Source organism: Kribbella koreensis (assembly GCF_039525325.1).
Lineage (GTDB): Bacteria > Actinomycetota > Actinomycetes > Propionibacteriales > Kribbellaceae > Kribbella > Kribbella koreensis.
Map to the genome: position 1 here is coordinate 282,806 of NZ_BAAAHK010000020.1, position 45,375 is coordinate 328,180.

Genomic DNA, 45,375 nt, shown 5'->3' on the forward strand with positions numbered 1-45,375 from the left:
TCACCCGACGCGTCGACCGTGATCGTCCACAGGATCGCCGGCCGGACCTGATCGGGAAGCAACGACGCCGCACCCTCGGACAGCTCCTGCGGGTGCAGCGGCGTGCGCTTGTCCGGCGCGTACAGCGTCTCGCCGCGTTTGCGCGCCTCGACGTCGATCGGGTCACCCGGCTGGACGAACGCGGCGACGTCGGCGATCGCGTAGTGCACCGTGTAGCCGTCGCCGGCCCGCTCGATGTGCACGGCCTGGTCGAGGTCCATCGAGTCCGGCGGATCGATCGTCACGAACTCGATCTCGGTCCGGTCCAGCTCCGGCAGCCGCGGGTTGCCGGCAGCGGCCAGCGCCGCCTCGACCACCGCGGGCGGGAACTCCGCCGGCACCTCGAGCTCCCGCCGGATCGCCTGCATCGAGGTCCGGAAGACCTCCGGAACCTCTTCGGCGAAATGCACCCTTTGCAACGGCACGCGACCACTCCGTCCATCCGCCGGGCACCCCGTCGTGCCGCGGTACTGGGGTCAGACTAGTGCGGGTTGGACGTTGAAGGACTTAAGTGAGGCGAGGCCGTCGGCGTACCAGTGGATTTCGGTCAGCGTGGCCGGGGCGAGCTCCATCCGGAACAGCGAGTTCATCGGGGCCTGGAGGACCGATCGGACCATCAGTTTGATCGGGGTCACGTGGGTGACCACGAGCACCGTCTTCCCCGGGTACGCCGCGAGCAGCCCGTCGCGCGCGGACCGGGCCCGTCGCGCACAGGCGTCGAACGACTCGCCACCGGGCGGGGCGACCGTGGTCGACCCCATCCACTCGTTCAGCGCGTCCGGCCACTTCTGCTGGACCTCCGCGAAGGTGTGGCCGTCCCAGTCACCGAACGAGCACTCCACCCAGCCCTTCTCGACCTTCACGTCCAGCCCGAGCGTCTCCGCCACGACAGCAGCCGTCTGCTTCGTCCGTACCATCGGGGAACTGACGATCGCGTCGATGCCGCCCCGCTGCGCCAGGTACCGCGCGGCCGCTGCCGCCTGCTGCTGACCGATCTCGCTCAGCGCCGGGTCATCCCCGCCGGAACCCGAGAACCGCTTGTCGACGGTGTGCGGCGTCTGGCCGTGCCGCAGGAAGATCAGCTGGGTCGGCGGCTCGGTCTGAGCACCCCAACCCTGCATGGCCTTCTGCTGGTCCGAAGGCTCAGCCGGTACTACGGATTGCGCGGCCGGCCCTTCAGTAGGGCGCAGCGGTACCGGCTTGCCGTCAAGCGCCATGTTCGCCAGCGCGTCGGCGGCGGCGTTCTGGGCACGCGGCACCCAGGTCCACTCGGTCCCGAACGGCGCCAGCGCCTGCGCCTTGACCGCCAGCGGCTTCATGTCCGGGTGCTTGATCTTCCAGCGCCCGGCCATCTGCTCGATCACCAGCTTGGAGTCCATCCGGACCTCGATCGAGGCGTCCGGCGCGTACTCCCGGGCCAGCTCCAGCCCGGCGATCAGCCCGCTGTACTCCGCGACGTTGTTGGTCGCGATCCCGATCGTGACGCCGGCCTGGGCGATCACCTCACCGGTCTGCGGATCACGCACCAGCGCGCCGTACGAGGCCGGGCCCGGGTTTCCCCGGGAACCGCCGTCGGCCTCGACGATGACGTGCGACGGGCCATTGCTCACAGGGTGCTCTCCGAGGTCCGTACCAGGATCCGGCCGCACTCCTCGTGGTGCAGGACGAAATCGGGCGCCGCGGCCTTGATCGCGCTCAGGTCGGACGGCGCCAGCTCCATCCGGCAGCCCATGCAGCGCTTGCCGACCAGCGGCGCGGCACCGATGCCGCCGTTGCGCTCACGCAGCTTCTGGTAGTTCGCGACCAGGGCGTCCGGCAGCTCAGCGACCACCTTGGCGCGCTCCTCGGCGAACTTCGCGCGCTGCTCGTCGAGCTCCTTCAGCGCGGCGTCGCGGGTCGCCTCCAGCTCGGACTGCCGGCCGGCGAACGCGTCCGCGCGGGCCTGCAGGTCGGCCTGGACGACCTCGGCCGCCTCCAGCTTCTCCATCACCTCGAGCTCGGCGTCCTCCAGGTCGGAGATCCGGCGGTCGAGCGAGCCGATCTCGTGCTGCAGGTTCTCCAGGTCGCGCGGCGAGGTGACCTGGCCGGACTCCATCCGCTGCTGGTTGCGCGCCTTGCGCTGGCGGACCTGGTCGACATCGCTGTCGGCCTTCTTCTGCTCGCGCCTGAGGTCGCCGACCTCGGTGTCGGCGGCGACCAGTTCTTTGTCGACGCCCGACTTCTCCGTGGCCAGCTCGGCCAGCGCGGCGTGCTCGGGCAAGGACTTGCGCTTGTGCGCGACCTGATCCAGCTGCAGGTCGAGGTCCTGCAGATCCAGCAACCGGCGTTGCACGGCGGGCTCGGCGTTCAGGGTCGGCTCCTTAGATCGCGTTCAGTTGTCAGCCCGGCACCGCTCAGAGCCGTAAGGTCCACGCGTCGGTGCAGAGCGTCGAGATGTGAGTGTCCACGGTACTGCCCTGCTCTGCCAACCCCGCGATCAGGAGTCGTTCCGCGTCTTTCAGCCACGGCCACTCACTGGCCCAGTGCGCGACATCGACCAGCGCCGGCCCCTCGTCGTAAGCCCGGGCCTCGGTCGCCGGATGGTGCCGGAGGTCGGCCGTCACGTACGCGTCCACCCCAGCCGCCCGGACCCGCTCGAACTCGGAGTCCCCCGCCCCACCGACCACAGCCACCGTCTCGATCACCCTCTCAGGGTCACCAGACACCCGTACGCCGTGCTGCGTCTTCGGCAGCCGCTCGGCGACAACTTCAGCAAACCGCCTGAGCGGCAAGGCCTCAGCCAGTACGCCGACCCGCCCACCACCCCGCGTGCTGGGCAGCGCCGCCATCTCGTACAAATCAAACGCCGGCTCCTCAAACGAATGAGCCGCCCGCAACGCCTCAACCACCGCCCGGCGCCGACGCCGCGGCAACACCATCTCGACCCGATCCGACGCCACCCGCTCGATCTCCCCAACCTTCCCGATCGTCGGATCGGCGCCGTCGAGCGGCCGGAAGGTCTCCTCCCCCGTGGAACTCCAAGCCGCCCGCTCGTAATCCCCGACCTGACCCGCGCCCGCCGCAGCCAGCGCGTCGATCATCTGCTGGGTCTCCCCCACCGGCACGTAAACAACGACCTTGTCCATCGGATCCCCGGCCATCGCCTTCAACGGCCTGGTCTCTTCGAGCCCGAGCGCCGCGGCCAAAGCGTCACTGACGCCTGGATTCGCGTTGTCCGCATTGGTGTGGCAGACGTGCAACGCGGTACCGCTCCGGATCAGGTCATGGATGACCCGCCCTTTCGGGGTCGTCGCCGCAACGCTGTTCACCCCTTTGAGCAGCAAGGGATGGTGCGTCACCAGCAGATCGAACTCCCCGCGGATCGCCTCGTCGACCACCTCGCGCATCGGATCCACCGCAAACAGAACCCGCCGCACCACCTGCCCCGGATCCCCCGTCACCAGCCCAACGGCATCCCAGCTCTCCGCCCAGGACGGGTCGTACAGCCGGTCCAGCACCCCGAGCACATCCGCCAGCGTCGTATCCACAGCCATATCCTGCCGCACCCCTCGCTGCGCACACTGTGGGGAACCTTCCTGACGGCCCCGGGACTCTTATGAGTGTGATGACATCGGCCGCGAGCCATGACGCAGACTGACGACGACTTCGCCGCGTACGCCGCGGCGCGGTACGCCACGCTTCTGCGCACCGCTGTCCTCCTCGGCGCGAAGGTCGATGCGGCCGAGGACGCCGTACAGGCTGCGCTGGTGCGGTGCTACCGGTCCTGGCGAGCGATCCGGCGGGCCGACAACACCGATGCCTACGTCTACAAAGTGCTGGCGAACACCATCGCGAAGAGCGGCCGGCGCCGCTGGCACGGCGAGATCCCGACCGAGGACGTGACCGAACAGGTCGGTCACCGCGGCGACTATGCGGGTACGGTCGCAACCGCCGTCACTCTGCGGCGGGCGCTCGCAGCCCTCCCGATCGACCAACGCGCCGTCCTGGTACTCCGGTTCTACGCCGACCTGTCCGAACGCCAAACGGCCGAAGTACTAGGTATCGCCGTCGGCACCGTGAAGAGCCGTACCTCACGCGCCCTCGCCGCACTGGAAGGCAGCTCTGCTCTGGAAGGCCTGGAGGACCGCAATGCGTGAGAAGGAAGCCCGCACCCTGCTCGAGGCCGCCGTCTCCGACGTGGCCGCCTCGTCCCCTCCCATCGACACCCTCCTGGCCCGAGGCCGGCGCTCACGAAACCATCACCGAGCCCTCACCGCCGTCGGAGCCGTCCTGATCGTCCTGGCCTTCATCGGCATCGGAACAACCGTCGGGACGCTCAACGACCACACCACCGTCAGCTCCCAGCCCCTGCCCGCAAGCGCCACCCCTGAGGAGGTGATCCGGGCCTACGTAGCCGCCAAGAACGCCAGGGACAAGGCCACTGCCCTGTCCTACGTCACTCCCCGCCGCGCCGAAAGCCTGCTCGGATCGGAGGGCGGCTTCTTCGGAGACCGCTGGCCGTTCGGCCTCCGACGAGCCAAACCGATCACCGACCTCCGCCTGGAACCTCCGGACAGCAAGTACCCGCGCTCCGGCGGCGGCTCGATGGCCGACGGCTGGCAACAGGCCGTCTTCGTCCGAGCCACCTACCAACGCAACAACACCCGCACCCGCACCCAATGGGGCTACCTACTAGTCCGCAACACCACCACCGAACGCTGGTCCATAGCCGACGAAGGCCCAGCCTGACCCTCCCCCTGAGCAGCCGCCGCCCAACCACTCGCTAACCACAACCAGCTTCCCGACCCCAGCCCCAGCCCACCAAACCGCCACCACACACCCCGCGAACTCACTCCCCTGCCCGCGCCACCCACCAACCAACCGCCACCCCCGACACCCCCGCGCCCCGTCACCCCGGCATCACGGCGGCCCCGTCGCCCCGGCACTCCGGCGCCCCGCGCCCGTCACTTTCGCCCCGCGCCCCGCGCCCCATCACTTTGGCGCCCACGCGCCCAGTCGCTTTGGCACCCCGGCACCCCGCTGCCCCCGCACCCGTCACTTTCGCGCCCTCGCGCCCCATCACTTTTGGCGCCCACGTGCCCCGCCACCCCAACACTCCGGCGCCACGCCGCCCCCCAACACTCCGGGCACTCCGGCACTCACCGACCATCCGCACGCGCCCCAGCGTTCCGCCGAGACCAAGCTCAGGCGGCGTGAACTGGGCCGCACAGCACCACGAGAAAGCGGACGGCCCTATCGGAGTGACGCGCGATCAACCGGCAACTCGGGTTGAGACGGCTTTCCAGGCAAGCACCTGCATCACGCGCTATCAGCCCACGGATCGACATCAGCCGAACCCGTCCCTCCACACGACTTCTCATCGACAACGGCGGACCGGTCCACCCCGGCCGAATCACCCTTCCAAGGATCGGACTCCCGTGCACTCGGGATGTCGGACACCCTCTCGCCGCCGGCCGGCGATCGCAGCTGGCGGCCGCTGTCGCCCCAAGGATCCAGATTCGCGACTTCCTCGGGACTGACCCACCCCACCTCATCGCCAAAGGACCAGCCCAGCCCAGGCCTCCGCGCCCCCCTCCCACCGCCACCATCACAACCATCACCACCACTGTCACCGCCATCGCCATAGGTGTCGGTGTCGGTGTAGGAGTCGGAGTAGGAGTCGGCATCGGCATCGGCATCGGTGTCCGTGTCGGCATCGGCATCGGTGTCGGCATCGGCAAGGGCGCCCACGAGTCCGACGCCAGCCGCACGCGGCCCAGCCCAGGGGTTAGCATCCATCGGCGCCGACCGTGCGCCCGAGCCGACCAGCCAAGGCCCACCATCCGCGACCGCGACAGCATTGCCCGCATCTCCTGTGCCTCTGCCACCGCCACCGCCAGCGCCAGCGCCAGCGCCAGCGTCCGTCGACCAGGGGTCAGCACCCATCGGCGCCGACCGCATTCCCGAGCCGACCACCGAAGGCTCACCATCCGCGACCGCGACAGCATTGCCCGCATCTCCTGTGCCTTTGCTTAAGCCAGCGCCCGTCGACCAGGAGTGAGCATCCATCGGCGCGGACCGCGCGCCCGAGCCGACCGGCGAAGGCTCACCATCTACGGCCGCGACAGAGTTGCCTCTGTCTTCCATGCCGGTGCCGGTGCCTGTGCCTGTGCCTGTGCCTGTGCCTGTGCCTGTGCCACTACCGGTGTCCGTTGGCCAGGGGTCAGTGGCCGTCGGCGCGGGTGCGGTGGCGGGGGTGGTGCTGGGCTGGTCGGGTTTTCGGCCGGTGTTTCGGGGTGGTGGGTCGGCCCAGGATGGGCGGGTCACGTGCACCTGGTTGTTGACGATGCTGATGGTCCAGTGGCCGTCGTGCAGCGAGTTGTGGTCCACCCGGCAGAGCAGGACGAGGTTGGCGAGGCTGGTGACCCCGCCGTCTTGCCAGCTGACCAGATGGTGCGCGTCGCAGTAGATCGGTGGGGCGTGGCAGATCACGCAGCCTTTGTCGCGCTGGTTCAACGCATTACGCAGGCCGTTGGTGACGTACCGGAACTCGCGGCCGACATCCAACGGCTGACTGTCCGAGCCCAACACGATCGGGATGATCCCGGCGTCACACGCCAACCGGCGGATCGCCGCCGCGGACAGGCCGTCGCCGTAGGTCAGGTCACCGGTCGCGTGCCGGCCCGCGTCGAGGAGGTCGTTGAGGTTGATGGTGACCGCGATGTGCGGCTTGATCCCGCCCCGGGTGGGCAGGTCACCCGAGGCCAACGCGATGTCGAGGGTGTCGATGAGGGCGTCGGCTTGGCGTTTGCCGCGGGAGCGGGGGTCTTGTTCGCCGTCGTCGGTCTTGTGCGGCTTCGCACCCGCCTGGAGGACGGTCTGGAGTTTCTCGGCGTTCTCGCCGGCGAGGTAGCCGCCGAACTTGACGCCGTCGTCGGCTTTCTTGACCCAGACTTCTTCGCGGGCGCGGGCGGCGGCTTCGCGGGGTTCGGGGCCGTCGGTGTCGAGGATGTTGCGGACCTGTTCACCCAGGCTGCGCAGGCCGCTAGGGTTCATGTGCCGGGCCGCCTCGACCATCGCGCCGGCGGCCGCGTCGAGTTCTTCGACGGGGATGTTGGCGCGTTGGGGGAGTTTCTCCAGCGCGGACACGATCGCGTCGGCCTGCGCCGACGACAGCGCCACCGCGTCGTCGGGCAGGTCGTTGCCGGGGGCAGGAAGCGCGGCGGCGACGGTCGGGTGTTTCGGGAGTGCGAGGGCGAGGCGGACGCGGCGGCGGGCCTCGGCGGGGTCGAGGCGGTAGCGTTTCTCGAGCAGCCGGGCGGTGTCATGGGCACCGATCTCCTCGGCGTACCTGATCTCGTCCAGGCGGCGGACGACCTGGTGGCGGCGGGCCAACAACTCCTCGATCGCGGCCTCGATGACGTCGGAGTCGCACAGCAGCTCGTCGCCGCTCATCAACTCCACCGCCCGGTCATCCATACCCGTAACGTTAGACGAGTCCGGGGACAGTTTCGGGCCGGAAAGCCCTTATCCACAAGGTGAATTCCTCACCACTTCACATCAACCAAGCACCTGTAGGTTGTTTGAAGGGCCGGCCTCGTTCCGGGTAGGCGTCTTGGCTAGTTGAGTTCGACAGCGGCCAATCCCAACGCTGTCTCTCACACTGACACCCAAGGCGACCATCGGCCAACCAGGGACTCTCTTTTACGTTATCTGTTGCTCAAAGCACCCCAGGCGACCCACGGCAGCCTGTCATCCCGGCACCCAAAGCAACCGCGGGCCGACCGGGCGCCCTGTCTCTGTAGTTCTCCATTCCCTGGCAACTGGAGCCCCGGCACCGCCGTAACCACCGCAGCAGGCGGGACTGGCTGTTGCTCTTGGCTGTTGCTTATAGCAACAGACCCTCCGCTTGGGCGGAGGGTCTGTTGGGGGTGGAGCTAGATGAGCCAGGCGGTTGTGTCGGTGGGGAGTTTGTCGCCGTCGAGGGGCGCACTGGAGAGGACTACGGCGCCTTCGGGGAGTTCGATGGGGGCGGCGCCGAAGTTGGTTACTGATTGCCAGCCGCCGGGGCGGGTGAAGTGGAGGGACCATTCGACGCCGTCGATCCATTCGAGGCCGGCGTTGGTTTGCAGGCCTCGGCGGACGGCTAGTGCCTTGCGGTAAAGGGTGAGGGTGGAGGTTGGGTCGGACTCCTGGGCCTCGACCGAGTAGCCGCCGAACCAGGTCGGCTGGAGTAGGTGGGAGCCGCCGGAGCCGAAGCCGAAGGAGAGGCCGCCGATTGTCCACGGGAGTGGGACTCGGCAACCGTCTCGGCCCTTCTCGGCGCCCTTGGAGCGGAAGTAGGCGGGGTCTTGCAGGCTGGCGGCCGGGAGTTCGCCGACTTCCTGCAGACCCAGTTCCTCACCTTGGTACAGGTACGCCGAACCGGGCAGCGCGAGCATGAGCAGTACCGCCGCACGCGCCCGCCGCAACCCCTGCTCCACATCGACCGTCGGCTCGGTGCCGTTGCTCAGCAGCCAGGCCTTGCCGTCCTGCCACAACCCCTCCGGATCGCGCGGCAGTCCGTACCTCGTCGCGTGCCGGACGACGTCGTGGTTGGAGAAGACCCAGGTCGACGACGAGCCGTTCTCCTCGGCCAGTGCGAGGTTCTCCTCGATCACCTGGCGGAACTTCCCGAAGTCCCAGTCGGCCTGCAGGAGGTCGAAGTTGAACGCCTGCCCGAGCCCGTCGGCACTCGCATACCGCGCGCGCCGGGCCGCCGGTACGAACGCCTCGGCGACCGCCGATCGTGGCGGGTCGTAGGAGTTGAGCACCTTGCGCCACTCGCGGTAGATCTCGTGCACGCCCTCGCGATCCCACAGCGGATGAGCACCGAGCGACTCCGACTGACGAGGCAGCACAGTCTTCGACGGCAGCGGCTCGGTCAGGTCCTTGACCAGCGCGTGCGCCACATCCACCCGGAACCCGTCCACCCCGCGGTCCGACCAGAACCGCAGCGTGGTGAGGAAGTCGTCGCGGACCTCGGAGTTGTCCCAGTTGAGGTCGGGCTGCTCGGCCGCGAACAGATGCAGGTACCACTGCCCGTCCGACGTCTGCGCCCAGGCCGATCCGCCGAAGACCGAGTCCCAGTCCGACGGCGGCTCGGACCCGTCAGGCCCGGCGCCGTCGCGGAAGATGTACCGATCGCGGGCCGCCGAACCCGGACCGGCGGCCAACGCCTCCTGGAACCAGGTGTGCAGGTTCGAGGTGTGGTTCGGGACGATGTCGACGATCAGCTTGATCCCGGCGCCGTGCAGCGCGGCGACCAGGTCGTCGAAGTCGCTGAGCGTGCCGAGCCGCGGGTCGACGTCGCGGTAGTCGTCCACGTCGTACCCGCCGTCGGCGAGCGCGGACGGGTAGAACGGGCTCAGCCAGACCGCGTCGATGCCGAGCGAGGTCAGGTACGGGACGCGGCTGATGATGCCGGGCAGATCGCCCACGCCGTCGCCGTTGGAGTCGGCGAAACTCCGCGGGTAGATCTGGTACACGACCGCTTGCCGCCACCAGTCGGCATCGGTCGGGTCACCACTTCGGCTCACCTGGGTCTCGGTGCTGGTCAAGAGCGCCTCACTCTGGTTTATATAGACTCTAAATTTAGATTCTGCAGTATTGTGCGCGGGTACTCGCGAGGAGGTCAAGAGGGAATATGGCGACTACCGCCGCGGCCACGCCGCCGCTGCTGCGCAGGGTCAACGCCGGGAAGCTACTCGGCGTGCTGTCCACGGCGGGCGTGATGACAGGTACCGGCCTGATCGAGGCGACCGGGCTGACCCGCGCGACCGTGCACGCGGTCTGCAACGACCTGATCGCGATGGGCTGGGTGGTCGAGCTCGACCCAGGACACGACGCACCCGGTACGCCGGTGGGCCGGCCCTCCCGTCGTTTCGAGTTCAACAGCCAGGCGGGCTACGTGCTCGGGATCGACGTCGGCGCGGCCAAGACCACCGTGCTGCTGTCCGACCTGCGCGGCGAGACCGTCGCCAAGACCGGCCGCTCGTTCCAGGCGGTGAAGACGCCCGCCGAGCAGACCCAGGTCGTCAACGAGGCGGTCCTCGAGGTGCTCGGCGAAGCCCAGGTGACCGACGCCGAGGTGCTCGCCGCCGGGGTCGGGGTGGCCGCGCCGGTCGATCGCGAGGGCAACATCCTGAGTGACGACGAGTTCTGGCGGCGCTTCGACGCCGGACTGACGACCCGGCTGAGCGAGCTGCACGGCTGGCCGGTGCTGCTGGAGAACGACGCGAACCTGGCCGCCCTCGGCGAGCACTGGCGAGGTGAGGCCCGTGACGTCGATGATCTGGTCGTGCTCCTCGCGGGCGAGCGGTTCGGTTCCGGGCTGATGGACTCCGGCCGGCTGCTGCACGGCAGTCGCGGCGGGGCGGGCGAGATGGTGTACCTCAAGCTGGTCGAGGGCGTGGGAGATACGGCCGGTATCGCCCGGACAGCTCGCGAACAGGGCGCCAAGGCGATCGCCGACCCCGCGGTGAAGACGAGCCTGCGCAGGCTGGCGGGCGACGGAGCTGTCACCGCGGAGCTGGTCTTCGCGGCCGCGGCCGATGGAGACAAGGTTGCTGTTGGCATCCTTCAGCAGATCGCCGGGCGGACCGCCAGAGTGCTTGCCACGCTGGGGATCCTCTTCAACCCGGAGCTGGTGGTGATCGGTGGAGCCGTCGCCACGGCGGCCAAGGCGTTGCTGCCGGAGATCGAGAAGCAGCTCGCGACCTTCACCGCCACTCCCCCGCGGGTGGCGGTCTCGTCGCTGGGCGACACGATCGTGTCGGTCGGCGCGGTCCGGCACGCCCTCAACTACGTCGAGCAACACGCACTGGATCTCCAGCTCAACTGCCGAGGCTAGGCGCACATTTGGCGTCTTCGAACACCAAGCGGTGACCTCGGACATGAAATAGCGTGTTCAAGGTCCCCGGACAGTGTTCAAGGTCCCCGCACGGTGATCGAGGTCCCGGACGGTGGTCGAGTTCCCGGACGGTGGTCGAGGTCGCCGGACGGTGGTCGAGGTCGCCGGACGGTGGTCGAGGTCGCCGGACGGTGGTCGAGGTCGCTGGATGGTGGTCGAGGTCGCCGGTGCTGCCCGGGGCTAGGCGAGGGTCCAGCGTGGGGAGGTGATGGGCGTCGGCGGGTTCCACTCGGGGCGGATCATGCTGTGCATTTTGGAGTCTCGCCAGCCCGTGCGGATGAGGACCGTACGGCGGAGGATGCCCTCGTACGTCATCCCGATGCGTTTCAGGACGGCGGCCGAGGCGGAGTTGCGGGGGTCGCAGGTGGCCTCGATGCGTTCCAGCTGACGGTCCTCGAAGCCGAACTGCAGCAGGATGCGCGCGATCTCGCTGGCCACGCCCTGCCCCCAGTGGTCGGGGTGGACGGAGTAGCTGATCTCGCCGCGCTTCCACGCGGCATGGCGGATGTTCAGTTCGCCGATGCCGAGCACGCCGGTCACAGGATGAGTCGCGACCCAGGCAAAACGGGTCCGCGGGTCCACCCGGGCGGAGGCGATCGCGGCCGACACGAAGGCCTCGGTCTCCGCTTCCGTGTTCGGTCCCCACGGCTGGTACCTGCACGACTCCTCCAGCGAGGCCCACTCGTGGATCCGTGGCCAGTCACCTTGCTGGAGGGGTCGCAGCGTGATCTTCGACAGGTCGAGAGCGTTCACCCGAGCCACGCTAAGCCTGGAAACGATTGCGTAGCCGGACCTCAGCCCCTCGAATTGATCAAGGTCTTATGGAATCCGGGTCAGCAGCTGAGCCGCCGCCTCCAGTACGACGAGGTTGCGACCGTACGTGACAGCCGTCGGAACGGCCGCCGGCACCAGTGCGCGGTCCTCGGGGATGCCCGTGCACAGCACGAAGACATCGCCCTCGTGGCTCTCCAGCAACTCCTGGAGCGCCGCGCGCATCCACGGCGTACGGACGGCGTCCTGTACTGCGACCACCAGCGGCCGCCCGATCGCCGCGTTCTGAGCCTCCGAGAGCGCAGCGGGGTCCTCGCCGCGCAGTACGACGCCTGCCGAGCCTGGCGCGACCTTCGCGAAGACCTCCGGAAGGCCGCTGAAGTACGGATTCCAGGCCGGGTGCAGCCCCTGCGTCAGATCCACCACGTACGGCGACCCGCCCAGCCCCGGGAAGTCCTGCCGGGTGACCGTCCGGGCAGCCACTTCACGAGTCGGCGCCCCATCCAGCCCCGGCAGACGAGTACGTCCCGCGAGCGTCGCTGCCAGCGCGCGAACCCGGCCGGCGGCATCCGCGAGCCGGGCTGCGTCGAGCGTCCCCTCGTCGACAGCCTGGACCAGCCGGGCCGTCAGCGCCGCAGGGTCCGCCTCGCCGATCGCGATCATCGCCAGATCGGCACCGGCCCGGATCGAGGCGACGGTGGCGTCCTCGATCGACTGGGTCGCGGTGATCGCCTGCATCTCGAGCGCATCGGTGGTGATCACGCCGGTGAACCCGAGCTCCTCGCGCAGCAGCCCGTGCAGGATCCGCCGCGAGAGGGTGGCCGGCTGGTCGTCGTACGCCGAGAAGATGATGTGCGCGCTCATGATGACGTCCGCGCCGGCCTCGATGGTCGCCCGGAACGGCGCGAGCTCGACCGCGCTCACCTGCTCGATCGAGCGGTCCACCCGGGGCAGCGCGAGGTGGGAGTCGACGGTGACGTCACCGTGGCCGGGGAAGTGCTTGGGGCAGGCGGCGATGCCGGCGTCGTGGACGCCCTGGACGAAGGCCACGCCATGGCGGGAGACGACGTCGGCCGTCGTACCGAACGAGCGGGTCGAGATGATCGGGTTGGCCGGGTTGCTGTTCACGTCGACCGAGGGCGCGAGCATCAGGTCGATGCCGAGCGAGGCGAGGGTGGCAGCGGCGTCGCGGGCCGAGGCGCGGGTCAGATCCACGTCGTCCAGCTCGCCGAGCGAGCGCGGCGAGGACAGCGGCCAGGGGTTGGCGGGCGCGAGGTGGCTGAACTCGCCGCCCTCGTGGTCGATCGCGATCAGCACGTCCGGCCGCGCGGCCCGCAGCGAGGCGGTCAGCGCGGCGACCTGCTCGGCGCTGTCCACGTTGCGGGTGAACAGGATGACGGCGCCGAGTCCGGCGGCGACGGAGCGGAGGAGTTCGTCGGGGGCGGTGGTTCCGTTGAAGCCGACGACGAGGGCGCCGGCGGCGTCGCGGTCCACCGACCGGGGCGGAGGGGCGGGGGAGGTCAGACGCAGCTCACTCATGCGCCTACCCTCTCGTGCCCGCGCGCGGATCGCTAGCTGAACCCGTCACGGACAGCGAAGGATTGCCCTCGTTGTTGACGATTGAAGCGCCTTGAAGGCCATCGTTGTCAGACTATGTCCTGGCATGAATCAAGCGCTGGCCTGCGGGATCATGGATGATTAGCACCGACAACCTCTCGCCGGATTGGCCGGTTACAGATAACGTTGTCTCCCGATCCAGCCCGCGATCCGCACCGGTACTGACAGGGGGAACATGACCGACCAGCCAGTGACCGTGCTAGGCATCGATATCGGGGGCACGAAGATGGCTGCCGCGATCGTGGCGGCCGACGGGGAGATCCTGACCAAGGACCGGATCGCGACCCCGCCCGGCGATGCCGACCAGGTGTTCGCCGCGCTCGGCGAGCTGATCGCCCGGGTCAAGGGCGACACCGAGCCGGCCGCGGTCGGGATCGGTTCGGCCGGGCCGCTGGACCAGGAGCACGGCCTCGTCTCCCCCGTGAACATCGCGGGCTGGCGGAACTTTCCGCTCGTCGACCGGGTCCGCGCGCTGGTCGGCGACGTACCGGTGACGCTGGGCGTCGACGGGCACTGCTTCGCGCTCGGCGAGTTCTGGACCGGCGCCGGGCGTGACGTCGGCAGCCTGCTCGGGATCGTCGTCTCCACCGGGGTCGGCGCCGGGATCGTGGTCGACGGTCGTCCGCTGCTCGGACAATCCGGCAACGCGGCGCACCTCGGGCACGTCGTGGTCGACCTCGACGGCGAGGCGTGCGCGTGCGGGTCGTACGGTTGCGTCGAGACGTACGCGAGCGGTCCGCGGATGGTTGCCCGGGCCAAGCGTCGCGGCTGGCGCAGTACCGAGGACGTGGACGCGGCGGTACTGTCCGCGGACGCCGCCGCCGGGGACGAGATCGCGCTGTCGGTCTTCGACGACGGGGCGCAGGCGCTCGCGGCGGGCATCGTTGCCACCGCTGTGACCGTTGACCTTACGACCGTCGTGATCGGCGGCGGGGTGGCCAAGGCGGGACCGGTGTTGTTCGACCCGGTCCAGCGCTGGGTGAAGCGCCTCGCGCAGCTCCCCTTCGTCGCCGACCTGACCGTCCAGCCGGCCCAGCTCGACAACGCCGGCCTGATCGGCGCCGCCCGGCTCGGCTGGGATCTGTTGCCCGCGGCCACGCCCTCGGAGAGCGCGCTGCGGTAGTTCACCGGCAGTTGGCGCCACGGTAACCGTCGGATCGACGGTCGGTGACCCCTCACACACAGATGTGGCGTGCGGAAAGGGGTCTCCCGAGCAAATTTGCGCACTTTTTACGCAATTGCCCGAATTCTTGTAACGGCGACCCCTGCTGTTCCGATGCAACGGATGGACGGGGTGGGGGCACGCCGTTCGAGGGCAATCAGGGGGGACCTGCATGCCAGGGATTGACCGTTTGCGTAGGCGGCGAGGAGGAGACTCCTCGCCGCTCTCGCAGGCACTTGGATACCGATGTACGCACGTCCACCAGCGTTGTCCGGGGCAACGCTCGACCGTAGGGAATAGGTCCTGATGGACGCTGCCGTACTCATCGTCTTCGCACTCTTCTTCACCGCGCTCGTGGTCGCCACGACGGCCAGCCGAGGCGTGCTGCGTACCTCCGTACGCCGCCCGCTGCTGTTCCGGACCGTCGTCGTGCTCGCCGCCGCAGCCACCGTCCCGGTCGACCTGTACGCCGTCGTGTACGGCACGGCCGGACCGGGTGGCGTGGATGTCGGCGACGTGGCCGGCCGCTTGCTGCTCCTGAACGTCGCCGCCGCGTGCGGCGTCGCGGCCCTGCACGAGTCCCTCCGGGGACGCGCCATCTCCGCCGCCTCGGAACCGGACGAGCTGTCCGACTCCGAGCAGCCGGTGCGGATGGGCGTGCTGGGCTGGACCGGCCCACTGATCGCGCTCGTCGCGGTCACCGCCGTCGTCGTACTCGGATCCCGGGGGAACGGACCTGAGCTCGGCAACGTCGGACCCGTCTGGGCCGTTTATTCCCTGCTCATCTGCGTGATCAGCGCGTACGCGCTGCTGCGCCGGCGAGCAGTAGAGGTAGGTGCGGTCGATCCTCAGGAGGGATGAGGATCGAGCGCGGGTTCTGCACCGCGGACGGTAGGCCGGAGGTTGCGGGAGGGTAGCCGCCGGGGACACAAACCCCCGTACACGGTGCAGAACCGACTTCACTGGAACGAAGGAACCCCCACGCAGAGGAGTGCGTGGGGGTTTGACGTACTAGTTGCCCTTGAGCCACTCGGGCTCGGGCAGCCGGGAGCGGTCCAGCTTGCCGCTGGAGTCCAGCGGCAGGTCCTCGACCGGGATCAGGTCGGCCGGGACGAGGTAGATCGGCAGCTCCTTGGTGAGCTCCAGCAGGAGGTTCGCCAGTACTGCGGGGTCGCTGTCCTCCAGCACGACGTATCCGATCAAGCAGGTGTCGCCGGCCGGGTCGGCGCAGGCGACCACCACTGCGTCGATCACGCCGGGCAGGTCGGCCAGTACGTGCTCGGTCTCTCCCGGCTCGACCCGGTGCCCGCGGATCTTCACCTGGTCGTCAGCGCGGCCCAGGTAGTCCAGCGACCCGTCAGCACGCCAGCGGCCGAGGTCACGGCTCCGGTACAACCGTCCGCCCGGATGCGCCGGGTCGCTCACGAACGCGGTCTCCGTCTCCTCCGGACGGCCAAGGTAGCCCTGGGCAACTGCCACGCCACCGAGGTGGATCTCCCCGATCGCACCAACCGGTACCGGCCGGAGCGCCTCGTCGAGCAGGCGCACCACCACGCCGTCGATCGGTCGCCCGATGGACGGCCGGTCCTCGTCCGGGTCGACCTGGTGGATCGTGGTCACCACGGAGGCCTCGGTCGGCCCGTACTCGTTGTAGAGCGTGCACTCCGGATGCGCCTCGAGGAAGTCGCGGATCTTGTGCGTCACGACCATCGCCTCACTGCCCGCGACGATCTCGCGCAGGGCCGGCAACTCGGGCACCTTGCGCATCGTGGCGAGCAGCGCGGTCAGCGGCGTGAACGCCATGAACAGCCGCTCGACCCCGTGATCCTTCAGCGCCGCGATGACCGCGTCCGGGTCGTACCGGTCGTCCTCGCCGATCAGCACCAAGGCAGCACCGGAGGCGAGCGCGGTGAACATCTCCTGCACGTGGACGTCGAAGCCGAAGGACGTCCATTGCAAGGTGCGCAGCGACCGCCTGGTACGGAGGTAGTGCCGGATGAGGTTGACCGGGCCGCGATGCGGTACGGCGACACCCTTGGGGTTGCCGGTCGAGCCGGATGTGTAGATGCAGTAGGCGATGTCGTCGGCAGCGGCCCGTACCGGCGGGGCCTGCTTCGACCGCGTGTCACCGTCGACCGCAGCGACCGGCACCAGCCGCAGCCCGAGCCGGTCGGCCAATGCGGCGTCGTCGCCGACCAGCGCGACCGCTCCCGCGTCCGCGGTCATGAAGGACCAGCGCGACTCCGGTACGCCGGGGTCGAGCGGCAGATACGCAGCGCCTGACTTCAGCACGGCCAGTACTGCGACGACGAGCTCCGCTCCCCTGGCGACCCGGACCGCGACGAGCTGGCCGGGCTTCACGCCGAGGTCGACGAGCTGCCAGGCGACGGCGTTCGAGCGGCGATCGAGTTCGGCGTACGAGATCTCGCGGTCGCCCTGGATGAGCGCGATCGCGTCGGGCGTCCTGGCGACCTGCTGCTCGAAGAGGGTGTGCAGGCCGCTCAGCTCGCCTGCGACGACGGCGTCGCGGCGGAGGCGGCCGACCGGGCCGGTCTGCGGCGCCTCACCCTCGAACTCGGCCAGGATCTTCTTGTCCTCGTCGATCGGAAGCATCAGGTCAGGGAGCGGGAGGCGCGGGTCCTCGATCGCACGGCGCAGGACGGCTTCGAGGTAGGCGAGCAGGCGCTTGATGGTCTGGTGGTCGAACAGGCCGGCGCGGTAGTCCGCAGTACAGGTGATGCCGCCGCCGTGGTACGCGAGGCGGAAGCGGAGGTCGAGGCTTTGGGCGAGCTCTTCCTCGCCGGCCTCGAACTCGACCAGTACCTGGAAGAGCGGGTCCTGCTCGAGCGTCGCGAGGTCGGCGGTCGAGTGGTCGACGGCCGTCGTGGTGATCTCACGGACGCGCTGGGCCAGGTCGCCGAGGTCGGGCTCGCCCGTGAGGTCCAGGCGGAGCGGGAGGGCCGGCTGGCGCGTGGTGTCGCCGGGGCGGCGGAGGGCGGCGGTGCCGATGACGAGGTCGTCCTGGTCGGCGAAGCGGCCGAGCACGGTGCCGACAGCGGCGAGCATCGTCATCAGCGGGCTGACCCGGCGGTCGCGGCTGAACGCGAAGACTGCGTCGCCGATCTCCGAGTTGAGTTCGTGGGTGACGGTACCGATCACGTCGTCGCCGGCCGGGCGAGGGCGATCGGTCGGGAGGACGAGCGGCTGAGCGCCTTCGAGGGCGGTCTGCCAGTACTCCAGATCCCTTGCCCGCTTGGCTTTCTCGGCCTCCGCCTTGGCCTGCTGGGCCTTCTTGCCGTCTTTCTCCGGTACGCCGGCAGTCGCGGCGCTCTGGGTCGCGTCGCTGAGCTGCTCCCCGGCTCCATGCTGCTGTCCGGCCCCACGCTGCTGTGCTGCTTCGTGCTCTTGGGCTGCCTCGTGCCGCTGGGCCGTGTCGTTGAGGAGGGCGAGTTGCTCGTGCATGAGCTTGGTGACACCGTCGACGAGCTGGCCGGCGACGCGGAGCTGCTGCGACATGAGGGCGGCCATGCCTGAGCCCGGCAGCTCCGCTTCGCTGGTCGCGGCGGCTGCGGCGTCGACCTTTGCGGCCAATTCGGCCAGGCCTGAGCCGAGCACCGCGAGCGCAGTACGGGGGTCTGCGTTCTCTGCTGCGGGTGCGTCCGCGGCGGGCTCGGTTTGGCGGAGGAGGTCGAGCGGGTCGACCTCGTCGCCGTCCGGTTGGTTGCGGGAGGCAACGGCCGCGGCGAGCTTGTGGGGGGTGTTGAGATCGTCGAAGAGCTCGCTCACGGCGATCTCGACGTCGAACCGCTGGCCGACCTCTTCCACCACCCGCAACATCGACAGCGAGTCCGCGCCCAGCTCGGCGAACGTGTGATCCACCGTCAGGTCGTACGGATCCAGCCCGAGCTGCTCGCCGGTCAGATCGAGCACAGCCTCCAACGAGTCCCGATACAAGTCCGCAGCCGAGGCAACCGGCTGGCTTCGTTCTTCAGGAACCTCAGCCTCAGCGACCGCAGGCTCAGCGCCTGCGGTCGAGACAACCTTGGCCGGGACCATCTGCACATAAGCAGACGCAACCAGCTCAGCGCCATCCAGCTCGACGACCGGCAGCGGCTCGGTGACCTCGATCGGCTGCGTGCTGAGGCGATCCGGGTCGTCCTCGGCCGGAATCGCGAACGGCGACAGATCGACTTCCTCGATCGTCGGCACGACCACACCGTTGGACGCCGGCGGATCCAGCGGGATGCGCTTCAGCGCCGCCCCACTGCGCTCGATCGACCGCTCGTCCTCGACCACCGCCGGCTGCGCCGACGCCACCGGCCGCGCCGAAGCGTCCACCGGGTGATGCACCCGGCGGAACGGGTACGTCGGCAGCGGCACCCGGCCGCTCTCCGGATACACCTTCGCCCAAGCGATCTCGGTGCCCTGCTCGTACAGCTCGGCCAGTCCGTTCATCGTCGCCAGCACCGGGTCCTGCCCGAGTCGCTGGGCCGGGATCCACGTGCTGTTCGGCGCGATCCGGCGACCGGCCGGGCTCAGCACGGCATCCGGCCCGAGCTCCAGGAACCGCCGGCAACCAGCTGCGGTCAACGCCTCGACGGCGTCGCCGAACAGCACCGGCTGCCGTAGCTGCCCGACCAGGTAGTCGCCGTCGAGCGCAGTACCGCTCTCCAGCAACTCGCCGGACCAGCTCGACACCATCGGCATCCGCAGCGGCTTGAGCTTGATCTGTGCGACAACCTTCGCGAAGTCGGCCAGGATCGGTTCGACCAGCGAGCTGTGGAACGCGCGGTCGACATCGAGCCGCTGCCACTTGAGCTCCAGCCGGTCGAGCTGCTCGGCCAGCTGCCCGACGATCACCTCGGAACCGGTCAGCACGAAGTTCTGCGGACCGTTGCCCGCGGCAATCTCCACGCCCGGGGTCTGGGCCAGTTCGCGGACCCGATCAGCATCGGCCCGGACGGCGACCATCGCGCCGGGGACAGTGCCGCGCTGCATCAGTACTCCGCGCTGCGCGGTCAACTTCACGCCATCCGCGAGGGACAACGCGCCGGCCACGCACAGGGCGGCGTACTCGCCGACGCTGTGCCCGACCACCAACGCGGGCTGGACTCCGAAGGACTGCCAGAGCCTTGCGAGCGCCAGCTCGAACGCGAAGAGCGCGGGTTGGGCGGTCTCGGTCGGCCAGACGCCGTCGTCGGTGCCGGCCGGGGTCAGCAGCAGCTCGAGGAGTCTGCCGCCGACCTCTTCTTCGTAGACCTTGTCGCACTCGTCGAGGACTGCGCGGAAGACGGGGAACCTGGTGGCAAGGCCGGCCGCCATTCCGCGCCGGGCCGCACCTTGGCCGGTGAACGCGAAGCCGAGCGGGCCGGGGCCGCCGCGCGGTACTTCGGCGGTGGCGGCGGATGCCAGGGCTTCGGCCAGCTCGGATTCGGAGGAGCCCGCCACGGCGATGCGGTGGCGATGGGCTGGGCGGCCGATCGACGCAGTACCGGCCAGGTCGATGAGGCGTTGGCCTGTGCCCTCTTCCAGCTCTGTGCGGAAGAGGACGGCGAGGTCGGCCAGGGCGGCCGGGTCGGGGGCTGAGATCGGGAGGACGACCGGGCCGTCTTCGCCGCGGCGGATCTGGCGCGGGGCCTCTTCGAGGATGACGTGCGCGCTGGTGCCCTTGGCGTCGAGTGCGCTGACGCCTGCGCGGAGCGGCGTACCGGCTTCCCAGTCGCGGACCTCGGTGCCGACCACAAAGGGGCTGTTGGCAACCGATAGGTCCGGGTTCGGCTTGCTGTAGTTGATGGTTGGGACGAGGGTGCGGTGCTGGAGCATGAGCACGGTCTTGATCAGGCCGGCCATGCCCGCGGCGCTGTCGAGGTGGCCGATGTTGGGCTTGACCGAGCCGATGGTGACGAAGCCGACCTGGTCGGTGTGCTTGCGCAGCGCGGCGGTGAGGGCGCGGAACTCGACGGTGTCGTCTTCCGCCGTACCGGTCGCGTTGGCCTCGACGTAGCTGAGCGATGCGGCCGGTACGCCGGACTTCTCCAGCGCGCGCTCGACGAGCTCGACCTGGCCGGCCTGGCCGCCGTCGTTGGTGACGGCGGAGCCCTTGATCACGGCGTACACGGTGTCGCCGTCGGCAACCGCCTGGTCGAGCCGCTTGAGCAGCACGGCCGCGACGCCGTTGCCACCGACCGTGCCGTCGGCCTTCTCGTCGAAGGCGCGGACGTGGCCGGTCGGCGAGAGGATCGAGCGGGCATTGGCGTGGTACCCCGTTGCCTGCGGCACGTGGACCGCGGCGGCGCCGGCGAGCGCGAGATCCGCGTCCCCACTGCGCAACGCCTGGCAGGCAAGGTGAACCGCCACCAGCGAGGAAGACCAAGCAGCCTGTACGCCGATCGCCGGGCCGGTCAGGCCGAGCCGGTACGCCACTCGGGTCGCCAGGTAGTCCGGCGGCTGATTCTGTTGCGTGTAAAGGTTCATGCCCGAGCCGGCGAAGATCCCGATCCGGCCCGACGCACCGGCGTACCCGCCGTTCTCCAACGCCTGCTGACAAACCTCGAGGAACAGCCGCTGCGCCGGGTCCGTCAGCTCGGCTTCCCGATCACTCAGCCCGAAGAACGCCGCGTCGAACAACTCGACATCGTCCAGCGCCCCACTGACCGCAACCAGCTCTTCGTCCCCGAAGGCGTCAGTCCCGCCGGCTTCCTTCAGCTCTTCCTCACTGAACCGCCGGACACTCTCCACTCCCCCCAGCAAGTTCTCCCAGAACTCATCCACCGACGAAGCCCCCGGGAACCGCCCAGCCAGCCCCACCACAGCCACCGGCTCCACCACACCGGCCCTGACCGCAGCCTTCCCATCCTTCCGAGCCCGCTCCCCACCCTTCGCGGGCGCGCGCACGGCCGCCACAGCCAGCCCAGCTTCCGCAGGCTCGGCTCCTGCTTCGACCCTGCCAGCCTCAGCAACAAGTACCTCAGAGCCCTCGGCGTCGGCGGCCTCCTGCCCAGGCACCTCCGCATCGCCGTCCGAACCGCCCAGCGCCTCCGCAGAAGCCGCCGCGGCACCCTCTGCAGGAGCCAACTCAGCACCCTCTGCAGGAGTCGGCTCAGCAACCTCCGCAGCAGCCTCTGCAGGAGCCGACTCAGTAACTCCCGCGGGTGCCGACTCGACAGCCTTCGCGCCCGCAGCGTCCCGAGCCACCGCTCCCGGCATCATCCGCACGTAGTCGCTCGCCACCAACTCCTCAGGAGTCGCCGCGACAACCTCCGTGCCGGCACCGTCCTCGGCCACAGCCCTACCAACCGCAGGCACCATCCGCACATAGGCGCCCGCCACCAACTCCTCAGCGCTCGCCCCAGCAACCTCCGCCGAGCGTTCGCCGCCTACCTCTGCAACCGCCCGAGCAGCACCAGCCTCGTCAACACCCGGCGACGCAACACCAGCATCACCCGGTACGCCGTCAGCCCGCGCCCCACCCGTCAGCCCACCAGCACCCGCCGCACCACCCGGCTGCCCGTCAGCTGCCTCGACATCACCGGCCTCTACCTCCGCCGACTCGCCACCCGTCTCCAGCTGACCAACCCCGACGGCTCCACCCACCTCGGCAACCTCAGCTGCCCCACCACCGTCAGCCCGCGCCGCAGCAACCTCGACCGGCTCACCCTCAGCCGCCCCAACGCCATCCGCCGGCGAACCGGCCAGCTCGACAGACCCAGGGTCCCCAGCCTGCGCTTCGGTGGCCTCAACAGCCACACCACCGCCAGTCCGCGCCTCAGCAACCTCATCCGGCTCGCCACCATCGGCGCCAACCTCGGCGACCCCAGCCAGCTCAAGGGACCCGCCGTCCTCAGCCCGCACCTCGGCAGCGCCAGCCGTCTCGGCAACGCCAGCTGCCTCGACACCGTCAGCCGCATCGACACCTTCCGCCTGCGACCCGATCAGCTCAGCAGCTTCGCCATCACCACCGTGTGCCTTCGCAACCTCGGGCGACTCGGCCGCGTCCGCTTGCGACGCGGCGGATCCAGCGGATTCGCCATCGCCAGCCTGGGCCTTCGCAGTCTCGGCCGACTCAGCACTGTTGCCTGGCCGCGATGGGGTCGGCTCGGCAGACCTGTTGTTCTCGGCCCGCACCTCAGCAACATCAGCCGACTCAGCGTCGACGGCCTGCGCCTTGGCCGCTTCGGACAGCTCGGCAGCGTCCGCCTGCGACCCGATCAGCTCAGCAACTTCGCCGTCGCCAGCCTGTGCCTTGGCAGCCTCGGCCGGTTCGGCGTCTCCGCCCGGCTGCGACTGCGTGAGTTCGGCAGACCTGGCGCTATCGGCTCGCACCTCGGCGACCTCAGCCGCCTCGCCCGTGTCCGCTTGCGACGCGGCAGGTTCAGCGGATTCGCCGTCACCGTCCCGGCCCTCGGCAACATCAGTCGACTCAGCGTCAACCGCCTGCGCCTTGCCTGCTTCGGACAGCTCGGCATCGCCCGCCTGCGTCTTGACCGTCTCGGACAGTTCAGCATCGCCCGCCTGCGTCTTGGCCACCTCGGACAGCTCGGCATCGCCCGCCTGCGATCTGGCGGGCTCAGCAGATTCGCCGTCGGCAACCTGGGCCTCGGCAACGTCAGCCGACTCAGCGTCAGCGTGCTCAGCGTCAGCGTGCTCAGCGTCAGCCAGCTGCGCCATGGCCGCGTCGGCATCGACCGCCTGCGACCTGGCCAGCTCAGCAGCTTCGCCGTCGGCGGCCTGGGCCTCGGCAACGTCAGCCGACTCAGCGCCAGCCGGCTCAGCAGCTTCGCCGTCGCCAGCCTGCGCCTCGTCGACCTCGGTCGACACAGCGTCACCCGCCTGCCCGTTGCTGGGCTCAGCGGACTCGTTAGCGTCCGTCTCGGGCTTGGTGAGGTCGGCTGGTTGAGTGTTGTCGGCTTGTTGGTCGGTGGGGTTGGCAGCTTGGTGTTCGGGGTTGTCGGAGTCGGTCGACGGCGGCTTGGCGTCAGCGGAGTTCTTGGAGACCCGGATGATGGGTAGCTGGGTGGTTTCCTCGTCGAGATCCACCGTCGGCGGACGTGAGGCAGTAGCCGGTACAGCCTCTGCAGTCGACCCGCCGGTCGCGTCAGCCGAGGTGACAGCTGCCGGTACGTCGGCGTCCACCCCGTCGACATCACCCGAGTCGGCATGGCCGGAGTCGACGTCACCCGAGCCGCCGTCACCCGAGCCTGCGTCACGCGGGTCGGCGTCACCCGAGTCGGTGTCACCCGAGTCGGTGGAGACGGAGTCGGCATCGCGGGAGTCGGCGGTGTCGGCGGCGTCGTGCGGGGTGCTCGGGGCGGTTGCCTCTCCGCTTGATGCGTCGGTTGAGGCGGGCGAGCTGGCGGGGGGCGCGGGGGTGGTGCTGGCGACGGATGCGTTGGAGTCGTCCGCCAGTGCGTCGGCGGACTCCGCGGGAGTGTCAGCAGCCTTCGTACGACGGTCAGCGGCTGCGTCTGCGGATGCATCGGTTGATGCGTCGGCGTTGGTGCTGGCGACGGCCTGGTCCGCGTCGATGGGTTCAGTCGGCAGTTCCGCGCGGGCGGAGTCGGCGTGGGAGGTACCGGCCGGTGCGTCGGTGCGGGAGGTACCGGCGGGTGCATCGGTGGTGGGTGTGTCTGCTGTTGAGTCAGCGGCGGTTTGCTCGGGCAGGTCGGCGCTCGTGGGCGGCACGGGGTCAGCGGTGCCGGTGAGGGCGTCGGTACCTGCGGTGCCGGTGAGTTCGTCGGTACTTGCGGGGCCGGGCCGAAGGTCGGCGCCTGTGGGGGCGGGCCTTACGTCGGTGCCTGCCGTGCCGGTCAGTGCGTCAGTAGCGGTGGTTCTCGGTTCGGGGTCGGCCGGTGACTCCGTGTCGGTGGGGTCAGCAAGCGGTTGCGTGGCGGGGGACGCGGTCGCAGAGGTGGCGTGGAGGTCGTCGGTGAGGGGGTCGGTGCTGACGGGTCCTGCCGTTGAGTTGGCGGGCGCAGGGCCGGCGAGAGAGTCCGGCGTGCGAGTCGGCTGGTCGGCGTCGGTCGTACCGGTCGGCGGGTCGACGTCGATGGTGGAGGCCGACGGATCCGCTTCGAGCGAGTTCGCCGCAGCACCCGTCAGCTGGTTCGCAGCACCCGCAGCACCCGCAGTACCCGCAGCACCCGTCAGCTGGTTCGCAGCACCCGTCTGCTGGTTCGCAGCACCCGTCTGCTGGTTCGCAGCACCCGCAGCACCCGTCGGCTGGTTCGGAGTGTGGGTCGGCTGGTCCGTGGTACCGGTCAGGTGGTCGTCGGTGCTGTCAGCTTGTGGGGTGGTGGTGAGGTCGTCGGGGGCGGGGTGGCGGTTGGCGCCGAGGGTGGGGCGTTGGGGTGGGGTGGGGATGGAGTCTTGGAGGTTGCGGCGCCACGCGAGGCGGACGACGGGGAGTTCTGTGGTTTGTTCGCTGGCGTCCTCGTCGTCGTAGCGGGACGAGGCGGGGACGGAGCCTGGGCGGATGGGGTCGCCATAGGGGGAAGCGACGGGAGGCGTGGCGTAGGGGCCGGGGGCCGTCTCCAGGGTGTTGTCCAGCCAGCGTTGCTTCAGGAGAGGGCGGAGGATTTTGCCGCCGGGGGTGGTGGGGAAATGGCGGCGCGGGACGCCGACGACGCGGGCGTCCAGGCCTAGGCGCCCGCGCACAACGGAGCGGATGGCCTCGTCGACGCCCTCGGCCGACTCCGACGAGAGGGCGTAGAAGATCAGGAGGCGCTCAGTGCCAAGCGCAGCGTCCGCGACACCGCAGGCTGCGACCAGGCCGGCGACAGCTCCAGGGGCGGTTGCAGCGACCGCCTCGAGCTCGTGTGCGTAGTACGTCTGCCCGTTGAGGATGATCCGCTCGCTGTCGCGACCAGTGATCACCACCTGCCCACCAGTGATGAACCCCTGGTCCCCAGTAGCCAGCCACTTCCGCGCCGGCCAGTTGCCCGCCGGGAAGGCAGCCCGGTCTGCATCCGGATTCCCCAGATACCCAGGCGTCACCCGAGCAGACGCGATCTGCAACTGCCCGATCCGCCCCTCCGGCAGCACAGCGCCGTTGGGCCCCACGATCCGCACGGTCGCCCCAGGAGCCGGAGCACCGACAGACACCAGACTCAGTACGCCGGGCGCATCCACACGCCCCTTCCCCGGCCGAGCAACCGCGACCTTCCCAGCACTGGTCCGCTGGTCGACCCACTCGACCACACCGGTCTGCGAGATCCGCACCCGATGCACGTTCGGCGTCAGCCCCGGCCGACCGAAGGTGATCCCGGTGACCGTCTCCGTCATGCCCCACGCCGCAACGAACGTCTCCGGCACCACGCCGAACCGATTCGTCAGCCGCAGGAACTCGCTCACCACCGGCACCGTGATCTGCTCGCCACCACTGACCAGACTGCGCAACGCCGACAGATCCCAGTGCCGATCCGGCTCCCCAGCGATCGCCGCGGCAGCCAGCCGATACCCGAAGTTCGGCGACCACGAGTGGTTCACCCGGTGCTGGTCCATCAGGTCCAGCCAGCGCAGCGGCTCCGCGAGCACCCAGTCGGTCGCGACGTGGATGTTGGTGCAGCCGGTGAACACGGGCAGCAGGTGGTACAGCAGGAAGGCCCCGCTGTGATCCAGCGGCAGCCAGTTGAGAGTCGTCTGCCCCGGCCGCACCGGCAGCATCGCCGGCGTACCGGCTGCGAACTCGACCAGCCCGCGATGCGTGAGCTGGATGATCTTCGGCGTACCAGTGCTGGACCCCGACGTCATCATCAGCACCGCGACGTCGTCCGCCGCGGGCCGGTGGAACTCGGAAGTCGGCTCATGCCCGGCCAGCGCATCGGGATCGAGCACCGGCAGCCCGAGGTCGTTCGGCAGATCCGACGGCCGCCCGATCAGTACCGTCCAGCCGAGCAGGTCGGTGACCTTCCGGAGCCGCTCGCGCCCCTCCTCGGTCGTGTCACCCTCCGGCGACGGCGACATCAGCAGCGGCCGGATGCCACCCAACGTGCACGCCCAGAACGCCGCGAAGAACCCGACCGGCTCCGTGCAATGCACAACTGCCGGATCACCGGCCCGTACGCCGTTCGCGCGCAAGCCGGCCAGTATCCGCGCAGCCAGCTCGAGCAGCGTCGGGAAGTCGAGCCGCGTCTCGCGACCGTCCGGGCCGATCTCGACGACTCCCGCCGTACCGAAGTCGCGGGCGGCCCGCAGCAGGGCGCTGGGCAGATCGCGCGGATACCCCGCCGGGATCATCAGCGCCGGCCCGGTGCTGATCGCCGGCCGGTCCATACCGCTCCTCATCGCACCAGCCCCACAGCCACACCAGGGAGCACAGAGGCGCCAGTCAGTTGGCGACCCACGGACACGTGCCTCCCCAACTGGACGGAGCCGGGCTCAGGGCATGCCCGTCTCGCTGGTATCGACAGAAAAGCCCCGTTGACGACTCGCGCGAAAGAGGGTGACCGAGTGGTCCCGGTGCGTCATCGCGTGAGCCGACGAACGGGAACCTTACCAGCCGAAATGTGACCTGGCCGAAGCAGTTCCGGCAGCTGACTGTTAAGAAAGTCAGCAGGACTGAGAGGTGGGCGCTGAGGGGATCGAACCCCCGACATCTTCCTTGTAAGGGAAGCGCTCTACCGCTGAGCTAAGCGCCCTCGTCACCGCCTGTCAGAAGGCGGAGCGGAAAGTCTAACCGAGATCGGGGCGAAGACTTGCCAGGGCCTCCGCGTACTCATCCGGGTCCCGGGCCGCACCGATCTCGTTGACCACGGACCAGCGCACCAGGCCGGCCTGGTCGACCACGAAGGTCCCGCGCAGCGCGCAGCCCCGGTCGGCGTCGAACACCCCGTACTGCGAGGCGATCGCGCCGTGCGGCCAGAAGTCGCTGAGCAGCCCGAACTCCAGCCGTTCGGCCTCGGCGTACGCGCGCAACGTGAACATCGGGTCGCACGAGATCCCCACGAACTCCGCGCCGGCCAGTAGTTCGGGCCGGTCGCGGAGCGCGCCGAGCTCGCTCGTGCACACCCTGCTGAAGGCATACGGATAGAACACCAGGACCACGTCGCGCCGGCCCCGGTACTCCGAGAGCCGGAACTGCTCGCCGTGCTGGTTCCGGGCGGTGAAGTCCGGTGCCTGGTCGCCGACCCTAGGGACGACGCCAGTCACCGTGCATTCACTTCCTGACCTTGGGCGACTTCGGCAGCACCAACTTCGTCGCCGACCAGTCCGGGGTCGCGCTCAGGCTGCTGGTCGTCTGCATCCCCGCCGTCGGCGCCGCCTCCGCGATGTCCGCCGCGTCGACGTAGCCCTCCCGGCCCACCTTGGGAGTCATCAGCCAGACGGCACCGCCGGCCTTCAGGTCGGTCAGCGTCTCGAACAGGGCGTCGACCAGATCCCCGTCTTCCTCGCGGAACCAGAGCAGGACGACATCGACCGCGTCGTCCGGTTCGTCCCCGGTGAACTCCTCACCGGTCAGTTCCACGATGGCGTCGCGGAAGGCGTCGTCACAGTCGTCGTCGTAGCCGAGCTCCAGCACGACCGTGCCGCTCTCGAAGCCGAGCCGGCTCGCCATGTTCGGCTCGCCGCTCTTGCCGTCCGCGTGGTCCGCGGTCGCGCTCACGTGTCCTCCTCCGTCGTCCCCGGTGCACGGGGGTAGGCGTCAGTAGCAGTAGTCCATCGTGGCCTACCGCGTCGCGCAAGTATGCACGAGGGTTCCGTGACGTGTCCGGTATCCGCATGTCGGACACGGTGCGTGTCCGGTGGGAACCTACCCTTCCAGGCGAGATATGCCGGGGTTGTGGATGCGAAGTAGAACGCATTCCGGTCAGGTGACAGGATTACCAGTGCTCCGATCACTCAGCACTGGAGTAGGACCGACTAGACAGACAGGCAGGACACCCGTGGCTTCCGGACACGAACCACCAGCCATCATCACCGAGGGGATGCCCACCCAGCTCCCCGACATCGACCCCGACGAGACCCGCGAGTGGGTCGAGTCGCTCGACGCCGTGCTGGACGAACGCGGCAAGGCGCGAGCGCGCTACCTGATGCTCAAGCTGATCGAGCGGGCGCGGGAGCGACAGGTGGGGGTGCCCGCGCTGCGGAGCACGGACTACATCAACTCGATCCCGCCCGAGCGCGAGCCGTGGTTCCCCGGCGACGAGCACATCGAGCGGCGGATCCGGGCCTTCATCCGGTGGAACGCCGCGGTGATGGTGAGCAAGGCCAACCGCAAGGGCCTGGAGGTCGGCGGCCACATCGCCACCTACCAGTCGGCGGCCAGCCTGTACGAGGTCGGCTTCAACCACTTCTTCCGGGGCAAGGACCACCCGGGCGGTGGCGACCAGATCTTCATCCAGGGTCACGCCTCCCCCGGTATGTACGCCCGGGCCTTCCTCGAGGGCCGGCTGACCGCCGACCAGCTGGACGGGTTCCGCCAAGAGGTCTCCCGCGGTCCGCACCAGGGCCTGTCGTCGTACCCGCACCCGCGGTTGATGCCCGACTTCTGGGAGTACCCGACGGTCTCGATGGGGCTGGCGGCGCTGGACTCGATCTACCAGGCGCGCTTCAACCGGTACCTGCACAACCGCGGCATCAAGGACACCAGCGACCAGCACGTCTGGACGTTCCTCGGTGACGGCGAGATGGGTGAGCCGGAGTCGCTCGGCGCGATCGGCCTGGCCGCCCGCGAGGAGCTCGACAACCTGACCTTCGTGGTCAACTGCAACCTGCAGCAGCTGGACGGCCCGGTCCGCGGCAACGGCAAGGTGATCCAGGAACTCGAGGCGTACTTCCGTGGCGCCGGCTGGAACGTCATCAAGGTGGTCTGGGGCCGGGAGTGGGACGCGCTGCTCGCGCAGGACCACGACGGCGCCCTGGTCAACAAGATGAACACCACCCCGGACGGCCAGTTCCAGACCTACTCGGTCGAGTCCGGCGAGTACATCCGGAACAACTTCTTCGGCGGCGACCAGCGGCTGCAGGCGATGGTCCGCAACCTGTCCGACGAGGACCTGCGCAAGCTGCCCCGCGGCGGTCACGACTACCGCAAGGTCTACGCGGCCTTCAAGAGCGCCAAGGAGCACGTCGGCCAGCCGACCGTCATCCTGGCCCAGACCGTCAAGGGCTGGACGATCGAGGCGCTGGAGGGCCGCAACGCGACCCACCAGATGAAGAAGCTCACCTCCGACGACCTGAAGACCTTCCGCGACCGGCTCTACCTGCCGATCGAGGACAAGGACCTCGAGGACGCCTACAACCCGCCGTACTTCCACCCGGGCAAGGACTCCCCGGAGTACCAGTACATGATGGAGCGGCGGTCGCAGCTCGGTGGCTTCCTGCCCGAGCGCAGGGTCCGGCCGAAGACGCTGAAGCTGCCTGGTGACGACGTCTACAAGCCGCTGGCCAAGGGCAACGAGAAGACCCCGGTGGCGACCACGATGGCGCTCGTCCGGCTGTTCCGTGACCTGATGAAGGACCCGGAGATCGGCCACCGGATCGTCCCGATCGCCCCCGACGAGTACCGCACCTTCGGGATGGACTCGATGTTCCCGACGGCGAAGATCTACTCGCCGCACGGGCAGACGTACGAGGCCGTCGACCGCAATCTGCTCCTCGCCTACAAGGAGTCGGAGAAGGGTCAGCTGCTGCACGAGGGCATCAGCGAGGCCGGCGCGATGGGCTCGATGATCGCCGCCGGTACGGCGTACGCGACGCACGGCGAGCCGATGATCCCGTTCTACATCTTCTACTCGATGTTCGGGTTCCAGCGCACCGGCGACCAGCTCTGGGCGCTCGGCGACCAGCTCGGCCGCGGCTTCCTGATCGGCGCCACCGCGGGCCGGACGACGCTGACGGGTGAAGGTCTGCAGCACGCGGACGGCCACTCGCCGCTGCTCGCCTCGTCGAACCCGGCGGCCGTGCACTACGACCCCGCGTTCGCCTACGAGGTCGCGCACATCGTCAAGGACGGCCTGCGCCGGATGTACGGCTACGGGCTGGACAAGGACAAGCCGTACGGCGAGGACGTCTTCTACTACCTGACCGTCTACAACGAGCCGGTCGCGCAGCCGGCCGAGCCGAAGGATCTCGACGTCGCGGCCCTGCTCAAGGGCATGTACCGCTTCGAGGAGTACCAGACGGCCTCGGGCGACGACGTACCGCGCGTCCAGCTGCTCGGCTCGGGTGTCGCGCTGCCGTGGGTCCGCAAGGCCCAGCAGATCCTCGCCGAGGAGTACTCGGTGGCCGCCGACATCTGGTCGGTGACGTCGTGGAACGAGCTGCGCCGCGACGCGATCGCCGCGGAGCAGCACAACCTGCTGCACCCGGACGAGGATGAGCGGGTCCCGTTCATCACCCAGCAGCTGAAGGACACCAAGGGCCCGGTCGTCGCGGTCAGCGACTTCATGCGCGCGGTGCAGGACCAGATCTCCCGCTGGGTGCCGAACGACTACACCTCGCTGGGCACCGACGGCTGGGGCCTGGCCGACACCCGCGCGGCGGCCCGCCGGCACTTCCAGGTGGACGCCGAGTCGATCGTCGTCGCCGCCCTGGAGATCCTGGCCAAGCGCGGCGAGGTCAAGCGCGAGGTGGCCGCGGAGGCAGCCCGCAAGTACCGCATCGACGACCCGACCGCGGTAGCCGGAGTCAAGCAAGAGGGCGCCGGCGCCTGACGAAATAGCTCACGCCAAGGGCCGTCCACCGATCCGGTGGGCGGCCCTTCGCCGTCTACGAGAAAGTACGTAGTACAGGCCGCAAGCAGTTGGGTATTGCGACCGACGCGGCCACTGCCGCCCCGCTCATACCGTCGGTGACATGACTGGCGCAGGCATCGCTCTACTCGCGGGGACGGTATCGACCCTCCTGTTCGCGTCGAGCACCCTGCCGATGGTGGTGAAGGCGGCGCGGACGAGGGACCTCTCGTCGTACAGCCTGGCGAATCTCGTCCTCGCCAACATCGGCAACGCCGTCCACTGCATCTACGTGGTGCACCTGCCGGTAGGGCCGATCTGGGCCTTGCACGGCTTCTACGTCGTGACGACCGGGCTGATGCTGCTGTGGTGCTTGCGCTACCGGCCGGCCCGTCGAGCGCCCGGCACGCAACGCACTGAGCGGAGACTCGCATGATCACCGAAAGCATTGAGACTGTCATCATCGGAGCTGGGCAGGCCGGGCTGGCGACCGGGTATCACCTGCGGAAGCGGGGACGGCGGTTCGTCATCCTCGACGGGAACGCGCGGGTGGGTGACAACTGGCGGGCGCAGTGGGACTCGCTGCGGCTCTTCACGCCGAAGAAGTACGACGGGCTGCCGGGCATGCCCTTCCCGGGCAGCAAGTGGTCCTACCCGACCAAGGACGAGGTCGCCGACTACCTGGAGTCGTACGCCGCCCACTTCGAGCTGCCGGTTCGCACCAGGACGACGGTGGACCAGCTCGAGCCGCTGGACGACGGCGGCTACGCCCTGATTACCGGCGACCGGCGGATCCTGGCCACCAACGTGGTCGTTGCCACCGGCACCTTCGGCCGTACGCCGTACCTGCCCGACTTCGCCGTCGACCTCGACCCGGCGATCCGGCAACTCCACTCCAGCGAGTACCGGCGCCCGGCGCAGCTCAAGGACGGGCCGGTCCTGGTCGTCGGCGGCTCGCACTCGGGTACCGACATCGCGTACGAGGTCGTCACGACCCATCCCACCGTGCTGGCCGGCCGCGACCCCGGTCAGATCCCGGTCCGGCTGGAGAAGAAGGGCGCCCGGATCTTCTTCCCGGTCTTCCTCTTCCTCGGCAAGCACCTGATCACCCGCCGGACGCCGATGGGCCGCAAGGAGCTCCACGAGATCCGGTACCACGGCGGACCGATGCTCAGGGTCAAGCGGGAGAACCTGCTCGAGCGCGGCGTCGAGCGGGTGCACAACCGGGTCGCCGGCGTCCAGGACGGACGGCCCGTACTCGACGACGGCCGGGTGATGGACGTGGCGAACGTCGTCTGGTGCACCGGGTTCCGCCAGGTGTTCGACTGGATCAAGGCGCCGGTCATCGGTCCGGACGGCTGGCCCGAGGAGATGCGTGGTGTCGCCGACGGCGCGCCCGGCCTGTTCTTCTGCGGCCTGTGCTTCCAGTACGCCTTCACCTCGATGACCCTGCCCGGCGTCGGCCGGGACGCGGAGTACGTTGCCAAGCGCATCGTCGCCCGTTCCACGGCCGCCAGAACCGTCACCGCCGCCTGAGGTGCTCGGCGCGTATCCTCAGCTGAAAGGGGACTCTCCGCGGAGGAGATGGGCGATGGGCATCGTCGACGACCTCGAGCTGGCACGCCGGGCCTTCGAGCGGCGGGACTGGGCGGCTGCCTACGACCGCCTGTCGCTGGTCGCCGACCTCGGCCCTGACGACCTGCTGAAGCTCGCCACCGCCGCGTTTCTGGCGGGCGACGACGACGCCTGCATCCGGGCCCTTCAGCGGGGCTATCAGGCCCACGTCGACAGCGGCCACACCCTGGGCGCGGTCCGCTTCGCCTTCTGGCTCGGGCTGGTGCTGAGCACTCGTGGCGAGGCGGCGGTCGCGGCCGGCTGGGTCGCCCGGGCCCAGCGACTGCTGGCCGACCAGCCGGACGACGTGGTGGAGCGGGGCTACCTCCTGATCCACGACTTCTTCCGGTACCTGGACCAGCAGGACTTCGCGAACGCGTTGCGGATCGGCAGCGAGATCGCCGACCTCGGCCGCCGGTTCGGCGAACCCGATCTGGTGGCGCAGGGCCTGGTCTGCCAGGGCCGCCTGCTGATGTACTCCGGACAGGTACCGGAAGGCCTCGCGCTGCTGGACGAGGCGATGGTCGCGGTCGCAGCCGGCGAGCTGTCGCCGATCTTCGCGGGCAATGTCTACTGCGCGATGATCGAGGCCTGCCAGGAGGTGGCCGACTTCGGCCGGGCCTCCGCGTGGACGACCGCGCTGACCCGCTGGTGCGACACACAGCCCGACCTGGTGCCGTTCACCGGCCAGTGCGCTGTCCATCGCGGACAGATCCTGCGGCTGCGCGGGGCCTTCAGCGAGGCGCTGGAGGAGTTCGAGCTCGCCCGCCGGCGCTATGCGGCCACGAACTCGCAGGGAGCGGCCGGACTGGCATTGAGTGAGTGCGGAGACGTACTGCGGATCCGTGGCGAGCTCGCGGCCGCCGAGTCCTGTTATGAGCAGGCCTCAGGATTCGGGTACGAGCCTCAGCCCGGTATGGCCCTGCTGTGGCTCGCTCGTGGGCGTACGCCGGCCGCACTCGCCGCCATTCGCCGGCTGCTCGCCGAAACGCCTGACCCCGTGCACCGGTCCCGACTGCTGCCCGCGGCGACGGAGATTTTCGTCGCCGGTGACTGCGGCGACGAAGCCGAAGCCGCGGCGGGCGAGCTGACGAAGATCGCTGAGGCCTTCGGCTGTACCGGGCTGAGGGCAACGGCGGCGTACTGCGCCGGGCTCGTCGCGCTGGCCGCCGATGACGCCGGCCGTGCCCTCCCATGCGCCCGGCTCGCCACGCAGCTCTGGACCGGGCTGCAAGCGCCGTACGAGGTCGCCCGCGCCAGGGTGCTGGTCGGACGCGCCTTCCGGATCCTCGGCGACGAGGACTCGGCAACGTCCGAGCTGACTGCCGCCGGGCAGGCGTTCGCCGAACTGGGCGCGGTGACCGAGAGCATCGACCGACTGCTGCTCCGGAAGGCGGCCGGCGGCCTCACGGTCCGCGAGCTCGAGGTACTGCGCCTGGTTGCTGCCGGCAACAGCAACACGGAGATCGCGCAGCACCTCGTGCTCAGCGACAAGACGGTCGCCCGGCACCTGTCCAACATCTTCACCAAACTCGACGTGCCGTCCCGCACCGCCGCGGTTGCCTACGCCCACGCCCACGACCTGCTCTAGACAGCTACCTCGAGCTCTACCTCGGCCGTGGCCGCCTCGAGCTCCCTGACCAGCGGGAGCACCTTCGCGCCGAAGTACTCGACTTCTTCCTGGAAGTGGAGAAAGCCGGCCAGGATGAGATCGACGCCGCGGCGGCGGTAGCTGACGATGCGTTCGGCGATCTGTTCGGGGGTGCCGATCAGTTGAGTGCGGAAGCCGTCGTTGTACTGGACCAGGTCCTCGAAGGACGAATCCGCCCACATGCCCTTGCTGTCCGAAGCCGATGCGCCGGCCTGGGTGACGGCGGCTCTGAACCCCTCCACCGCGGGCTTGTTGGCCTTGGCGACGATTTCGCGGAGGACCTCGCGGGCCTCCTTCTCGGTGTCGCGGGCGATGACGAAACCGTTCAGCCCGAACTTCACCTCACGGCCGGCCGCTCGGGCGGTACGCCGGACGTCGAGCAGTTGCTCGGTGACCCCGTCGAAGTCCTTGCCGTTGGAGAAGTACCAGTCGGAGTATCTACCCGCGTTGTCGCGGGCCGCCGTCGAGTTGCCACCCTGGAAGAGCTCGGGGACGACTCTTGGTTTGGGCTTCAACGTGAAGTCGCGGATCCGGTAGAAGTCGCCGGCGAACTCCACCTCGTCCTCGCTCCAGAGCTTCCGCAGTACCTGCAAGAACTCCGCCGACCGCCGGTACCGCTCGTCATGCTCCAGCCACGGCTCCCCCAGCGCGGTGAACTCGCCCTTGAACCACCCGCTGACCACATTCACCGCGAACCGGCCGTTGGACAGATGATCCGCCGTCGCCCCGAGCTTCGCCAGTACGCCGGGTTGCCACAACCCCGGATGCACCGCCGCGATCACCTTGAGCCGTTCCGTTGCCAACAGCAACGCCAGACTGAAGCTGGTCGACTCGTGCTGGAACTCGGCGCCGTAGCTGGCCGTGTAGCGGACCTGGCTCAGCGCGTACTCGAACCCCACCCGTTCGGCAGTCTGCGCCAGCTTCTTGTTGTACTCGTAGTCCCAGCCGGTCCGTTGCTCGATGTCGCTGGTGACCAGGCCGCCACTGACGTTGGGGACCCAGTAGGCGAACTTGGTCTGGTCCGACACCCGCTCCGTCGTCATCAGGAGTACCAGGTCGGCTCGGGCAGCTCGCCGGTCAGCAGGTGCCGGCCGACCTCGCGCCGTTTGTAGGCGACCGGATCGTGCAGCGTATGCGTCCGCACATTGCGCCAGAACCGGTCGAGTCCCTCACGCGAGGCAGTCGAGCGAGCACCGGTGACCTCGAAGATCCGGTTGGTCACCTCCAGCGCGACATCGGTCGCACGAGCCTTCACCGCGGCCACCCGGACCTCGTGCTCGCCGCGTTGCTCTGCGGTCACTTCCCAGGCATTCTCGTGGATCCGCTGCCCCTCGAGTGCGACGGCATCGGCGAGCGCCTCCACGGCCCAGAGTTTCGCCTGCAGATCGCCGTACAAGTCAATGACATAAGGCTCTTCGGCCGCCGTCGAGTAGCCGCCGTGCAGCCAGGAGCGGCTCTTCTCCTGGGTGTAGGTGAGCGCCGTCTCCAACGCCCCGCGAGCGATTCCCAGATAGAAGTTGACGAAGACGAGCTGGATGGTCGGGACGTTCAGCGTGTTGTAGACGCGAGGCTGGAAGGTCTTGCCGACGAACCCGGCCGCCTGTTCCCACGGGACCCGCACGTGGTTGAGGCTGACGCTGCCGCTCTCGGTCAGCCGCTGGCCGAGGTTGTCCCAGTCGTCGTGGAAGGTCAGCCCTTCGATGTCCGACGGCACGATCGCGAAGACGTGCGTCCCGCTGTCGAGCAGGGTGCCTTCGAGCACGGTGACGTCGGAGACCTTGCTGCCGGTCGAGAAGCTCTTGCGGCCGTTGAACACGATCGTGCTGCCCTCGTCGGCGACCACGACATCGGAGTCGCGCGGATTGACCGCGCCGCCGAAGAACCACTTGTTCTTGGTGGCTTCCGCCTCGACGTGCGCGATCTGTTCCTTCGTACCGACCAGCCGCGCGGCCCAGAACCAGAGCAGGTGATAGCCGAGTAGTTGCCCGATCGACCCATCGGCGGTGGCGACCGTGCGGATCACCTGGTACGCCGTCGGCCAGGTCTGACCACCACCGCCGTGCTCGGTCGGGCCGAGCAGGGTGACGAGGCCGGACTCCTTGAGCAACCGCACTTCGTCGTACGGCGTGGCGCCGGCCCGGTCGCGGTCGACCGCGTCGACGGCCAGGATCGCGGCCACCTCGGCGGCTCGCTGGATCCATTGCTCGGGCGTTCTCGGGGTGACGGTGGACAACGCGTGCGTCTCGGTGCTCATGGAGGGTCCTCTTTCGGGGGTCTGGAAGCTGCTGGCTTTTACCTCAATGTCTATGAAGTTACTGAACTATCACGCTCCGTCGGCGCCGTCTCAGCCGGTGGACACTCCCCGATTGGTCGTTGGGGTTCGCAACCGACTACGGTCAAGGGGGACGTTTTCCAACCACAAGGAGTAGTCGAGCGTGTCGGGAACGCAACAGGTAGAGACCGAGGAGAAGCAGTTCTTCGGGCATCCGCGTGGGTTGATGACGCTGTTCACCACCGAGTTGTGGGAGCGGTTCAGCTACTACGGGATGCGCGCGATCCTGTTGCTCTACCTGACCGACAAGGCGCACGGGCTCGGCCTGGGTGAGTCGCTCGGGCAGGCGGTCGTCTCGATCTACGGAGCGTCGGTCTACCTGCTGTCGGTGCTCGGCGGCTGGTTCGCGGACCGGGTGTTCGGGGCGCGCCGGACGGTGCTGTACGGCGGTACCGTGATCGTCACCGGCCACCTCTGCCTGGCGATCCCGGTCGAGGGGCTCGCGTACGTCGGTATCGCGCTGGTTGCCCTCGGCACCGGACTGCTGAAGCCGAACGTGTCGACGATGGTCGGCAACCTGTACGCCAAGGACGACACCCGGCGCGACTCGGCGTTCTCGATCTTCTACATGGGGATCAACATCGGCTCGTTCAGCGCGCCGTTCGTGGTCGGCTTCCTGCGCCGCAACCTCGGCTTCCACGCCGCCTTCGCCGCTGCTGCGGTCGGTATGACGCTGGCGCTGGTCGCGTACGTGCTCGGCCGGCGGACGCTGCACGGTCGCGGCGACACCCCGCCGAACCCGCTGACCGCCGAGGACCGGCCGACGATGGTCAAGATCACCGTGGCCGTGCTCGCCGTGCTCGGGATCGTTTTCGCCTTGTCCGCCTGGAGCTCCGGCGGGGTCGGCCCGAAGCCGGTGGTCGACGCGATCTCGTACCTGTGTTTCCTGGCGCCGATCGCGTACTTCACCATGCTGCTGCGCAGCCCGCTGGTCGAGCCCGACGAGCGGCGCCGGGTCCGGGCGTACATCCCGCTGTTCATCGCGGCGATGCTGTTCTTCATGGTCTTCGAGCAGGCCGCGACGACGCTGACCACGTTCGCGGCCGACCGGACCAGGCTGTCGGTGCTCGGGATCTCGATCACGCCGGAGTTCTTCCAGTCGGTGAACCCGTTCAGCATCATCGTGCTCGCGCCGGTCTTCGCGCTGATCTGGATCAGGCTCGGCGATCGTGGGCCGAGCATCGGGCAGAAGTTCGCCACCGGTCTGCTGTTCGCCGGCATCTCCTTCGCCGTGATGTCGCTGGCCTCATCGGTCGCCGGAGAGTCTTTGGCCTCGCCGCTGTGGCTGGTCGTCGTGTACGTGATCCAGACCCTCGGCGAACTCTTCCTCTCCCCCGTCGGCCTGGCCGCCACGACATTGCTGGCGCCCAAGGCCTTCACCAGCCAGATGATGGCCCTCTGGTTCCTGGCTCCCGCTGCCGGACAAGCCATCACCGCCCAGTTGGTCCAAGCCACCGAAGGCGCCTCGGACACCGCGTACTTCGGCGGCCTGGCGATCGTCACCATCGCCTTCGCCCTGGTGCTCTACTTCCTGGCCCCCTGGATCCGCCGCCACGCGGACGCCCGCAGCTGAGCCCCTCTGCGGAGGGAGCCGGATCCCTTTGCGGAGTGAGGACCTGAGCCGCGCTGCCCGGGATGCTCGGTGTCATGACCGAGCATCCTGTACCGCGCTGGGCCTACCGCCTGGCACACGTGATCCCGTTGCTGACGCTGCCGTCGGGGCTGTGGCGGCTGGGGTTGGTGGCCGGGTCGTCGATGGGGATGCTCGACGACTACGGACGGCCGGCTCGGGTGGAGGGGGTTTGGCAGGGGGTCTACATCGTCTGCCTGAGCTTGTTCTCGGAGGCGGTTGCGTTGACGGCCTTCGGGATGGTCAAGCCGTGGGGTGAGGTGGTGCCGCGATGGATTCCGTGGCTGGGTGGGCGGCGGGTGGCGCCGTACGCGGCGATCATTCCGGCGACGTTGGGTGCGTTGTCGCTGATCGCGATCTGGACCTATGGGTTCCGGGATGTCTTCAGCGGGGACTTCCTGCCGTTCTCGAGTGACGCGGCGGCGGCGCTGATGATCAGTTGCTACGCGCCGTTGCAGCTCTGGGGGCCGGCACTACTGGTACTGACCTGGGCCTATTGGCGACGGCGGCGGGGCAGCACGGTCATCGTCGGGAACGTGGGCGGGGTTTGAGGCGGGTGGCTGGGAGGGGTGGGGCGGGGAGGGCGTCGCCGTCGTAGCCGGGGACTGTTGGGAAGCGGTCGGTGCCTTGGGCCTCGATCGACGCCATCCAGTCGTTGCGGGCGGCAACGATCTCCTCGTGGGAGCGGCCGATGAAGTTCCACCACATGACGAGCTGTTCCTCGAAGGGCTCGCCGCCGAGCAGCAGGAAGCGGGCATCGCCGGTCAGCTCGATATCGTCACGGCCGGCCCCCAGATAGACCATCTCGCCGAAGCCGGCAGTCAGGCCCGCAGTTGTCCGATCGCCGACGGTCGGGTCACTGGCGGTCGGGTCGGCGGCGGTCGGGTCGGCGGGGGTCGGGTCGCTGACGGTCAGGGAGCCGGCGACTACCAGGACGGCGTACTCGAAGGCTGGAGTGAGTGGGAGGGTGGTCGCGCCTTCGAGTTGGAGGTCGGCGCCGACGAGCGGGGTGTAGGCGGGGGCGGGTGACGTGATGCCGGCGACCGTACCGATCATCACGGTGCCGTGTGCACCATCAAGGGTCAGCTCGGGCAGGTCGGCGTACGCGTTGAAGTGCGGTGGGACCGTGGTCCGCTGGGAGTCGGGCAGGGCGACCCAGAGTTGGGCGCCGTGCAGCGTCGGTGGGCCATCCGGCAGCGAGACCTCGGAGTGGGCGATGCCGTTGCCGGCGGTCATGATGTTGAGTTCGCCCGGCCGGACCATCGCGTGCGAACCGACGCTGTCGCGGTGCTCGATCTCGCCCTCGAACAACCAACTGACCGTCTGCAGGCTGGTGTGCGGATGTGGGGGCACGAGCATGCCGCGCTCGCCCGGTACGTCGTACGAATCGACGCGCGCAGTCAGGTCATCCGGCCCGTAATGATCGACGAAGCACCAGGCCCCGACCATCCGGCGATCCTTGTTCGGCAACAGCCGCCGCACCCTCGTCGTCCGCCCGAGCACCACTTCGCGCGCCTCGAGCAGCTCGATCACCGGCCCCTCGGCGCCCTCGCCACCACAGACACCTTCAGCGGGATGCTCGTCCAGGTTGCTCATGCTCCGAGTATCACCCCGCGGCCCACTCCAGCAGGGCCGGGGCATCCCAGGTGTTGATGACGCGATCGGTCGGTACCTCGCACTCCTCGGCCCGCTCGCAGCCGTAGATCTGCCAGTCGAGCTGGCCGGGCGCGTGGGCGTCGGTGTCGATGGAGAAGACGCAACCGGTCTCGACTGCCATGGACAGGAGCCTGCGCGGCGGGTCGAGGCGTTCGGGGCGGGAGTTGATCTCGACGGCGGTACCGAACTGCTTGCAGGCCTCGAACACCACCTCGGCGTCGAACTGCGATTCCGGCCGGGTGCCGCGCTCGCCGGTGATCAGCCGGCCGGTGCAGTGGCCCAGTACGTCGACGTGCGGGTTGGCGATCGCGCGGACCATCCGCTCGGTCATCGCCTCCGAGTCCATCCGGAGCTTGGAGTGCACGCTCGCGACGACGAGGTCGAGCCGCGCGAGGATCTCGCTGTCGCAGTCGAGCGAGCCGTCGTCGAGGATGTCGACCTCGATCCCGTTGAGGATCGTGAACCCGTCCAGCTCGTCGGCCAGCTTCTTGTTCAGCTCGGCGACGACGTCCAACTGCTGCAACCGCCGCTCGCGGGACAGTCCGTTGGCGACGGTCAGCCGGGGCGAGTGATCGGTGAGCGCCATGTACTTGTGCCCGAGCGCGGCCGCAGTACGGGCCATCTCCTCGATCGGGCTGCCGCCGTCGGACCAGTCGGAATGCAGATGCAGGTCGGCCTTCAGTTCGGCGCGCAACGTAGTACCGGCGCCGGCCGAGGTCAGCTCCCCCGCCGCCTTCTCCAGCTTCACCAGGTACGCCGGCGTCTCGCCGTCCATCGCCTCGATGATCACGGCCTCCGTCTTCGGCCCGATCCCCGACAACTCGGTCAACGTCCCCGCCCGCCGCCGAGCCCGCACCTCAGCCGCCGGCAACGCCTCGATCGTGTCCGCCGCCCGCCGATAAGCCTTCACCCGATGCGTAGGCTGCCGCTCCCGCTCCAGAAAGTACCCAATCTTCCGCAGCGCCCCCACCGCAGCCTCAACACCCGCCCGATCACTCATCCCCCCATCATGCCGCCTCCCAGGGACAAGAACCGCTAATCCTCCGGCCAGTTGGTGAGGAGGGTGTGGAGGGCTGTTAGGGCTACTTGCCAGGAGGACTGGGAGGGGCGGGGGGTGTGGCGGTAGGAGCCTTGTAGTTCGAGGGTTATGTAGCCGTGGAGGGTGGCGCCGAGGAGGCGGATGGCGTCGATCTGGGCCTCGGGGGTGAGGTTGTACGCGTGGAGGATGGAGCGGGTCAGGTCAGCGTGGCGGCGGGCGGGGGCTGCTGCTGGGCCGTCGGCGTCCAGGTCTTGTTGCATGGCGGCGTAGCGGCCGGGGTGTTGGGTGGCGTAGTCGCGGTAGGAGTTGGCGAAGGCGGCTAGGGCGTCTTTGCCGGAGCGGCCGGCCATGTTGGTGGCTACCTGGTCGGCTAGCTCGGTGAGGGCCTGGGCGGCTACTCGGGCGCGGAGGTCCTTCGCGTTCTTGATGTGGGAGTAGAGGCTGGCGTCTTTCACGCCGAAGTGGCGGGCCAGGGCGGAGACGGTGACGTTGGCGAAGCCGATCTCGTCGGCCAGTTCGGCCGCGGCCTGGGTCAGGCGGTCGGCGGTCATTCCCACGCGCGGCATGTGGCTCCTCGGATATCGGTTTGCCTAGAGGGTCTAGGATACTACCTATGAGCACTTGGATCACTACACCGATCGACAGCCGGCTCGTCCGTGGCGCGGTCGAGCTGGAGGACACCCGGTACGGCGTACTGCCGCATCGTCTCCCGGCGTGGGCCCGGGCGCAGTCGACGGACGGGCAGCTCGCGATGGCCGAGGCGCAGCCTTCCGGCGTACGGCTCGTCTTCCGGACCGCCGCCACCGAGATCGAACTGGACGTACTGCCGACCAAGGTCCTGTACGCCGGTGCGCCCACCGCCCCGGCCGGCGTCTACGACCTGCTCGTCGACGGCCGGCTCACGGCCCAGGCGCACGCGACGGGCGGGAACGTCCTCACCATCGACATGGCCGCCGGGACTACCGAGTTCACCCCTGGGTCGCCGACGACCGTCACCTTCGCAACGCTTCCATCGGGCGAGAAGGACGTCGAGATCTGGCTCCCCCACCGGGAGCGCACCGAATTGGTTGCCCTGCGCACCGATACGCCGATCGAACAGCCGGTGGGCAGCAACAGGCCGGTCTGGTTGCACCACGGCAGCTCGATCAGCCACGGCTCGAACGCGGACAGCCCGACGCAGCTCTGGCCGGCGCTCGCGGCCCGGCAGGGTGGCGTCGACCTGGTCAACCTCGGCTTCGGCGGCAGCGCGCTGCTCGATCCGTTCACCGCCCGGACGATGCGCGATCTCGAAGCCGACCTGATCAGCGTGAAGCTCGGCATCAACCTCGTCAACGCCGACCTGATGCGGCAACGCGCGTTCGGTCCGGCGGTACACGGGTTCCTCGACACCATCCGCGAGGGGCATCCGACCACACCGCTGCTGGTGATCTCGTCCATCTACTGCCCGATCCATGAAGACACCCCCGGACCGTGCGCCCCGGAGTTCGTCGACGGCAAGGTCCAGTTCAAAGCCACCGGCGACCCGACCGAACCCGGCAAACTAACCCTCAACTGGATCCGCAACGAACTGGCCGACCTCACGGCCTCCCGGGCGAAGGACGACCCCAACCTGTACTACCTCGACGGCCGCGAACTGTACGGCGAGGCCGAGTTCGCCCTCCGGCCACTGCCGGACCAGCTGCACCCCGACAACGCAACTCACCACGAGATGGCCGCGCGTTTCGCCGACCTAGCGTTCGGCGCGTTCGGCGCGTTCGGCGCGTTCGGAGGCAGGTGAGCCCGGCTCGGCGAGAGCACACAGCGGCCAGCTGGACGCGCCGTGCCCAGCGGCCCGCGGGCAGGCGAGGCGGCAGAGTCCGGCGGGCTGCAGGGTGCTTGTTCAGCGGTCGACGGTGATCTGCGTGCGGCGAGGGAGCAGCAGTGGGGTTGCGAGGATGAGGGTTCCGGCGGCTGCTACCGCGATGCGGGGCGTGGTGGCGGCCGCCAGCACGCCCCACAGGGCGGTCATCAGGGCGATGACCGCCTTGCTGGAGATCGACCAGGCGGAGAGGGTGCGGGCTACTCGGTCGTCTGGGGTTTCGGTTAGGCGGTAGGCGGCGAAGAGGGGCATGAAGATGCCCATGCAGGTGATCAGTCCGAGCTCCACCAGGATCACCGTCAGCAGGCCCACCACCCCGGGCTGCACGAAGGCCAACCCCAGAAGCCAGAAGGCTCGCAGCCAGCCTGTCACCATCAACACCCGGTGCGAACCGAAGCGCGCAGCCAACGGCGCCGACAGCCTCGACCCGATCAGGCCGCCTATGCAGGGTAGGCCGAAGGCCAGGGCGTACTGCCAAGGGGCGAAGCCGAGTTCCCCCAGCATCAGCACAGCCAACAGCGGCGCCGTCGCCATGATCAAACCGCTGGTCAGTACGCCGTTGAAGAACAGCAACCGCAGCGACGGATGCTCGAGGATGTAGCGCCAGCCGTCGAGCAGGTCGGCCGGCCGCAGGCGCTCGGTACGACGTACAGGCGGGCTCTCCCGCAGGCGGATCGCACGGACGCTCAGCGCCGAGAGCAAGTAGCTGACCGCATCGACCACGACCGTGACGACAGGGCCGAAGAGGCCGATCGACGCGCCACCGAGCGGCGGGCCGATCATGGTGGCCGTCCACGTGGTCGACTCGAAGCGGCCGGTCGCGACGACCAGGCGCGAGCGCGGTACGACGGCCTTCATCACTGCGCCCGTCGCCGCGGTGAACGCGTTGTCGGCGGCGCCGACCACGACCGAGACGACCACCAGCTGGAGGAAGCTGAGCCGGCCCAGCCAGTACGCGAGAGGGATGGTCGCCAGCGCGACGAAGCGGACCAGGTCCATCCCGATCATCACCGGTATCTTGCGGCGGAACTCCACCCACGGGCCGAGCGGTATCGCGACCACGGCCCCGACAGCCAACCCGATGGCCGCCAGCAGCGATACCTGACCGGGCCCGGAGTGCAGGACCAGGATCGCGATCAGCGGGAACGCGTCGAAGGCGAACCAGGTGCCGACCGTGCTCACGGCGTACGAGGTCCACAACCAGCCGAACTGCCGCCCCAACCCGCGCTCACTCACCGCAGGATCAAACCGCGCCGCGAGGCCTCGGCTCAAACAACCGCGGACCCGGCGAGCCACAACCGGCGGTTGTCGAGTACTCCCGAGGTGGCAGAACCAGTACTCCCGAGGTGGCAGAACAAGGCCCGCACCTCGGGCGCTGTAGAACAGACGACGTGGATCTCGACGCCGTGCGCACGTTCGTCGCGGCTGCCGCCGCGGGCAAGTTCCAGGACGCGGCCGATGACCTCGGCATCACCCAGCAGGCCGTCTCCAAACGCATCGCCGCCCTCGAAAGCCACCTGGGCGTCAAACTCTTCACCCGTACTGCGCGTGGCGCCCGGCTCACCGTCGACGGCCAGACGTTCCTCCCCCACGCCCAAGCGCTCCTCACCGCCGAGCAGCAGGCACTCGCCTCGGTGAAACCCGGCAATCGCCCCCTCCGCGTCGACGTCATCGGCGGCTTCCTCGCGCCGGCCGTCCTCGTCCGCGACTTCCACCGGGCCCACCCCACCGTCGCCCTGGACATCGTCAACCTCCCCAACGGCACTACCGCCGTAGAAGCAGTCCGCGAAGGCACCATCGACGCCACCTTCCGCGCCCTCCACAATCCAATCGGTGATGAGCTGAGCAGCACCCGGGTCTTCGACGAGCCTCTGCAACTCCTCACCGGACCGGCCCACCCCCAAGCCGATGCCAAGTCGCTCAGTCCAGCAGATCTCAAAGACCAAACCATCTGGATGCCTGGCAACATCGCCGGCAGTGAGTGGGCCGCGTACTACGACGAGCTCGCCACCGCCTTCGGCTTCACGATCGATACGGCCGGACCCAACTTCGGTCTCGACTCCCTGCTCGACGCGCTGGCCGAAGCACCCACCCGAGCCACCTTCGTCGGCCAGCTGACCCGATTCCGCTGGCCGGCCGCCTACGACCTCCGCCGCATCGACCTCCACAACCCAACCCCCGTCTACCCGCACTCCCTCATCTGGCGCACCACCAATCCCCACCCCGCCCTGACCACCCTCCACACCCACCTCCTCCGCCACCCCCATCCCCGAACCCCCACCCCGACCGCCTCCGGACCTACCCAACCCACCCCGACCTGGCCGCCCCGCCGCCCCATCTGAGGGGTTAACCCCTCAGATGGTGGGTTGCCACTTCAGATTCCGGGAGGGCAACCCACGAAGTGAG

Annotated in this window: 30 protein-coding genes and 1 tRNA gene (1 of these 31 running past the window's edge); 13 read left to right on the forward strand and 18 right to left on the reverse strand. The window is 69.0% G+C overall.

Features of this window, described 5'->3' with window-relative positions; all coding sequences use genetic code 11:
- The 4 genes from ABD116_RS36450 to ABD116_RS36465 all read right to left on the reverse strand — a co-directional run.
- Positions 1-464 carry the beginning of an RNB domain-containing ribonuclease gene (locus tag ABD116_RS36450; protein WP_343981424.1) on the reverse strand. It extends 973 nt beyond the left edge of the window, so the window shows 464 of its 1,437 coding nt (coding positions 1-464); its start codon is at positions 462-464; its stop codon lies off the left edge, out of view.
- A 51-nt stretch (positions 465-515) separates the two neighbouring features.
- Positions 516-1,649: a bifunctional RNase H/acid phosphatase gene (locus tag ABD116_RS36455; RefSeq protein ID WP_343981426.1), complete on the reverse strand. Its 1,134-nt coding sequence runs from the start codon at positions 1,647-1,649 to the stop codon at positions 516-518.
- The gene (locus ABD116_RS36460; protein ID WP_343981429.1) at positions 1,646-2,371 is read right to left on the reverse strand and encodes a zinc ribbon domain-containing protein; all 726 of its coding nucleotides are present in this window, start codon (positions 2,369-2,371) and stop codon (positions 1,646-1,648) included. Before ABD116_RS36460 ends, ABD116_RS36455 begins: the two co-directional genes overlap by 4 nt.
- Before the next feature lie 61 nt (positions 2,372-2,432).
- Positions 2,433-3,566: a Nif3-like dinuclear metal center hexameric protein gene (locus ABD116_RS36465; RefSeq protein ID WP_343981432.1), complete on the reverse strand. Its 1,134-nt coding sequence runs from the start codon at positions 3,564-3,566 to the stop codon at positions 2,433-2,435.
- 96 nt (positions 3,567-3,662) lie between these two features.
- On the opposite strand from ABD116_RS36465, the gene ABD116_RS36470 reads away from it, so the two are divergent.
- Positions 3,663-4,175, forward strand: coding sequence for a SigE family RNA polymerase sigma factor (locus ABD116_RS36470; protein WP_343981436.1), 513 nt, complete (start codon positions 3,663-3,665; stop codon positions 4,173-4,175).
- Positions 4,168-4,767 carry a hypothetical protein gene (locus tag ABD116_RS36475; RefSeq protein WP_343981439.1) on the forward strand — a complete coding sequence of 200 codons (600 nt, stop codon included), beginning with the start codon at positions 4,168-4,170 and terminating at the stop codon, positions 4,765-4,767. Before ABD116_RS36470 ends, ABD116_RS36475 begins: the two co-directional genes overlap by 8 nt.
- A gap of 570 nt (positions 4,768-5,337) precedes the next feature.
- Here ABD116_RS36475 and ABD116_RS36480 read toward each other — a convergent pair.
- Both ABD116_RS36480 and ABD116_RS36485 read right to left on the reverse strand, forming a co-directional pair.
- Entirely contained in the window at positions 5,338-7,497 is a 2,160-nt protein-coding gene (locus ABD116_RS36480) for an HNH endonuclease signature motif containing protein (protein WP_343981443.1), read from the reverse strand.
- A gap of 458 nt (positions 7,498-7,955) precedes the next feature.
- Positions 7,956-9,617, reverse strand: coding sequence for a glycoside hydrolase family 13 protein (locus ABD116_RS36485; protein WP_343981447.1), 1,662 nt, complete (start codon positions 9,615-9,617; stop codon positions 7,956-7,958).
- A gap of 86 nt (positions 9,618-9,703) precedes the next feature.
- Here ABD116_RS36485 and ABD116_RS36490 point away from each other — a divergent pair, with 86 nt between their 5' ends.
- A complete protein-coding gene (locus ABD116_RS36490; protein ID WP_343981449.1) occupies positions 9,704-10,909 on the forward strand; it encodes an ROK family protein in 1,206 nt (401 codons plus the stop codon).
- Between the two features lie 240 nt (positions 10,910-11,149).
- On the opposite strand, the gene ABD116_RS36495 is transcribed toward ABD116_RS36490, so the two are convergent.
- Together ABD116_RS36495 and nagZ are read right to left on the reverse strand one after the other, a co-directional pair.
- The gene (locus ABD116_RS36495; RefSeq protein WP_343981452.1) at positions 11,150-11,722 is read right to left on the reverse strand and encodes a GNAT family N-acetyltransferase; all 573 of its coding nucleotides are present in this window, start codon (positions 11,720-11,722) and stop codon (positions 11,150-11,152) included.
- Positions 11,723-11,788: 66 nt separating this feature from the next.
- Positions 11,789-13,279 carry a beta-N-acetylhexosaminidase gene (gene nagZ / locus ABD116_RS36500; protein ID WP_343981455.1) on the reverse strand — a complete coding sequence of 497 codons (1,491 nt, stop codon included), beginning with the start codon at positions 13,277-13,279 and terminating at the stop codon, positions 11,789-11,791.
- A 253-nt stretch (positions 13,280-13,532) separates the two neighbouring features.
- Here nagZ and ABD116_RS36505 point away from each other — a divergent pair, with 253 nt between their 5' ends.
- Positions 13,533-14,480, forward strand: a complete 948-nt coding sequence (locus tag ABD116_RS36505) for an ROK family protein (protein WP_343981458.1) — start codon at positions 13,533-13,535, stop codon at positions 14,478-14,480.
- A gap of 345 nt (positions 14,481-14,825) precedes the next feature.
- Positions 14,826-15,380: a hypothetical protein gene (locus tag ABD116_RS36510; RefSeq protein ID WP_343981462.1), complete on the forward strand. Its 555-nt coding sequence runs from the start codon at positions 14,826-14,828 to the stop codon at positions 15,378-15,380.
- A 150-nt stretch (positions 15,381-15,530) separates the two neighbouring features.
- Here ABD116_RS36510 and ABD116_RS36515 read toward each other — a convergent pair whose 3' ends face one another.
- From ABD116_RS36515 to ABD116_RS36530, 4 genes are all read right to left on the reverse strand, one after another.
- Positions 15,531-26,789 carry a non-ribosomal peptide synthetase/type I polyketide synthase gene (locus tag ABD116_RS36515; protein ID WP_343981466.1) on the reverse strand — a complete coding sequence of 3,753 codons (11,259 nt, stop codon included), beginning with the start codon at positions 26,787-26,789 and terminating at the stop codon, positions 15,531-15,533.
- A 293-nt stretch (positions 26,790-27,082) separates the two neighbouring features.
- A tRNA-Val gene (locus ABD116_RS36520) sits at positions 27,083-27,154 on the reverse strand.
- 34 nt (positions 27,155-27,188) lie between these two features.
- Entirely contained in the window at positions 27,189-27,665 is a 477-nt protein-coding gene (locus ABD116_RS36525; protein WP_343981470.1) for a peroxiredoxin, read from the reverse strand.
- 7 nt (positions 27,666-27,672) lie between these two features.
- Entirely contained in the window at positions 27,673-28,119 is a 447-nt protein-coding gene (locus tag ABD116_RS36530) for a DUF3052 domain-containing protein (RefSeq protein ID WP_343981473.1), read from the reverse strand.
- A gap of 322 nt (positions 28,120-28,441) precedes the next feature.
- On the opposite strand from ABD116_RS36530, the gene aceE reads away from it, so the two are divergent.
- The 4 genes from aceE to ABD116_RS36550 all read left to right on the forward strand — a co-directional run bounded on the left by aceE (position 28,442) and on the right by ABD116_RS36550 (position 34,394).
- Positions 28,442-31,171, forward strand: coding sequence for a pyruvate dehydrogenase (acetyl-transferring), homodimeric type (gene aceE, locus ABD116_RS36535; RefSeq protein ID WP_343981538.1), 2,730 nt, complete (start codon positions 28,442-28,444; stop codon positions 31,169-31,171).
- Between the two features lie 142 nt (positions 31,172-31,313).
- Entirely contained in the window at positions 31,314-31,625 is a 312-nt protein-coding gene (locus tag ABD116_RS36540) for a hypothetical protein (protein WP_343981476.1), read from the forward strand.
- Positions 31,622-32,725: a flavin-containing monooxygenase gene (locus tag ABD116_RS36545; protein ID WP_343981479.1), complete on the forward strand. Its 1,104-nt coding sequence runs from the start codon at positions 31,622-31,624 to the stop codon at positions 32,723-32,725. Before ABD116_RS36540 ends, ABD116_RS36545 begins: the two co-directional genes overlap by 4 nt.
- Before the next feature lie 55 nt (positions 32,726-32,780).
- Positions 32,781-34,394: a helix-turn-helix transcriptional regulator gene (locus ABD116_RS36550; RefSeq protein ID WP_343981482.1), complete on the forward strand. Its 1,614-nt coding sequence runs from the start codon at positions 32,781-32,783 to the stop codon at positions 34,392-34,394.
- On the opposite strand, the gene sfnG is transcribed toward ABD116_RS36550, so the two are convergent.
- Positions 34,391-35,497, reverse strand: coding sequence for a dimethylsulfone monooxygenase SfnG (gene sfnG / locus ABD116_RS36555; protein WP_343981485.1), 1,107 nt, complete (start codon positions 35,495-35,497; stop codon positions 34,391-34,393). The two genes, ABD116_RS36550 and sfnG, sit on opposite strands and share 4 nt — an antisense overlap.
- Positions 35,497-36,708 carry an acyl-CoA dehydrogenase family protein gene (locus ABD116_RS36560; RefSeq protein WP_343981488.1) on the reverse strand — a complete coding sequence of 404 codons (1,212 nt, stop codon included), beginning with the start codon at positions 36,706-36,708 and terminating at the stop codon, positions 35,497-35,499. Before ABD116_RS36560 ends, sfnG begins: the two co-directional genes overlap by 1 nt.
- 181 nt (positions 36,709-36,889) lie before the next feature.
- Between ABD116_RS36560 and ABD116_RS36565 the strand changes: the two genes are divergently transcribed.
- The gene (locus tag ABD116_RS36565; RefSeq protein WP_343981491.1) at positions 36,890-38,359 is read left to right on the forward strand and encodes a peptide MFS transporter; all 1,470 of its coding nucleotides are present in this window, start codon (positions 36,890-36,892) and stop codon (positions 38,357-38,359) included.
- A 74-nt stretch (positions 38,360-38,433) separates the two neighbouring features.
- Positions 38,434-38,967 carry a hypothetical protein gene (locus tag ABD116_RS36570; protein ID WP_343981494.1) on the forward strand — a complete coding sequence of 178 codons (534 nt, stop codon included), beginning with the start codon at positions 38,434-38,436 and terminating at the stop codon, positions 38,965-38,967.
- Here ABD116_RS36570 and ABD116_RS36575 read toward each other — a convergent pair.
- The 3 genes from ABD116_RS36575 to ABD116_RS36585 are packed head-to-tail and all read right to left on the reverse strand — an operon-like array spanning position 38,939 to position 41,677.
- A complete protein-coding gene (locus ABD116_RS36575; protein WP_343981498.1) occupies positions 38,939-40,012 on the reverse strand; it encodes a pirin family protein in 1,074 nt (357 codons plus the stop codon). The genes ABD116_RS36570 and ABD116_RS36575 overlap by 29 nt on opposite strands.
- Positions 40,013-40,022: 10 nt before the next feature.
- Positions 40,023-41,072: a PHP domain-containing protein gene (locus tag ABD116_RS36580; protein WP_343981501.1), complete on the reverse strand. Its 1,050-nt coding sequence runs from the start codon at positions 41,070-41,072 to the stop codon at positions 40,023-40,025.
- A 35-nt stretch (positions 41,073-41,107) separates the two neighbouring features.
- Positions 41,108-41,677, reverse strand: coding sequence for a TetR/AcrR family transcriptional regulator (locus ABD116_RS36585; RefSeq protein ID WP_343981504.1), 570 nt, complete (start codon positions 41,675-41,677; stop codon positions 41,108-41,110).
- Positions 41,678-41,724: 47 nt separating this feature from the next.
- Between ABD116_RS36585 and ABD116_RS36590 the strand changes: the two genes are divergently transcribed.
- Positions 41,725-42,888 carry an SGNH/GDSL hydrolase family protein gene (locus ABD116_RS36590; RefSeq protein ID WP_343981507.1) on the forward strand — a complete coding sequence of 388 codons (1,164 nt, stop codon included), beginning with the start codon at positions 41,725-41,727 and terminating at the stop codon, positions 42,886-42,888.
- A gap of 102 nt (positions 42,889-42,990) precedes the next feature.
- Here the strand turns inward: ABD116_RS36590 and ABD116_RS36595 are convergent, their stop codons facing one another.
- On the reverse strand, positions 42,991-44,205 hold the full coding sequence (locus ABD116_RS36595) for an MFS transporter (protein WP_343981510.1): 1,215 nt from the start codon (positions 44,203-44,205) through the stop codon (positions 42,991-42,993).
- Between the two features lie 155 nt (positions 44,206-44,360).
- Here ABD116_RS36595 and ABD116_RS36600 point away from each other — a divergent pair, with 155 nt between their 5' ends.
- On the forward strand, positions 44,361-45,311 hold the full coding sequence (locus ABD116_RS36600; RefSeq protein ID WP_343981513.1) for a LysR family transcriptional regulator: 951 nt from the start codon (positions 44,361-44,363) through the stop codon (positions 45,309-45,311).
- Positions 45,312-45,375: the final 64 nt, after the last annotated feature.

Coding starts and splice junctions, on each gene's coding strand:
- ABD116_RS36470 (WP_343981436.1), top strand. CDS start 3,663: ATGACGCAGACTGACGACGACTTCGCCGCGTACGCCGCGGCGCGGTAC.
- ABD116_RS36475 (WP_343981439.1), top strand. CDS start 4,168: ATGCGTGAGAAGGAAGCCCGCACCCTGCTCGAGGCCGCCGTCTCCGAC.
- ABD116_RS36480 (WP_343981443.1), bottom strand. CDS start 7,497: ATGGATGACCGGGCGGTGGAGTTGATGAGCGGCGACGAGCTGCTGTGC.
- ABD116_RS36490 (WP_343981449.1), top strand. CDS start 9,704: ATGGCGACTACCGCCGCGGCCACGCCGCCGCTGCTGCGCAGGGTCAAC.
- nagZ (WP_343981455.1), bottom strand. CDS start 13,279: ATGAGTGAGCTGCGTCTGACCTCCCCCGCCCCTCCGCCCCGGTCGGTG.
- ABD116_RS36505 (WP_343981458.1), top strand. CDS start 13,533: ATGACCGACCAGCCAGTGACCGTGCTAGGCATCGATATCGGGGGCACG.
- ABD116_RS36510 (WP_343981462.1), top strand. CDS start 14,826: ATGGACGCTGCCGTACTCATCGTCTTCGCACTCTTCTTCACCGCGCTC.
- ABD116_RS36515 (WP_343981466.1), bottom strand. CDS start 26,789: ATGGACCGGCCGGCGATCAGCACCGGGCCGGCGCTGATGATCCCGGCG.
- aceE (WP_343981538.1), top strand. CDS start 28,442: ATGCCCACCCAGCTCCCCGACATCGACCCCGACGAGACCCGCGAGTGG.
- ABD116_RS36540 (WP_343981476.1), top strand. CDS start 31,314: ATGACTGGCGCAGGCATCGCTCTACTCGCGGGGACGGTATCGACCCTC.
- ABD116_RS36545 (WP_343981479.1), top strand. CDS start 31,622: ATGATCACCGAAAGCATTGAGACTGTCATCATCGGAGCTGGGCAGGCC.
- ABD116_RS36550 (WP_343981482.1), top strand. CDS start 32,781: ATGGGCATCGTCGACGACCTCGAGCTGGCACGCCGGGCCTTCGAGCGG.
- sfnG (WP_343981485.1), bottom strand. CDS start 35,497: ATGACGACGGAGCGGGTGTCGGACCAGACCAAGTTCGCCTACTGGGTC.
- ABD116_RS36560 (WP_343981488.1), bottom strand. CDS start 36,708: ATGAGCACCGAGACGCACGCGTTGTCCACCGTCACCCCGAGAACGCCC.
- ABD116_RS36570 (WP_343981494.1), top strand. CDS start 38,434: ATGACCGAGCATCCTGTACCGCGCTGGGCCTACCGCCTGGCACACGTG.
- ABD116_RS36575 (WP_343981498.1), bottom strand. CDS start 40,012: ATGAGCAACCTGGACGAGCATCCCGCTGAAGGTGTCTGTGGTGGCGAG.
- ABD116_RS36580 (WP_343981501.1), bottom strand. CDS start 41,072: ATGAGTGATCGGGCGGGTGTTGAGGCTGCGGTGGGGGCGCTGCGGAAG.
- ABD116_RS36585 (WP_343981504.1), bottom strand. CDS start 41,677: ATGCCGCGCGTGGGAATGACCGCCGACCGCCTGACCCAGGCCGCGGCC.
- ABD116_RS36590 (WP_343981507.1), top strand. CDS start 41,725: ATGAGCACTTGGATCACTACACCGATCGACAGCCGGCTCGTCCGTGGC.